This window comes from Bartonella fuyuanensis (assembly GCF_014197255.1).
Lineage (GTDB): Bacteria > Pseudomonadota > Alphaproteobacteria > Rhizobiales > Rhizobiaceae > Bartonella > Bartonella fuyuanensis.
In genome coordinates this window covers 1-57,671 of record NZ_JACIFE010000007.1, presented here as the reverse complement: position 1 = coordinate 57,671, position 57,671 = coordinate 1, and the positions used below count along the sequence as shown (strand labels likewise).

At 38.0% G+C, this 57,671-nt stretch carries 40 protein-coding genes, 1 tRNA gene, 2 other RNA genes and 4 pseudogenes (1 of these 47 running past the window's edge); 11 read left to right on the top strand and 36 right to left on the bottom strand.

Annotated elements, in window-relative coordinates; all coding sequences use genetic code 11:
* From GGR08_RS04250 to GGR08_RS04240, 3 genes are all read right to left on the bottom strand, one after another.
* Positions 1–1,268, bottom strand: the 5' portion of a protein-coding gene (locus GGR08_RS04250) for a hypothetical protein (protein ID WP_183194143.1). It extends 154 nt beyond the left edge of the window; only the first 1,268 of its 1,422 coding nucleotides appear in the window; the start codon lies at positions 1,266–1,268; its stop codon lies off the left edge, out of view.
* 227 nt (positions 1,269–1,495) lie between these two features.
* The gene (locus tag GGR08_RS04245) at positions 1,496–2,785 is read right to left on the bottom strand and encodes an adenylosuccinate synthase (RefSeq protein ID WP_183194142.1); all 1,290 of its coding nucleotides are present in this window, start codon (positions 2,783–2,785) and stop codon (positions 1,496–1,498) included.
* A gap of 262 nt (positions 2,786–3,047) precedes the next feature.
* Positions 3,048–4,211: a phosphoserine transaminase gene (locus GGR08_RS04240; protein WP_183194141.1), complete on the bottom strand. Its 1,164-nt coding sequence runs from the start codon at positions 4,209–4,211 to the stop codon at positions 3,048–3,050.
* 376 nt (positions 4,212–4,587) lie between these two features.
* Between GGR08_RS04240 and GGR08_RS04235 the strand changes: the two genes are divergently transcribed.
* Positions 4,588–4,663 (top strand) — tRNA-Phe (locus GGR08_RS04235).
* An 88-nt stretch (positions 4,664–4,751) separates the two neighbouring features.
* Here GGR08_RS04235 and GGR08_RS08235 read toward each other — a convergent pair.
* From GGR08_RS08235 to GGR08_RS04185, 11 genes and pseudogenes are all read right to left on the bottom strand, one after another.
* Positions 4,752–4,846 (bottom strand): annotated as a pseudogene (locus tag GGR08_RS08235) (helix-turn-helix transcriptional regulator); the annotation flags it as partial.
* A gap of 8 nt (positions 4,847–4,854) precedes the next feature.
* Positions 4,855–5,136, bottom strand: a pseudogene (locus tag GGR08_RS04230) (site-specific integrase); the annotation flags it as partial.
* Positions 5,137–5,453: 317 nt separating this feature from the next.
* The gene (locus tag GGR08_RS04225) at positions 5,454–6,188 is read right to left on the bottom strand and encodes a pyridoxine 5'-phosphate synthase (protein WP_183194140.1); all 735 of its coding nucleotides are present in this window, start codon (positions 6,186–6,188) and stop codon (positions 5,454–5,456) included.
* An 84-nt stretch (positions 6,189–6,272) separates the two neighbouring features.
* The gene (locus GGR08_RS04220; protein WP_183194139.1) at positions 6,273–7,394 is read right to left on the bottom strand and encodes an ATP-dependent DNA helicase; all 1,122 of its coding nucleotides are present in this window, start codon (positions 7,392–7,394) and stop codon (positions 6,273–6,275) included.
* A 479-nt stretch (positions 7,395–7,873) separates the two neighbouring features.
* Positions 7,874–9,673, bottom strand: coding sequence for an acetolactate synthase 3 large subunit (locus GGR08_RS04215; RefSeq protein ID WP_183194138.1), 1,800 nt, complete (start codon positions 9,671–9,673; stop codon positions 7,874–7,876).
* A 237-nt stretch (positions 9,674–9,910) separates the two neighbouring features.
* The gene (miaA, locus tag GGR08_RS04210) at positions 9,911–10,783 is read right to left on the bottom strand and encodes a tRNA (adenosine(37)-N6)-dimethylallyltransferase MiaA (RefSeq protein ID WP_183194137.1); all 873 of its coding nucleotides are present in this window, start codon (positions 10,781–10,783) and stop codon (positions 9,911–9,913) included.
* 814 nt (positions 10,784–11,597) lie between these two features.
* Complete coding sequence (locus tag GGR08_RS04205; RefSeq protein WP_183194136.1) at positions 11,598–13,124, bottom strand: Do family serine endopeptidase; 1,527 nt, start codon at positions 13,122–13,124, stop codon at positions 11,598–11,600.
* 149 nt (positions 13,125–13,273) lie between these two features.
* On the bottom strand, positions 13,274–14,212 hold the full coding sequence (hflC, locus tag GGR08_RS04200; RefSeq protein ID WP_183194135.1) for a protease modulator HflC: 939 nt from the start codon (positions 14,210–14,212) through the stop codon (positions 13,274–13,276).
* 2 nt (positions 14,213–14,214) lie between these two features.
* Entirely contained in the window at positions 14,215–15,354 is a 1,140-nt protein-coding gene (hflK, locus tag GGR08_RS04195; RefSeq protein WP_183194156.1) for an FtsH protease activity modulator HflK, read from the bottom strand.
* A gap of 120 nt (positions 15,355–15,474) precedes the next feature.
* The gene (locus tag GGR08_RS04190) at positions 15,475–15,984 is read right to left on the bottom strand and encodes a dihydrofolate reductase (RefSeq protein WP_183194134.1); all 510 of its coding nucleotides are present in this window, start codon (positions 15,982–15,984) and stop codon (positions 15,475–15,477) included.
* Positions 15,981–16,775 (bottom strand): thymidylate synthase, encoded by a 795-nt coding sequence (locus GGR08_RS04185; RefSeq protein ID WP_183194155.1) that lies wholly within the window; start codon positions 16,773–16,775, stop codon positions 15,981–15,983. The genes GGR08_RS04190 and GGR08_RS04185 overlap by 4 nt, the downstream gene beginning before the upstream one ends.
* 221 nt (positions 16,776–16,996) lie before the next feature.
* On the opposite strand from GGR08_RS04185, the gene GGR08_RS04180 reads away from it, so the two are divergent.
* Complete coding sequence (locus GGR08_RS04180) at positions 16,997–18,301, top strand: MFS family transporter (RefSeq protein WP_183194154.1); 1,305 nt, start codon at positions 16,997–16,999, stop codon at positions 18,299–18,301.
* A gap of 934 nt (positions 18,302–19,235) precedes the next feature.
* Positions 19,236–20,399 (top strand): annotated as a pseudogene (locus GGR08_RS08230) (MFS transporter).
* Between the two features lie 77 nt (positions 20,400–20,476).
* On the opposite strand, the gene GGR08_RS04175 reads toward GGR08_RS08230, so the two are convergent.
* Positions 20,477–20,782, bottom strand: coding sequence for a DUF2853 family protein (locus GGR08_RS04175; protein WP_183194133.1), 306 nt, complete (start codon positions 20,780–20,782; stop codon positions 20,477–20,479).
* A gap of 95 nt (positions 20,783–20,877) precedes the next feature.
* Here GGR08_RS04175 and ssrA point away from each other — a divergent pair.
* The 8 genes and pseudogenes from ssrA (at position 20,878) to GGR08_RS04135 (ending at position 28,953) form a co-directional block, all read left to right on the top strand.
* Positions 20,878–21,234, top strand: a transfer-messenger RNA (tmRNA) gene (gene ssrA / locus GGR08_RS04170).
* A 179-nt stretch (positions 21,235–21,413) separates the two neighbouring features.
* Positions 21,414–21,959, top strand: coding sequence for an SspB family protein (locus GGR08_RS04165; RefSeq protein ID WP_183194132.1), 546 nt, complete (start codon positions 21,414–21,416; stop codon positions 21,957–21,959).
* 8 nt (positions 21,960–21,967) lie between these two features.
* Positions 21,968–22,150, top strand: coding sequence for a DUF4169 family protein (locus GGR08_RS04160; protein WP_183194131.1), 183 nt, complete (start codon positions 21,968–21,970; stop codon positions 22,148–22,150).
* Positions 22,151–22,160: 10 nt separating this feature from the next.
* A complete protein-coding gene (locus GGR08_RS04155) occupies positions 22,161–22,412 on the top strand; it encodes a ribbon-helix-helix domain-containing protein (RefSeq protein ID WP_183194130.1) in 252 nt (83 codons plus the stop codon).
* Between the two features lie 112 nt (positions 22,413–22,524).
* Positions 22,525–24,905: pseudogene (locus GGR08_RS04150) on the top strand (ATP-dependent helicase).
* A 726-nt stretch (positions 24,906–25,631) separates the two neighbouring features.
* Entirely contained in the window at positions 25,632–26,213 is a 582-nt protein-coding gene (locus GGR08_RS04145) for an SCO family protein (RefSeq protein WP_183194129.1), read from the top strand.
* Positions 26,214–26,239: 26 nt separating this feature from the next.
* Complete coding sequence (locus GGR08_RS04140) at positions 26,240–27,109, top strand: 50S ribosomal protein L11 methyltransferase (protein WP_183194128.1); 870 nt, start codon at positions 26,240–26,242, stop codon at positions 27,107–27,109.
* A 17-nt stretch (positions 27,110–27,126) separates the two neighbouring features.
* A complete protein-coding gene (locus tag GGR08_RS04135; RefSeq protein ID WP_183194127.1) occupies positions 27,127–28,953 on the top strand; it encodes an aminopeptidase P family protein in 1,827 nt (608 codons plus the stop codon).
* A 1,452-nt stretch (positions 28,954–30,405) separates the two neighbouring features.
* Here the strand turns inward: GGR08_RS04135 and ligA are convergent.
* The 21 genes from ligA to GGR08_RS04030 all read right to left on the bottom strand — a co-directional run bounded on the left by ligA (position 30,406) and on the right by GGR08_RS04030 (position 56,229).
* Positions 30,406–32,565, bottom strand: a complete 2,160-nt coding sequence (ligA, locus tag GGR08_RS04130) for an NAD-dependent DNA ligase LigA (RefSeq protein WP_183194126.1) — start codon at positions 32,563–32,565, stop codon at positions 30,406–30,408.
* Between the two features lie 103 nt (positions 32,566–32,668).
* Positions 32,669–34,330, bottom strand: coding sequence for a DNA repair protein RecN (gene recN / locus GGR08_RS04125; RefSeq protein ID WP_183194125.1), 1,662 nt, complete (start codon positions 34,328–34,330; stop codon positions 32,669–32,671).
* 6 nt (positions 34,331–34,336) lie between these two features.
* Complete coding sequence (locus GGR08_RS04120; RefSeq protein WP_183194124.1) at positions 34,337–35,230, bottom strand: outer membrane protein assembly factor BamD; 894 nt, start codon at positions 35,228–35,230, stop codon at positions 34,337–34,339.
* A 162-nt stretch (positions 35,231–35,392) separates the two neighbouring features.
* Complete coding sequence (lpxC, locus tag GGR08_RS04115; RefSeq protein ID WP_183194123.1) at positions 35,393–36,277, bottom strand: UDP-3-O-acyl-N-acetylglucosamine deacetylase; 885 nt, start codon at positions 36,275–36,277, stop codon at positions 35,393–35,395.
* A 214-nt stretch (positions 36,278–36,491) separates the two neighbouring features.
* Positions 36,492–38,249 carry a cell division protein FtsZ gene (gene ftsZ / locus GGR08_RS04110; protein WP_183194122.1) on the bottom strand — a complete coding sequence of 586 codons (1,758 nt, stop codon included), beginning with the start codon at positions 38,247–38,249 and terminating at the stop codon, positions 36,492–36,494.
* A 67-nt stretch (positions 38,250–38,316) separates the two neighbouring features.
* Complete coding sequence (gene ftsA, locus GGR08_RS04105) at positions 38,317–39,618, bottom strand: cell division protein FtsA (protein ID WP_183194121.1); 1,302 nt, start codon at positions 39,616–39,618, stop codon at positions 38,317–38,319.
* The gene (locus GGR08_RS04100; protein WP_183194120.1) at positions 39,615–40,523 is read right to left on the bottom strand and encodes a cell division protein FtsQ/DivIB; all 909 of its coding nucleotides are present in this window, start codon (positions 40,521–40,523) and stop codon (positions 39,615–39,617) included. Before GGR08_RS04100 ends, ftsA begins: the two co-directional genes overlap by 4 nt.
* Positions 40,511–41,431: a D-alanine--D-alanine ligase gene (locus GGR08_RS04095; protein ID WP_183194119.1), complete on the bottom strand. Its 921-nt coding sequence runs from the start codon at positions 41,429–41,431 to the stop codon at positions 40,511–40,513. The genes GGR08_RS04100 and GGR08_RS04095 overlap by 13 nt, the downstream gene beginning before the upstream one ends.
* 236 nt (positions 41,432–41,667) lie before the next feature.
* Positions 41,668–42,645, bottom strand: a complete 978-nt coding sequence (murB, locus tag GGR08_RS04090) for a UDP-N-acetylmuramate dehydrogenase (RefSeq protein WP_183194118.1) — start codon at positions 42,643–42,645, stop codon at positions 41,668–41,670.
* Positions 42,632–44,050 carry a UDP-N-acetylmuramate--L-alanine ligase gene (gene murC, locus GGR08_RS04085; protein ID WP_183194117.1) on the bottom strand — a complete coding sequence of 473 codons (1,419 nt, stop codon included), beginning with the start codon at positions 44,048–44,050 and terminating at the stop codon, positions 42,632–42,634. The genes murB and murC overlap by 14 nt, the downstream gene beginning before the upstream one ends.
* Complete coding sequence (gene murG / locus GGR08_RS04080) at positions 44,034–45,170, bottom strand: undecaprenyldiphospho-muramoylpentapeptide beta-N-acetylglucosaminyltransferase (RefSeq protein ID WP_183194116.1); 1,137 nt, start codon at positions 45,168–45,170, stop codon at positions 44,034–44,036. Before murG ends, murC begins: the two co-directional genes overlap by 17 nt.
* Complete coding sequence (locus GGR08_RS04075) at positions 45,163–46,314, bottom strand: FtsW/RodA/SpoVE family cell cycle protein (protein ID WP_183194115.1); 1,152 nt, start codon at positions 46,312–46,314, stop codon at positions 45,163–45,165. Before GGR08_RS04075 ends, murG begins: the two co-directional genes overlap by 8 nt.
* 147 nt (positions 46,315–46,461) lie before the next feature.
* Positions 46,462–47,853: a UDP-N-acetylmuramoyl-L-alanine--D-glutamate ligase gene (gene murD / locus GGR08_RS04070; RefSeq protein ID WP_183194114.1), complete on the bottom strand. Its 1,392-nt coding sequence runs from the start codon at positions 47,851–47,853 to the stop codon at positions 46,462–46,464.
* A 4-nt stretch (positions 47,854–47,857) separates the two neighbouring features.
* Positions 47,858–48,928: a phospho-N-acetylmuramoyl-pentapeptide-transferase gene (gene mraY, locus GGR08_RS04065; protein ID WP_183194113.1), complete on the bottom strand. Its 1,071-nt coding sequence runs from the start codon at positions 48,926–48,928 to the stop codon at positions 47,858–47,860.
* Between the two features lie 22 nt (positions 48,929–48,950).
* Positions 48,951–50,372 carry a UDP-N-acetylmuramoyl-tripeptide--D-alanyl-D-alanine ligase gene (locus tag GGR08_RS04060; protein ID WP_183194112.1) on the bottom strand — a complete coding sequence of 474 codons (1,422 nt, stop codon included), beginning with the start codon at positions 50,370–50,372 and terminating at the stop codon, positions 48,951–48,953.
* Positions 50,369–51,820, bottom strand: a complete 1,452-nt coding sequence (locus tag GGR08_RS04055; RefSeq protein WP_183194111.1) for a UDP-N-acetylmuramoyl-L-alanyl-D-glutamate--2,6-diaminopimelate ligase — start codon at positions 51,818–51,820, stop codon at positions 50,369–50,371. Before GGR08_RS04055 ends, GGR08_RS04060 begins: the two co-directional genes overlap by 4 nt.
* 23 nt (positions 51,821–51,843) lie before the next feature.
* Complete coding sequence (locus tag GGR08_RS04050; RefSeq protein ID WP_183194110.1) at positions 51,844–53,586, bottom strand: peptidoglycan D,D-transpeptidase FtsI family protein; 1,743 nt, start codon at positions 53,584–53,586, stop codon at positions 51,844–51,846.
* A complete protein-coding gene (gene ftsL, locus GGR08_RS04045) occupies positions 53,586–53,990 on the bottom strand; it encodes a cell division protein FtsL (RefSeq protein ID WP_183194109.1) in 405 nt (134 codons plus the stop codon). Before ftsL ends, GGR08_RS04050 begins: the two co-directional genes overlap by 1 nt.
* A complete protein-coding gene (rsmH, locus tag GGR08_RS04040) occupies positions 53,987–54,985 on the bottom strand; it encodes a 16S rRNA (cytosine(1402)-N(4))-methyltransferase RsmH (protein WP_183194108.1) in 999 nt (332 codons plus the stop codon). Before rsmH ends, ftsL begins: the two co-directional genes overlap by 4 nt.
* Before the next feature lie 260 nt (positions 54,986–55,245).
* Positions 55,246–55,636: RNase P RNA component class A (gene rnpB / locus GGR08_RS04035), an RNA gene on the bottom strand.
* An 83-nt stretch (positions 55,637–55,719) separates the two neighbouring features.
* Positions 55,720–56,229, bottom strand: coding sequence for a lytic transglycosylase domain-containing protein (locus GGR08_RS04030; RefSeq protein ID WP_183194107.1), 510 nt, complete (start codon positions 56,227–56,229; stop codon positions 55,720–55,722).
* Positions 56,230–57,671 lie beyond the last annotated feature (1,442 nt).

Sequence of the window (57,671 nt, the reverse complement as noted above, 5' to 3'; positions counted from 1 at the left end):
CAATCTAATTCTCGCATCAGTTGTAAATTACGATCAAGAAATGGATGATTACCACTCAATGCAACAAGAAAAAAATCATCGTTAATCTTCACAGCACTAGCTCTTGTTAAAGCCTGGCCAATGGATTGTTCACTTGCTTTAAAGGTTAATGCTTGAATATTGCTTATTGCTTTACCTGAAAATTTATCAGAAAGAATAAAAATAAGATCCATAATATATGCAGCAGGAAATAACCGATCAGTATTCCGACGTAAAATTAATCGTAATGATACCCCTTCATCGGGAATTGTTATATCACCTTGTATAGCTGTTTCTTCTGGATCTCCCTTCACATGAGACTCCTTTATAAGTTTCCAGCGAGCTCTTCCTGTTGCTATTTTTTCTACATCATTAGTTGTACGTGCTTGATAAAAAATAGCTTCACCTGATTTCTCAAGCGATTCTAAATTGCTGGAAAAAACTGTTGAGACTCCTTCTCTATCCGAAGAATCCGCCGCTTGTTTTAAACCAACATCAATTTCACTTCCATCCTCTAACAAGCGTTGTGTTAACTTTCTCTTAACTGAAAGTGCCTGTGGTACTTTATGGAAAGCTTGAAAATTTTCTCCTAATAACTGATGATCATTTGGTATAAATACACGCCCACCAACAAAAAAAATACCAATAGTTAAAACAACAAAACTAGCAATAGAAATAGTACTTATCACTACACGCCTTTGCACCAATGATTTATTCGCACGATGTAAAGCCTGAGAAAAAATATGCGAAACAATATGCGAACTATCTGTCTGCGAAGGAGAAACCTTTAACGCACAGCTATTAACATGCTGAGAAGGCAAATAAACCTCCACATTAACAGGCTCTGCATCTGGTATATCTGGTACATAAAGCTTATCAGATGCCTCGTTACCCTTTAAACATGTAATAAAATCCTGCTTTTTTTTTATGTTTACCTCGGAAAATTCATTATTCTTTGATAATATGCTTTTTTTTGTATATTCTTTGTCCCCATTTATATTTGTGGAATTCCACCCAATAACTGAAGAAAGCAACTTCTTTTCAACTGCTAAATATTCTTCCTCAACAGTTTCAATAGAGCTTTGAAGAATCTTTCTTTGTTTATCCGCTATTGTTTGTGGTATCTTTGCTATTATAAATTGATGTTCCAATGTTTCAGTAGCTCGCTTATAAACCCGCTTACGCACTTGTGGTGTGACATTATGTTGTGTATTAATCGCCCTTTTTAAGATTCCAACGAAATCTACCATTTCCTTTATAATCTCTCTTAAACTGAGAAAAAACCAGCGCTAAAACTAAAAAACTTTATTTAGCCTTCTAAATTGTTTGTCATTTATATTGGTACAACTATCGTAATAATTTAAAATGAATATGAAAAATAAACAATACTATTTTGCACCTTTCTCTCCCGCACTCTTAAAAATTTTCTTTATAGAAAGATACAAAAACGAATATAATAAAAATATAAACGCCATAATCAATTTGCAAAGGGATCTGTAATAAGAATAGTATCTTCACGCTCCGGACTTGTGGATAATAAGGCCACTTTTGTATTAATCAGTTTTTCAATATAGCGTATATATTTAATAGCCTGCACTGATAAATCTTCCCACTTCAGGACATGTGCTGTTTTTTCTTTCCAACCTTCTAATGTTTCATAAACAGGCTTCACCCGATCTTGAACTCCCATGGAAGAAGGTAAATAATCAATCCTTCTACCATCAAGCTCATAACCAATACAAATTTTTATTTCATCCAAGCCATCTAAAACATCAAGTTTTGTCAATGCTATACCTTGAACGCCGCAAATTGCTACCATCTGACGTACTAAGACAGCATCAAACCAACCACATCGACGCTTTCGGCCTGTTACAACACCAAACTCATGTCCACGCACTCCCAGGAATTCACCAATATCATTTATCTGCTCTGTTGGAAACGGCCCTTCTCCAACACGTGTGGTATAAGCTTTTGCAATACCCAAAACATAATGAATTGCACCAGGCCCCATCCCTGAGCCACTACATGCCTGCCCAGCAACTGTATTAGATGACGTCACATAAGGATAAGTTCCAAAATCATTATCTAATAAAGCACCTTGAGCACCTTCAAAAAGAATGTGTTTCCCTCCCCGATATCCTTCATCTAAGAGACGCCACGTACAATCCATAAAAGGTAAAATTTTATCTGCGACTTGCATTAATTCATCATAAAGCGATTGAGAGTCAATCTCTGTAACACCCATCCCACGACGTAAAGCATTATGATGCCTCAAAAGCCGCTCAATCTTAACCATAAGCGTATCTTTTTCTGCTAAATCCATCACTCGAATAGCACGACGCCCCACCTTATCTTCATAGGCCGGCCCAATACCACGCTTTGTTGTACCAATCTTTAAACCAGATAAACCGCTTTCTCGAATAGCATCGAGATCACGATGCAAAGAAAGAATCAAGGGAGCATTTTCAGCAATACGTAAAATTTCTGGTGTAATTTTTATACCCTGATCACAGAGTTTTTTTAATTCTGAGACAAAATGATGAGGATCGACAACAACCCCATTGCCAATAATTGATAGTTTTCCACGCACTAAACCAGACGGTAAAAGTGATAATTTGTAACTAACTCCATCAATAACCAATGTGTGGCCTGCATTATGCCCCCCCTGATATCTCACTACAATATCTGCTCGCTTAGATAACCAATCTACAATTTTACCTTTGCCTTCATCACCCCATTGTGTACCAACAACAACTACATTGGTCATAACTTTCTCCGTCTGTTTGGTCAAAAAAAACCAGCATTCAAAAACAAATGCTTCTTTATAACGAAACCTTAGAGCAAGTGCGACTCCTCATTTCAGATTTTTCTCAATCTTCAAGTAAATTAAATTTTCAAATTTATGGTAATACAGATAAACAAACACCAAAACATTTTAAATTTATTATTTTCACCACAAAAAGTACAAAATAATAATTTCTCATATCTTTTTTTGTTTGAAATGTGTTGTGAAAATCGCCAGTAATTAGTTAAAGGTGTGCTTTTTCAAATTGGAATGCCCATTCAAGCCATTGTGTTAAAATTTCAAGATCAGAAGCCTCAATTGTTATACCTGCCCAAATTCGAAATCCAGGAGGGGCATTACGGTATGAACCGATATCATAAGCGACCCCTTCCTCATCAAGACGATTCACAACTGCTTTTATAAAAGATATTCGCTTTTCAGTATCCAAAGCAGTAATCACGGGATCCACAACATTTAAACAAATAGATGTGTTAGAACGCACTTCAGGATCTTTTGCCAAATATTCTAACCATGGTGTTTTGCGAACAAAAGCATCCAGGATAGAAAAGTTTTTCTCAACCCGTGCTCTTAATGCTGCAGCACCTCCTAGAGACTTTGCCCACTTCAAACCTTCAAGAAAATCTTCAACACAAAGCATAGAAGGCGTATTGATTATCTTTCCTTTAAAAATATCTTCGTTCAACTTTCCATTTTTCGTCATACAGAAAAGTTGAGGCATAGGCCAAGCTGGAACATGATTTTCAAGCCTTTCAATAGCACGAGGACTTAAAATCACCATACCATGTGCTGCCTCACCTCCCAAAACTTTCTGCCATGAAAACGTAACAACATCTAATTTTGAAAAATCGAGATATTGCGCAAAAGCCGCAGATGTTGCATCACAAATAGTCAACCCAGCCCGCTTATCCGGAATGAAATCCGCATTAGGAATACGCACACCAGAAGTCGTCCCATTCCATGTAAAAACTACATCACGATCAAAATCAAGTTGTGTTAAATCCGGTATTTCACCATAAGGAGCTTCAAAACAACGTACATCAGAAAGCTTTAATTGCTCAACAACATCTCTATTCCACCCTAACCCAAAACTTTCCCACGCTGTCATATCAATGCCACGCTCACCTAATAGAGACCATAGAGCAGCCTCAACAGCACCAGTATCCGAACCAGGCATAATTCCTATACGATGCTCAGAAGGAACTTCAAGAATTTCACGAGTTAAATCAATAACTTCAGCAAGTTTTAACTCTGCTTCTCTAGATCTATGCGAACGCCCAACTAATGCATTTTTAAGAGTTCCAAGAGTCCAACCAGGCCATTTACTACAAGGACCTGAAGAAAAATTAGGATTATTGGGACGACTGCTTGGTTTTTGTAACATTATCATTATTCTCCCCTTTTAGATGATTTTCTTTCTATAAAAAAACAAACCATTATTAAAGATTATTCAATAATATCTTTAAAAAAGTCAAAAATATTGTCTATTTATCTTGTAAGCTTAAAACTCACGGAAACTTTATCATGCTTATAGGTTGATTCTTGTATTTTTTTGCATCACCACCCCGATAAGATAGCATTCTGATAGCAATACACTAACGTATCATAACATACCCATCAAATTTATTTTATAATAAAGATTCATAGAAAAATTTCTAGAATAGAAAGATAAACTTATTAAAAAATCAATTATTTTTCTTTTGATGACTGGACAGAGAAATTTTTAATGTTATAACCGCAAACATCTTACATGTTTTATGAAGCATGCCCAGATAGCTCAGTTGGTAGAGCAGCGGACTGAAAATCCGCGTGTCCGTGGTTCGAATCCGCGTCTGGGCACCATTTTTTGCGTTTAACGTATTGAAATATATAGATTTTTTTCTTTAAATAGCCATTTTTAGACCACCTCTTGTGGTTTATACAATTTTACTTAATTTGTTGTTATTTGCTCCGTATTTTTCTTTGGAGTAAAAGCTAGAATCTCTTTTTTCTCCATCTTACTGCTCGCCCTAGCTTATATAGCTTCTGCTAGGCATTGATTTATAACCAAGAGGACCACGACCTTTAGCAAAAAAAGGAAATCATTGCGAGAAAGCAAACGCGCTTGTTTCAAAATTTCTAATATTTCAGATGATAAAGGCACGCGAAACTCTGTTATAGCATCACGCCTTCCTTTCACATTTGCAGCAGGGGTTGTCGATATATTCCCTTCAACTTGATCTTTACGAATATGATACAAGGAATTGGGATAAGCCCCTAAAAGCCTGTTGTGCTAGAGTTGATACTTCGCAAAGTGTTTTATAAAAAGCAGGCACTCTAAAGCATCTTATTAAGCTCAAAAATTTTGTGCACAGATCCATTAAAAATTCTACGCTAATCCTTTTAAAATACCTTTAAAACTCTACGCCTCTTCGAAAAATTATAATAAGAAGATTTCGTAAAACCTCCTCATAATGGATGCTACTAATAAGAGAGCATCTCACACCCTAAAAATTGAAAGCTGCCAATAAAAAAACAGTAATAGAATATTTTTAATGTATGCTGAGGGTGATATTTATCTCAACATATATAAAATTAGTTTTCTAAATAAACTGCTAAAACCTTCTCTACCAATTTTATAGAAAGCAAAAGATTACGACAATAACCGGATAAAACGCTGAACAGTATCATGCATTCCATACTCTAATGCATCAGCAATAAGTCCGTGGCCAATAGAAACTTCATCAAGCCAAGGAACATTCCTAACAAGAATGGGAAGATTCATAATTGTCAGATCGTGCCCAGCATTTATACCTAACCGCAATTCTTTAGCTCTCCTTGCTGCTAGAATCAGTTTATTTAACTCTTGACCTTGTTTGGTTTTATCCTGAAATGCAGCACCGTAAGGTCCAGTGTAAAATTCCACACGATCAGCGCCCATTGCTTTAGCAATATCAAGGCCATCGACAATAGGGTTGGCAAAAAGTGATACACGAATCTTTCTCTTTTTCAAATTCTGAATAATAGGCGCTAAAAATTCTGCATCATGTACAAAATTCCAACCATGGTCAGACGTTGACTGATCTGGATCATCCGGGACAAGAGTAATCTGGTCCGCATAGTTTTCAGCAATATCTAAAAATCGATCACTTGGATAACCTTCAATATTAAACTCAGCAGTAGGAAAAGTATTCCTTATTAAACAGTATATATCTGGCAAATCCGCAAAACGAATATGTCTTTCATCGGGGCGTGGATGAACTGTCAAACCTGCTGCTCCAGCGGAAAGCGCTATATGCCCAATATTCTTGACATTGGGCCATGGAAGATTACGTCGATTGCGCAAAACAGCGACAGCATTAAGATTAACCGACAGTTTTACCGCCATGCCCATTTCCATTTTTCTATAGTGTGTAACAAGATAGAAAAAAAGTATTTTCCATCTGAACCTCAGATGATACACATATTTTCTCTATCGAACAATCGTTAAACGCTCTGCTGCGCGCGTAATTCCTGTATAAAGCCAACGCGCATACATATCACGAAATGCAAAACTTTCATCAAACAAAACGACGTTATTCCATTGAGAACCTTGCGCTTTATGAACAGTTAATGCATACCCATAATCAAAATCATCATATCGTTTTTTTAATTGCCATGAAATTTCCTGATCAGGGCTTTCAAACGCTGTTTTTAAAAGTTTAATCTTTGCTACCCCACGCTCGCTTTCTTCCTGTTTCACAAGAAGACTAATACTTGGTTTATTTGTCTCTTTCTGCGAAGTCATCACCTTCCATAAAGAACCATTCAACAAACCTTTAGCTGGATCGTTTCGTAAACACACAAGCTTATCTCCCGCTTGCGGATAACCTGCTGTAAAACCCTTTAATACACGTAACCGCTGATTATAAAGGTGGCGTGTACGATTTACCCCTACCAATACCTGATCAGCATCTAAAACCAATTGTTGATTAACCTCTTTACGTGTAACAATGCGAGCTTCTCCATAATCACCATAAGCAATAGAGCGTCCTTCACGCACATCCATAGCAAGCCGCACAATCGGATTATTCCGCGCTTGTCGATGAATTTCTGAAAGAAGAAAATCTGGTTCCCCATTGGAAAAAAAGCCCCCACCTGATATAGGAGGCAATTGACCTGGATCACCAAGAACAAGAATTGGTGTCCGAAAACTCATTAAATCACGTGCCAATCGTTCATCTACCATCGAGCACTCATCAACAATAATGAGTTTAGCTTGTGCAGCAGCACTTCTTCGATTTAATGTAAATGTTGGAGTAACAGACTTTCTCCCTGTGATTTCATCGGAAACTTCCTCTTCCCCACGCGGACAATAAATCAACGAATGAATAGTACAAGCATTGCTTGCACCCTTAGAACGCAAAACCTGAGCCGCCTTACCTGTAAAAGCAGCAAACTGAACACAACCATCTATTGTCTCTGCGAAATAGCGCGCAAGCGTTGTCTTGCCCGTCCCCGCATAACCAAAAAGGCGAAAAAGAGGAGAATGGCCTTCCCTCAACCACGTGGCAACAGCCTTCAATGCATTATCCTGTTCCGGCGAAAACTGCATTATTCATCAAAATAAGATTCTTACAAAAAGAGCAAGCATTTTGAAAAAACATGATCAAAAAATATCATTAAGAATTTCGATGTATAGCTAGCTAATGACTCTCACAGAACAATTGCTAAGCCTTGTGAATCATTTTCGTAAAAAATATTTCAATAATCTAATTTTTTACTCCATCCAAAATGGATATCATTCCAAAGAAAGGATTAAAAAGAACCGTGTGCAAAACTACCACAACATTGAGAGCTAGAACATAGTATAATGGTATAACTTCTTCATAAACTCTATAGGTAAACCTTGCCTAAGAGTATTCATCATACTGTCTTTAAAAATCATAGGGATAAAGTTTTATAGGTCTTACACCTATAAATAATGTTTTCTTTACAGCACAATAAAATAGTCTCTTAAAATGAGGGATAGAAAAAATTGAAAAGAAGAAATTAATCATAAAATCCCTTCACTATTTGATTAACATATTCATTTTATATAAGAATTTTTCCCTCGGAAGGAACAGCATTTGCAATAGCTTCTTCGTTTTCCTCATCAGATAATAACATCTCATTATGAGCACATCCTGATGGAATCATGGGAAAACAATTTTCTAAATGGTAAACCTGACAATCGAAAAGAACAGGCTTATCACAGTCAATCATTTGCTGAATTTTACCATCAAGCTCATCTGGCTTTGAACAATGAATCCCTACGACCCCATAAGCTTGAGCTAATTTCACAAAGTCAGGCATAGATTCCGTATAAGAATGAGAAAGACGATTACCATGTAACAACTGCTGCCATTGGCGAACCATCCCCATATACTGATTATTTAAAATAAAAATTTTTACTGGTGTGTCATGCTGAATTGCTGTTGCAAGTTCTTGAATATTCATCTGAATAGAGGCATCACCAGAAATACACAAAACAAGCGCATCAGGATGGGCTATTTGAACACCGATAGCCGCAGGAAGACCGTACCCCATAGTTCCAAGACCACCAGAAGTCACCCAATGTTTTGGTTCATCAAAATGATAATACTGCGCTGCCCACATCTGATGTTGCCCAACATCTGTTGTAATATAAGCACAAGTATCTTTGGTAAGAGCATACAGCCGTTCAAGAGCATATTGTGGCATGATAACATCTTTTTTTTCCATATATGACAATGAATGGCGTGCTTTCCAATGATTAATCTGCGTCCACCATGTTTTACGACTTTCTTTATCGAACTTTGATCGATGCATATGCAAATGTTGCATTATATCTGCCAAAACATAAGCCACATCACCAATAATTGGAACTTCTGCTTTTACAATTTTATTGATGGAAGAAGGATCAATATCAATATGAATAATACGCGCATGAGGTGCAAATGCATCAAGACGCCCCGTAATACGATCATCAAATCGTGCTCCAATAGCTAATATGACATCACAACCATGCATGGCCATATTAGCCTCATAGGTTCCATGCATTCCCAGCATTCCAAGCCAATTTTTACCAGAAGCAGGATAGGCACCAAGCCCCATAAGTGTGGAAGTAATCGGAAAATCTCCCAATTGAACCAAACTACGCAAAAGCTGTATAGCTTCCATCCCCGATGAAATAACACCTCCACCAGAATAAATAACAGGACGTTTTGCCTCAACTAAAAGAGAAACAGCAGCTTCGATAGCCTTAGTATTCCCTTTTAACGATAGGGAAGAATGCAAAGACCCCTGAACTTGAGGTGCTCTATAAAATCCTGAAGCAAATTGAACATCCTTAGGAATATCAATTAAAACAGGTCCTGGACGCCCTGATTGAGCAAAAGAAAAAGCTTCATGAATAATTGCCGCAAGATCATTTACGTTTTTAACCAACCAATTATACTTTGTACAAGGCTTCGTAATACTCACCGTATCAGCTTCTTGAAAGCCATTTGTTCCAATTATCGTTGTTGGAACCTGACCAGAAAAACAAACAAGAGGTATAGAATCCATGAGTGCATCTTGCAGAGGTGTAACAGCATTCGTTGCACCTGGACCAGAAGTTACAAGCATAACGCCCACCTTTCCAGTGCTGCGCGCATAGCCTTCAGCCGCATGTCCAGCCGCTTGTTCATGGCGCACCAAAATATGCTGGGGCATAGCTTGGTGATAGAGAACATCAAAAATAGGTAAAACAGCCCCACCAGGATAACCAAAAATATGTTTAACCCCTTGATCTATAAGAGCCTGAACTACTATTTCAGCTCCCGACATTATTTTTCCATCTGCACTCTCTTGCTGTCTTAGATCATTTCTCATTTTTCCCACTCACCTACTTGATAGGACAATAAAAAAGCTCCTAACGGAGCCTATTACATAACATATTGTATGATTACCCCCCCATTATTCCACGGCACAGAATATATAAAACATCCCTTATAGAGAGATCTCTAATTCCATTGATACCATTCGTCAATAAAAAATTATATTTTCTAAAAAATTTCTCCTTTACGAACTATCTTTGGCAATTACTTCTATAAAGCTCAAGCTTTTTCATCAAGAAATACGCAGCCATTCTTCATCAAATTGATTACGAAACCAGGTCATTTGTCTTTTTGCATATCTCCTTGTTTCTGTTTTTACCGCTTCAAGAGCGCTCTCAAAGCTTCTATATCCATCCAAATAAGCCATAAATTCAGGTATACCTATAGCCTTCATTGCTGGTAACGAAGGAGAAAGCATAAGATTCTTCATGGCCACCACCTCTTCTAAAGCCCCTTTCTCAATCATTGAATTTAAGCGTTTATGAATGCGTTCATAAAGCAAAGGACGTGGTGGCATAAGAAGAATTTTCTCGACGAAATTCGACACAACGAGAGGCGTTGTCTTTTGCTTCTGCCACCAACTGAGCTTCTTACCGGTTGCATCATAAACTTCCAAAGCACGTACAATACGTTGTTTATCTTGTGAAGAAATTTTTTTAGCAACAACAGCATCAATCTGCAACAACTGGCAATAAAGACTTTCAGATCCCTCTTTATTAAGCCGTAAACGCCATTTTTGCCGCACAACATCTGGAACATGAGGAATTTCCGAAATCCCCTCCAAAAGAGCGCGAAAATAAAGTCCTGTTCCACCAACAAAAATAACTGATCTTAAAGAAAAAGTAGCCAATAGTTTCTTTACATCACACAACCATTGCCCTACTGAATAATTCAAAGTAGGACTTACATGACCATAAAGATAATGTGGAACAACCTCAATATCAGCCTCTCTTGGCCGTGCCGTTAAAACATTCAAAACATCATAAACCTGCATTGAGTCGGTATTAATAATGAGAGCATTTTTTTCTCGAGCCATTTGCAAGGCAAGTTCTGATTTCCCACTTGCTGTTGGCCCTGCTATCAATGTAATTGTTTTGCGTGTCATGAATAGCAATTCCTATCAATCAGTAACTTATTGCAACATGCATGACTGCCTCTAAAGCTCCTATAATGTCTATACCATTATCATAGAATAAACACTTTAAGCAAAAATACCCACATGAATTCCCCTTAAGATAAAAAAATTCTAAGAAATGAATTTAAAAACAACATCAAAAGAATTTCAAAACATTTTTCACTACCATTATTTACAATAATAACACTGAGTTTAACCTATACAATCAAACAGCTTTATTTTTTATAACTATTTTTTTATCCACCACTAAAGAAAGTTATAAATATATAAACTACTGAATATAATACGATTTTTCTCCAAGATGATTTTTTCAAACTGAAGTGAAAAAACATTATCTATAGGATAGAAAATATAACCACAAAATACTAAAAGCCCTATCGGACAAAACATTATTTATAATAACGTTTTACAATTTGAATAAGAATTCTCAAGATCATATAATTTTTTATTTTCCCCTTCTAATAAAGCATCATATCAACATCATTTACTTATCTACATCATCAGCAGAGATAAAAAGCAACTTAAGAAAGACGTGCAAAGATCTCTTACGCAGCATTTCAAAGTTTAAACTATCATAATATTGAAAACTAGCAAGATACTATGACGGTGCCAACTTGTACTTTTGTTTAACATAAAGATATAAGGATTCCCAATGGATTTTATGTTACACAAGCCACACTTTCCATCGTGAAATAAACTTGAGAAATACGAAATATTATGTGCCTGACTTAAATACTTCATATCCCAAATCTGATAAAAAAATACAAAATTAATTTTTCAAAAATCAATCCATTAGAATCGTGACGAACCGTAATTCTCCATCTGGTCGCGCTACGATGAAGAGAGCATTTTTGCGTCCAGATTCACGTAATTTATGAATACGTTTTTTGGCTTCATTAATTGTTGTAACAGAACTCTGATTGAGGTCAATAATCACTTCACCAACGCGAATACGCTTTTTATCCGCTGCGCTATTTTGTGCAACAGATGTCACCACTAATCCTCGAAGCTTATCTGAAATCGAATAGTGATGACGCAAATCTTCTGTCAGTTCAGATAACGTCATTCCCAGAAATTGCACTGTCATGCTTTCCGACAGATCATTGTTTTTTTTATTATTAATTTCCTCTTCTGTCTCTTCATTTGCATCTGTTTCAATCAAACGTCCAAGCTTAACTTCTACTGTTTTTTCTTGCCCATTCCGTAAAACAGTAATATTCACCACTTTTCCTTCTGAACTCTCTGCAACTAAACGCGGCAAATCACGTGCATGTTTAATTTTAGAGTTCCCAAAGGAAAGAATAACATCGCCAGTTTGCAACTGGCTATTATCGACATTATTTCCTTCTTCCTGTTCTATTTTACCAGCAACCAATGCTCCGACAGCATTGTCCAATTTTAAACTTTTTGCAATATCCTCTGTCACCGGCTGAATGCGAATCGCCAACCAACCACGCCTTACTTCTCCAAAGTCACGTAATTGATTAATAACAGAAAGAGCCATATCTGATGGAATCGCAAACCCAATACCTATAGACCCTCCAGAAGGAGAAACAATTGCTGTATTAATGCCAATGACTTCACCATTTCTATCAAATAACGGACCACCAGAATTGCCTCGATTAATCGCTGCATCTGTTTGAATAAAATTATCATAGGGACCAGCATTAAGATCACGGTTACGAGCAGAAATAATACCAACTGTCACACTTCCACCAAAACCATAAGGATTGCCAATAGCCATAACCCAATCACCAATACGCACTCTTTCTGAATCACCAAAACGCACAGCTTTTAATTTCTTACTTCCCGCATCAACTTGAAGCAACGCTAAATCAGTTTTGCTATCCTTTCCAAGGAGTTTTGCCTTTAATTTCGTACCATCCGTAAAATTAATTTCAATATCATCCGCATCAGCGATAACATGATAATTTGTAACAATAATCCCTTTTTGCGCATCAATCACAAAACCAGACCCCAAAAAACGCACTTTTTGAAATTGACTATCTTTTTGGCCGTCCTTAGGTGTAAAAAAATCACTAAAATATTCCTCCAACAATGAATCTTTTGGGATAATAGGTATCGAAGTATTTTCATCCTGCTCTGTTCCTTCAACAGTCTGTGCAGTAGAAATATTCACAACCGTCTCCAAAAGCTCAGAAGCTAAATCAGGAATCGAAAGCAACACCTTGCTTGTCTCTGCGCCCCAAGACAAACTCATTGATCTTGATAGAAAAAAAATCACACAAAAAATAACTCTTGGAAGAAAAGACTTCAAGAACGTATTTTTACCCACAATACTTCTATCCATGACATGCCTTTAACCAAAGCCGTAGAGAGTATTACTCAATTTATTATTCTGCGAAATCAGCCTAGATGAACACTCTCTTATATTCATCATAAAAATAAACAGCTATAGAGCATACTTTTCATACAAAATAGTGCCCTCAACACATTGTTTCATTTATCCTCTACCAACTTTAAATCAGTTTTGCTTAAATTAGGGCTCATTGCTGATGAAAGTTTTCTCTTTGTTTGCAGAGAATTTCGAAAATAAAAAAAGAAATCCTCATTTGGCGAAAGGATCATTGGAATTTTTTCTAAATTCTTATACTGTTCCATCGCTAACCAAAAATCATAAAAAGAGGGATTAGCTTCTCGTGCATTTAATAAAATGCGAATACTTTCAGCTTGTCCTTCGCCTCGAGTAATTTCAGCATCACGCTTTGCAGCTGCCACAATTTCTTCATATTCACGATTTGCTTCTGCCACAATACGATCTCGCTCTTGTTGACCACGCGCCCGAATATTTTCCGCAACAGCTTCCCGTTCAGCAGCCATTTGCCGATAAACATCTTCTGAAACAGCATCAGTTAAATCAGTCTTTCGAATACGCACATCAACAATAGTAATACCCAACGAACCTGCATCTATAGAAAATTGCCGTTGTACCTCAGCCATCATAGCACCTCGTTCATCTGATAAGGCTGCTTTAAATTCTCGCTTACCATAAACAGCACGCAAAGCATCAATAAAACGCGGTGCAAGATTTTCACGTGCTGCAATCTGGGGACGCCCTGAAGCAATCCGCTGTAAAAATAATTTAGGATCCGTAATACGATAAATAAAGAACGCATCCACTTCATAATAAGCACCACCACGAACCTGCACAGATTGCGTAGGAACATCGTAACGCAACAATCGATTATCCACCACAATCATCTTATCCACAAAGGGCATTTTTAAATAAATTCCAGGATTAGACTCTACCTTAACAATTTGCCCAAAACGCTTAATTGCCACTTGTTGACGAGGATAAACAATAAAAAGTGACATCCATAAAATGATCAAAAGGATCATTATACTACTAAAAATAAACAAAAAACGAAACTGCTGCATGATTAGCGTCCTCCAGAAATATGAGAATCCAAAAGCGATGCAGAACGTGCTGACGGTGTTTTTACTTTTTCTGATAAATTGTCGCGCAGCAATTCGTTCAGCGAAAGATAAGGCACCGCTGGAGAATTAATTTGATCGAGAACCAATTTATTTGATGAAGAGAAGATCCGCCCCATCGTCTCCATGTAAAGACGATAACGTGCAGCCTCTGGTGAAATTGCAGCCTCACGTGCTATAGTTTGAAAACGTTCAGCACGCCCACGTGCTTCTTCAACCATTTGTGCTTTTTCACCTTTTGCAATTTCCCGTGTACGCGAAGCTTCACCATTTGCTAAACCAATTTTTGTAAAACGCACACGATTTCCTTCTTCAATCATTCGTCCACGTTCCTGCTCTGCCTGCTGAACAGAATTAAACGCAGCAGCAACCTTAGTAGGAGGAGCCGCCTCACTGATTGACACACGGCTTATTTCAACACCAAGTTGATATTTATCTACAGTTAACTGAGTAATTTTTCTCACATCGTTAGCAACCTCTTCCTTTTTATCGCGTAAAACATCATCAACAGGTCTTGAACCAATAACTTCTCGCATTGCACTTTCAGCAACTTGACGAACTGTTCCTTCTTGATCACTCACATTGAATAAAAATTGTCCTGGATGTGAAATGCGATAGTAAACAGAAAAATTCACATTAACAATATTTTGATCACTAGACAGCATCAAACCTTCACTTTGCTGTCTCTGCCCAGGCTGCCCACCAATTGCAATTGTTTTTTCAGTTAAAGGCACTTTCATATAGGTCTCAATTGGCCAAAAATGAAAATGCAACCCATCACCGATAATTTCCGCCTTAGGCACACCGAAACGCAATTCTACCGCTTGCTCATTTTGTTGGACAATATAAAGTGACTGATAGAGCAAAAAACACACAGCAAGCAGGAGTAACAAAACAATCCCCCCCCCTCGATTAAATTGTTTAAACTGATCCTGACCTTTACGCAAAATATCATTAAGATTGGAACCATTTTCGCCACCATTATTGCCACCAGAACCGAAAAGACTCTTAGCTGATGTTTTTTTGTCACCACTGTTTTTATCACCACTCCACGGGCCACCACCATTTTGATTTGTCCAGGGCATCATCACCTCTTTAACTACTTACCATTCATCAAATACTAATCATTCACTTAAATCTTATAAGAGTTCTTCTTAATTTCATTACTATACAACTGACAAATTTCTTCCACTTCATTACAAAAATTATTTTCGCTCATAAACAACAAAACGTGTCGGATGACTATCTTTATCTCCTTTTGGAATATCTTGTGTTTGCACAATAGTCCAATTTTCTTTATCAAAAACAGGAAAAAAACTATCACCTTCTATAGAAACTAAAACTTCTGTAAGGAATATTTTATCAGCCATATGCAACCCTTGTTGAAAAATTTCGCCACCACCAATAATAAAAATTTCCTTTACATCATTTTGAGAAGCAATGCTTGTGGCAAAAGAACAAGCTTGTGGCAAAGAATGAGCAATCACAGCCTCTTCAGCACTGAAAGTACGATCACGCGTAATGACGATATTTGTACGCCCTGGTAAAGGTTTTTTAAGAGAATCCCAAGTTTTTCGCCCCATAATAATGGGCTTACCTAACGTCAAAACTTTAAAGCGTTGCAAATCTGTCGATAAGTGCCAAGGCATGGCACCTTCACGACCGATAATACCATTTTCTGCAACAGCAGCAATTAAACAAATAGAAATTGTCATATCGCCACCGGCGCTTTAATATGGGGTTGTGCTTCATAATTAAGCAATTCAAAATCCTCAAATTGAAAAGAAAAAAGATCTGTTACCGCTGGATTTATACGCATACACGGTAAAGCATTTGGTATCCGAGACAATTGATATTTTGCCTGCTCAAAATGATTAGAATAAAGATGAGCGTCTCCTAGAGTATGAATAAAATCACCGACTTTAAGGCCGCTTACTTGCGCAATCATCATCGTTAACAATGCGTAAGATGCAATATTGAATGGAACACCTAAAAAAATATCCGCCGAACGCTGATAAAGCTGACAGGATAATTTGCCTTCAGCAATGTAAAATTGAAAAAGACAATGGCATGGAGGCAAAGCCATTTCCTCTATTAATGCAGGATTCCAAGCGGATACAATCAAGCGACGAGAATCTGGCGTTTCCTTAATCATCATTAAAAGATTATTAATTTGATCAATATAGCGCCCATCAGGAGCAGGCCAAGAACGCCACTGATAACCATAAACAGGACCAAGATCTCCCTTTTCATCAGCCCATTCATCCCAAATTGATACGCCATGCTTTTTTAACCATGCAATATTTGTATCGCCTTTAAGAAACCATAAAAGCTCATAAATAATTGAACGTAGATGTAGTTTCTTTGTTGTCAACAATGGAAATCCCGCTTGTAAATCAAAACGCATCTGATATCCAAAAATGGATCGCGTCCCAACACCCGTGCGATCTTTACGATCAATACCCTGATTTAAAACATGGGATAAAAGAGCTAAATATAGTTTCATATGGCTATTATGTCCGATTCTTCTCATTATAGAAAATAAAAACTGTAAAATTTGTACAAACATAATATAAATCTTTTTCTGAAAACATCTTACACAAGAAATTATCGTGATCTGACTAAAATTTTGATGCAAAAGATAAAAGACTGTAGACAGCCTCTTAAGAAAAGAACATAGAGAAATAATGAACAAAAATGGATGAACATGAAATGAAGGGATCGACTATGGAAAAACAAGAATCTTTAGCACCGCATGATACAAAAAAGCGTATCTGGGCTATTGTAGCCAGCGCATCAGGTAATTTAGTAGAATGGTATGACTTTTATGTTTATTCTTTTACATCCATTTATTTTGCATCGCAATTTTTTCCCTCAGATGGCGATGTCGTACAGCTTTTAAAGGCTGCTGGTATATTTGCCATTGGTTTTCTTATGCGTCCAATCGGCGGTTGGCTCTTTGGTTTCATTGCTGACCGTTATGGACGTAAACGCTCAATGCTTATTTCTGTTTTTATGATGTGTGGTGGTTCTTTCTTAATCGCTATACTTCCTACTTATGAAACGATTGGAATGACAGCGGCAATTCTTTTACTTTTACTCCGAATGCTTCAAGGACTTTCTGTCGGTGGTGAATATGGTACTACAGCAACTTATATGAGTGAAATTGCCCTCAAAAACCGCCGCGGTTTTTTTAGCTCTTTTCAATATACCACGTTGATTGGTGGGCAACTTCTAGCCAGTCTTGTTGTCCTTATTTTAGCACTTTATCTCACAGAAGATCAAATAAAAGCGTGGGGTTGGCGTATTCCATTTGCCATTGGTGGTCTAGGAGCAATTGTCGCAATTTACCTCCGCCGTTCTCTTCATGAAACGACAACCAAGGAAAGCCGTTCTAAAAAACAAGCTGGTAGTCTTTTAGAGCTGCTACGCAATCACAGGAAAGCTTTTTTTCTAGTTGTTGGCTTTACCGCTGGGGGATCGCTCACATTTTACACTTATACGACTTATATGCAAAAGTATCTACACACAACTACCGGATTTGATAAACATACAGCCGTAACTATAATGACTGCTGCGCTCTTTGTTTTCATGTTACTTCAACCTGCATTTGGTTTTATGGCTGATAAGATTGGAACAAGAACTTCACTCCTTATTTGGAGTGTTTTAGCCATTATCTTTACAGTTCCTGGACTTAATGTGATTGGTAGCACTAATGAAACATGGATTGCTCTATCAGTCATTATTGGCATGCTATGCATTATGAGCTTTTATACATCCATCTCTGGCATTGTAAAAGCAGAAATGTTTCCCGCTTCAGTGCGAGCAATCGGTGTTGGACTCTCTTATGCTATTGCTAATGCGCTGTTTGGCGGTTCTGCTGAATACGTAGCGCTTGGCTTAAAAAACCTTGGGTACGAATCTGTCTTCTATTTTTATATAACCGGCATGATGATTATTGCATTAATTGCAGTTCTCTTAATGCCTGACGCCCGAAAAGAGGGATATTTACAAGGAGACGATATTCATTAGCTTTTGATATAAAAAAGCCCAGAATACTGGGCTTTTTTATAGATATTCTATGAAAACTTAAAGCTCACAATTTTTTATTCCCTCAAATACGCTAAAAGAAGAAATTTTCTCGCCTGCATATGCTGCTTATAAAAATAAACGTCTTCACATTATTATGAATAAACACTTATTTTGCTGGATTTACTTCGCTGACAATAAGAATTTGTTTATTTTAAGCCTCCCATTTTTAATCAAAATCGAAGTAAAATAATTATCTTTCAAGAAATTTTATCAATAATTAAAGATTATACATCTCCTCCTACTTTTATTTAAAAGTTCTTAATGAGTTCCTCGATAAAACAAAACCACTTCATGAAAAACAGACAATACCATTATGCATTATGTTATGAGTTCGCTCAATTTCTTAAGAAATATTTCTCAATGCATCCAAGTTCATTTCACAACAGCACTCATGAATGACATAACGTAAAACTGCGTAAAGAAAAAACATGATACAGCACTGCCTTTAGACTTAATAAAAGTGCAAACTGCTATCATTATACTATTGCCTTGCTGCTTAATGCTGTGCTCCTCTTGACACTTATAAGATTGTTCATAAAAGTATTTTTATGCACACACTAACCTCACATGTCATATACAACCCCATCATTTTACGAAACAACATTAAAGAGGATCATATCTTTATAAAATACTCTCAGACGCAGATAATTCATAATAAAACAAAAAACAATATTTCCTGAAAAATAGCCCAAAGCCGATGATTTACGCAATATAACAATAGTATGAGTTCAAAATAGCTTTGATGACTCTAAAGAAAATCTTTATAACAATGTTTCTCTAAAAAGCTATTATGATAGCGTTTTTATTTTTTATAATGCACATTGTAAACAACTTTAAAGAGAAGAAAAATTATAAATCTAAAGAGAAAATAGTCCTGAAATGCCAAATAAATTTAGCTCCACATGTTACAAGGAAACGTATTTTTGCTATCATATCTAATGCATCAGGCAATCTGGTAAAATGGTATGACTTTTATGCTTACTCCTTTGCATCGATTTATTTTATCTTCCAATTTTTTTGAAGATGATGATGCAATTACACCACTATTAAAAATAGCAGGTGTATTTTTATTGGTTTTCTTATATGCCCTATTGGAGCTTGATTTTTAGAATTTGTCGGCCAATCGTTATGAACATAAACATTCAATGCTTGTATCCATTTTTAGAATGTGTAGTGGCTTTTTTTCATCACCATACTTTCTACCGATGAAACCTTGGAAATAACATCAGCAATCTTTTTACTTTTAGATAGAGTCTGTAAAAACTTTCAGCGGATGATAAATCTGGGATAGGAACCACTTACATGAGCGAAATTGTCCTTACAAAAAGCATTACGAGCTTTTTGCTTTTTTCCAATCTACTATCTTTATTACAGGTCAACTTCTTGCCAGTTTAATTATATTTATTCTAGCATCACACACAAAACCCTTTGGGATGATTGCTTATTTGCGTCAGAAAGATCACTCAACATTTTACCCCTGTATAAAACTTAGCATCTCATCTACAGAAATTTCTGATCACAATCATCGAATTTGATAACCATACCGTAACAACAATCATCACTGCTGCACTGTTTATTTTTATACTATTCCAATCCATAGCTGATATTATAACCAATAAAATTGGAACTAAAACTTTACGTAACCATTTGAAAGATACTGTCTGCTATCTTTACATTTCCTGGGCTCAGCATCATTGGTCACACCCTCGATAACACCCCATCTAGTACATGGATTACCTTATCCGTTATTATTGGACTGCTCTGTATGTATGAGCATGTATACATCCCATCTCTGTTGTCGTAAAATCAGCGATGTTTCCCCCTTCAAACCGCGCATTAGGCGATAGCCTTTCTCACGCTATTGGCAATACCTTATTTGGTGGTTCTACTGCATACGTCGCACTGGAATTAAAAAACTGAAAATGAATCACTCTTTTATTTTCACGTAATCCGCGTGATGATTATGGCATTCATTGTGCTTCTTTTTGTCCCGAATATGCATCAAGGAGAATACCTCAAAAACAATGAAAAACATTAACCTTTTTTACAAATGGAAAAGCCCAACAAATTGGGCTTTTTTATCATTACTGGATAAAAGTTCCATTTCAAAATTATCTAAATTTTATGAAGCGCATTTAATTGTTTAGTAACCAAATAATAAAAAGTCAGACGACTTTTTCTACGCACTCCAGACATCATCTCAGAAACTTTTGAAACAGCCATTTTAGCACTTTGTTCATCAGCTCCCAAAACATCTTGCACCCATTTTTCAACACGTTCTAACTCTTTTGGATCTGATGTAGAAACAAGCGCTGCATCCTGCTTTTTCATCACCAAAGCTAAACGATGGCTAAGTCGTTCTACTGCTGCTTCATCAGGGTTTGAATCATATATTTTAATATCTGCTAGATTATTCGTCATTTTACATCATCTCCTCTCCAAAAATAAGCGGCCTATACTTTACAGCCGCATCCTATAGCTCCATAAATACTTAGAGGATTAAAAATATTAACAACCCCCTTTTCCTGGAGCTGTTCTTCATCTATATTCAAATGGCTGGCTTATCAGCTATGGTAATAAATAGACGGTGAAATAAACTTATTGGACCCGGGGGCAGTACCCGGCGCCTCCACCAAAATATAAGAAGCCAAAATTATATTTTTCTGGGGGCGAAATAGGATCGACAAAGGTGTAAAGATCGCTCTTTTACTCGGCATTGTACCACCGTTATCGGGCTAAAAGAGTAGTTGCAAATGACAACTATGCGGAAGCACGTCTCGCCGCTTAAAGTGGTGTGAATGTTTCAACTTAAGTCTTAAACCGTCGCAGGTTTAAGCGGGGTTCGAAGGCACCTGGCAACAGAAGCCTTCACTTTTAAAAATGTTATTGATTGATCTTTCAGACATTATCAGACATTATTTACTAAAGTTTCGTGTTTTTTCGATTCATTGAGGTGCATCATAGACAATATATTGCTAGTTTTGAAACACATTCTATTACACAACATCAATACGACCTATTCTGTTACCTGAAATAAAAGGAATAAACTTCAATGGTTAAAGATCAAATCCGTTACGATATTCTCGTTCAGGATGCGCTTCGTGGGGTTATCCGTAAAGTTTTATCGGAAGTTGCCAAAGCAGGTCTTCCGGGAAGTCATCATTTTTTTATAACTTTTTTGACAAATGCCCCAAGCGTTAAAATTTCGCCCCGGCTTAAAAATCGCTATCCTGAGCAAATGACAATCGTCTTACAACATCAGTTTAGAGATCTCAATGTTTCAGAAACAGCCTTCGAAGTAACCCTCTCTTTCAGGGAAATAACCGAGAAACTTGTGATTCCCTTTACTTCCATTCAGGTATTTTATGATCCTGTAGCAGCATTTGAAGCAGCATTTGATCTGCCCTCAAATCTTACTTCTGGAGAAAGTGAGAGCTCAGAAAATACCTCATCTACGCCCATTACTCTATCAAACAAACAAAAAAAAGAAAATATGCTCGCAAAAGAACAAAATCTCAGTCCCAATAAAGAACCTTCAAATAACGATACAAAACAAAGTGCTGATATTGTCTCTTTAGATTCTTTTCGGAAAAAATAAACGCTCTCATGGCTGAACCAATTAACTTTCGTCGATTTCAAAAACAAAAAAAGCGTGCAGAAAAAGCTCTTCACGCTGAGCAAAATCGTTATCGTTTTGGACGAACAAAAACAGAAAGACTTTTTGAGCAACAAAAATCTTTAAAAATGCAAAAATTTCTTGATCAAAATCGTTTACGAAACGACGAATAAAGGTGGAAAAATGCACGAAAATAATACTATAGACTGGTCAAAAGTCATTCCACGAAAGATATCTGTTCGTGTTGATGGACACCCAACAAGCGTCTCTTTAGAACCACCATTTTTAGACATTCTAAAAGATATAGCTCGAAAAAAAGGGCAATCTTTAGCCTTTATTATCACTGATATTGATAGCAAAAGACCCCAACAAGTAAATCTTTCGGCCTCATTACGCATTTATGCCCTTCAAAGTATTCTCTCTCAACGTCTTTAAGACTTGCTTTTGTTTTAATCTATCTTTCATTCAATAAAGATTTGTTATAGCTTTTAAAAGAAAAGTTTTTTAATCTGGAACTTCAATAAAAAAAGATTACAAAAAAGGTATAATGAATAATTTTTCCGGTCACATACCTTTCTTTGAAGAAAATACTCCACCAGCCCATGATAAGGAGAGGTCTGGGTTTTCTACCTGTGCTCTAAAAGAACAAAAAACATATAAAACAGATTATTTAAAACAGCTCAATCCAGAACAGCAACAAGCTGTTATGAATATCGAAGGACCTCTTTTAGTTCTTGCAGGTGCTGGTACTGGAAAAACACGCGTTTTAACAACCCGGATTTCTCATATTTTACGCTCTGGATTTGCCTCTCCTCAGCAAATACTTTCTGTTACCTTTACCAATAAAGCAGTAAGTGAAATGAAAATACGTATTAGTGAACTTATTGGTGATGTTGTTGAGGAAATGCCTTGGCTTGGAACATTTCATTCCACTGGTGCTAAAATTTTACGCCGTCACGCAGAGCTTGTTGATTTAAAAAAGAACTTTACAATTCTCGATAGCGATGATGTTCTTCGACTTTTAAAACAGCTTATTGAAGCTGAGGAATTAGATGATAAACGTTGGCCTGCACGAAACCTTGCAAGGATAATTGATTCTTGGAAAAATCAAGGACTTTCACCAGAACATATCTCAAATAGTGATGCTCATTCTTTTGGTAACGGCATGGGGCGCAAACTTTATCGTCGTTATCAAAATCGACTAAAAGATCTTAATGCCTGTGATTTTGGTGATCTTCTGCTTCACTCTATCTCTATCTTCCAACATAATCCAGATATTCTTCGCGAATATCATTCTCAATTTCGCTATATTCTTGTTGACGAATATCAAGATACAAATACAGCACAATATCTTTGGCTCCGCCTTTTGGCACAACGTCCTCAAGATCAACATATTAATCTTTGTTGTGTTGGTGATGATGATCAATCTATTTATGGATGGCGTGGTGCAAAAGTCGAGAACATATTACGTTTTGAAAAAGATTTTCCTTCTGCCAAAATTATTCGTCTAGAACGCAACTATCGCTCAACATCTCATATTCTTAAAGCCGCCTCCCATCTTATTGCTCATAATGAAGAACGACTGGGAAAAGTTCTTTTTTCTGCTCAAATAAAGGGTGAAGAAGAAAAAGTAAAAATTCATTCAGCATGGGATTCACAAGGAGAAGCACGGGCAATCGGAGAAGAAATCCAACGTGCACTACGAACCGGTCATGCATTAAATCATATGGCTATATTAGTACGAGCGTCATTTCAAATGCGGGAATTTGAAGATCGCTTTGTAATACTCGGTCTTAACTACCGCGTCATTGGTAGCCCTCGTTTTTATGAGCGAATGGAAATACGTGATGCCATGGCTTATTTACGCGTTGTTACCCAACCAGCTGATGATTTGGCTTTTGAACGTATTATCAATACACCTAAACGCGGCATAGGAGATACAACTTTGCGCATTCTTTATGAGAGTGCACGTGCACGTTCTGTTCCTCTTTTTTCTGCTGCTGCTGACATCATTGAAACAAATGAGTTAAAACCTAAGACACGAAGTGCTTTACGAAGCCTTATTGAAAACTTTCGCCGCTGGCAAAATATGCTTCCAAATACTCCCCACAGAGAGCTTGCCGAAATTATCCTTGATGATTCTGGTTACACAAACATGTGGATAGAAGATCGCTCACCAGAAGCTCCGACACGACTAGAAAATCTTAAAGAAATGATCCGTTCCATGGAACAATTTGAAAATCTTCAGAGCTTTTTAGAACATGTTGCACTTGTTATGGAAGCAGAAAATAACGAAAATATGGATGCCATCAATATTATGACACTTCATTCAGCCAAAGGACTTGAATTTGAAACAGTTTTTCTTCCAGGTTGGGAAGAAGGACTCTTTCCCCATCAGCGCTCATTAGATGAAGGTGGGCGTTCAGGATTAGAAGAAGAACGGCGTCTTGCTTATGTAGGACTTACAAGAGCGAAAAAATATCTGCATATATGGTTTGTATCCAACCGCAGAGTACACGGACTTTGGCAATCTGCTATTCCCTCCCGTTTCCTAGATGAACTGCCAGCAGAACATATAGAAACCATAGCAATGAAAACATCTTATGGCGGTTATGGAAAATCTCCCTTTTAATATCAAGATTCCTTGCATAACCGACTATGCAACACCAAGATAAAAGCGTACATAGACAAATAAGAATATTGAATAGAAAGTTATCATTCAATCAACCTCTCATGCCTCATCAGATTTTCTGTCAATAGATTTTTCTGTCAATGACCGATTTTTTCACAAGAAAATTTGTTATAATCATATTACAGCAATAAACGATCATAAAAGCCGAAGAAAAGCGTGTCTTAGATAACTATTTTGTAAACAAAGCTTCACGAACAACAAACCATGAGGTGTTTTCAAGAGATCATTTTATTTGATTATAAATGTCATTTCCATTTGCCAATAAAAGCTTCGATGGGAAGTTTTGCATACCAAATAATACGTTATGAATTTTATCAAGCAGCTAATCCCATCGCCATATCTAACCAAGAGGCACTCTATCGCATTGTTGGGCAAATGTATCTGTAACCGTTTTGCCGAGACCTTAACATAATCGTATAAGGCATAAAATCTTTCGCTATAGCAGCATTTGTTCCAATAACTGTCTCATACCCAACGCTTACTCCTGATATAAACTGCTCTATACCATCTACACATCATATCCAATAATAACATGCTTTTTACAACTCCTTTCATGAAAAGAATGATCTAGCGCCATATAACGAAAATATTCGTTTGGATGATAAGTTATTTTATGCGTTGAAACACAATCCATGAAATAAAACAACAACAACCAATATCGATATAAATGCCTCACTGTTACATTCTAAATGAAAAACCTTCAACCATTCCCTCATGCAAAACCATCCACTTATTAATTTCCACATAGCATCTCAATTTACAACCATACTGCCAAGCTTTTGTATGGATATATGCTTCACTTTTATGGAATTGAAGACTGTTTCCAAGATTCATTATTGCGTTTCATCAATAGATACAGCAAAACATACCAACCAAGCCAATAAAAACAATTGTGAAACAAATATTGCAAAAAAAAACAGCCAATGGTAGAGTTTTTTTGATACTTTTTAAAGAGATAACCTATGAAAAATGTAATCCGTATTTTAGGGCTAACAGTTATCTTTCTCACAGGGGTTTTTATTTATGATATATTTATAAATAAGCCTTTAGGTGATAGCTTTACTCTCATCAATTCAAATGGAGAAACTGTTACCGACGTTGATGTTCGAAGCAAACCTTCAATAATTTTTTTCGGATTCACCATGTGTCCTGAAAGCTGTCCTACCACACTAATCAATATTGATCGGTGGCTCACGGCCCTTGGGCCTGAAGCTGATAAATTAGGAAAATGGTTTGTGACTGTTGATCCTGAACGTGATACCCCAGAAGTGCTTCATGAATATCTCAATAATTTCATGAATAAAATTGTTGGCATTAGTGGAAATCCTGAAGAAGTTCATAAAATGGTCAATTCTTTCAACATCGTTGCTGAAAAAGTGCCTGGAGAAGATGGAAACTACACTTATAATCATACAGCAGCAATTTTTTTACTCAAAAAAGGTGGAAAATTAGCAGGCGTCATCCCTTATGACACAAAAGAAAGCGATAGTGAATTAAAAGATGAAATCGCCATTGAACGACTAAAAAAACTTATCTCAAACTAAACAGTCGATCAAAAGTAAAGAACAGCATGTCGCAGCAAATTCGCCTTTATTATAGTGCTTTTAAAAGTGAGGTAGAGCAGTTTTATACCCTTCTAGAAACAGCTTTTGACGAAGAAGGATATCCTCTTGCTCTCATAGAGATAGATGAAAAGAATTCTATATATGAACTTTCACTTTATGTTGATCAAGACAATCAAAAGAGCGCAATGAAACGTTTTGCAAGTGTTCTTTCTATAGATTCTGATAAAATTAATATAGAAGTTTTACCCAATATTGATTGGGTACAAAAAAGTCTAGAAGGACTAAAACCAGTCCATGCAGGTCCTTTTTTTCTTCATGGAAGTCACAACCGAAACACCATTCCAGAAAATGTTCTCCCTATTGAAATTGAAGCAAATCAAGCTTTTGGTACAGGACATCATGAAACAACAACCTGTTGTTTAGAAATGATAGCCAAAGTAATGCAAAATGAAAATCTACACAATGCCCTTGATCTTGGAACTGGCAGTGGAATTTTAGCCATTGGCATAGCAATGCTCAAGCCCATTCCTATTCTCGCATCTGATATTGATCCCATAGCTATTCAAGTCGCACAACATAATATTGAGCTTAATGGCGTAAAAGAGTATGTTACAGCTATTACAGCAACAGGTTTTAGCCATGAGCAAATTGCAATACGTAGCCCTTTTGATCTCATTGTTGCTAATATTCTTGCCAATCCTCTCATCGAACTTGCGCAAGAAGTAGTAAAAGCGCTTCAAAAAGGGGGATCACTTATACTCTCTGGAATTCTTGAAGAACAACACACCCGTGTTTTGGATACTTATATAAAACAAGGACTCAAACATATCGAAACATACCACCAACAAGGATGGGTTACGATACATCTGAAATAAAAGAAAAGGATATCGTTATGTATCAATCTTTTGAGGCGACAATAAATCCCTCTCATGCTGCAGAACGCATTACCTCCCTTCGTAAAGAATTTGACCACCTTGGACTAGATGGTTTTCTTGTGCCACGTGCAGATGAACATCAAGGAGAATATGTCGCCCCTCATGCTCAACGTCTTAGCTGGATAACCGGCTTTACTGGATCAGCTGGGATTGCATTAATTTTAAAAAACAAAGCCATTATATTCACAGACGGGCGCTACAAGCTACAAGTTCGCCAACAAACTGATTCTCATATTTTCGAGTACGAAGATCTAATAACCTGTCCCCCTTCACAATGGCTTGAAACAAATGGGAAAAATCTTTCTATTGGCTTTGATCCATGGCTTCACACCATTGCGAACACCGATACATTGAGAAACGCATTAGAAATTAAAGCAGGTGGAAAACTTGTAGCAATTCACTCCAATCCCATCGACCTTATCTGGCATGATCAACCACAATTACCACAAGCCCCCATATCAATTCACCCATTCAAATATGCTGGGTGCAATACAGATGAAAAACTCAAATTGATTTGCAAAGATATACAAAAAGTCAATGCAGATGCCTTTATTTTTACAGATCCCTCCTCTATTGCGTGGACATTTAATATACGGGGCAATGATGTTTCCAATACGCCTTTTCCCCTTTGTTTTGCTCTCATTCCCATCCAAGAAACACCAGCCTTATTCATTGACAACAAAAAACTTGGTAAAGAACAAAAAAAATATCTGGAATGTTATGCAAAATTATATGAACCAGAACAACTTCTTTCAAAAATCAAAGAATATCTACAGAAGGGAACAGCTTTTGCCTTAGATCCACAATTAACATGCGAAAAATTACGTACTATTATTGAAGAAGAAAATAGCTCTTTCATCACACTTACTGACCCTGCCGCTCTGCCACGTGCTATTAAGAATGACACAGAGCTTAATGGAGCGCGAAAAGCGCATCTGCGCGATGGTGTTGCTCTAACCCGTTTTTTTTCTTGGTTAGATAAACAAAGACCAGGTACAATAAGTGAAATTTCCGCTGCTCAAAAATTAGAAGAATTTCGCATAAGTACAGCAAAAAAAATGGGGGAAAAACTTGAAGATCTGTCTTTTGATACAATCTCAGCTGCAGGGAAAAATGGCGCTATCGTTCATTATCGAGTAACAACACAAACAAATAAAAAACTCAATGCTGCTGAACTTTACCTTATTGATTCAGGAGGACAATATCGTGATGGCACAACAGATGTCACACGCACAGTTGCGATTGGGAATATTGGAAAAGAAGAAAAACGCTGTTTTACTCTCGTTCTCAAAAGTATGATTGCTCTTGCAACCGCTTGCTTTCCAAAAGGAACACGCGGACAAGATATTGATGCTCTTGCACGCATCACCTTATGGAAAGCTGGCTTTGATTATGCCCATGGTACAGGTCATGGTGTTGGATCTTATCTTTCTGTTCATGAAGGACCACAAAATATTTCCCGCAACGGATGCCAAGAACTCATCCCCGGTATGATTCTTTCAAACGAACCAGGTTATTATCGCAAAGACGCTTTTGGCATTCGTCTTGAAAATTTGATGATTGTGAAGCCAGCACAAAAAATTGATGGTGGAGATATAGAAATGCTCTCGTTTGAAACACTCACACATTGCCCCATTGATCGACGATTAATCCTTCCAGAGCTTTTGACATTGCAAGAAAAACAATGGATCAATGATTACCATGCGCATGTTTATCAAATCAATGCACCTTACTTAAACGAAGACGATAAAAAGTGGGTAAAAGAAGCAACGATGCCTCTATAAATTAAGCAACCTATAACTTTTACTTTCTACAAAAAACAGCACTTTTTTTAAAGAAAAATATGTAGTTGCATCAAGAAATACAAAAAATATTTCAAATCTTTTTGCTGGGATAGTAAACACTGATCTAGGTGAAATAAAGTAGAATGCACTACACGTGGTTATACTTATATTAACGACTACAATTAGCTTATTATAACATTTTTATTCTTAATTTTACCTTTTTAGTTTAAACTCAAAATTTATGCATATTGCCTTGCAATAGTAATCTATATCTTTTTAATTTTTGAACTATTTCCAATAACAGTGGCCCCATAATAACACATATTGATATAACTAAATAGAATCAGCTAGAAAAGAGGGATTAAGTTATTAGAATTTAAAAGAAGTAGGATAATAATTACATCATGTTAAAAGATTTTTCTTTATTTGCAATATTAAACAGTTTAGTATTATTTTCCGAGTATATTTCCTGGAAAATAATTGCATGACAACATAAATAATCTCTGTTTATTACTACAAAATGAGCATATATGGCGTAGATTTTATATAGCTATTACAATGCGTATCATCTTATTCTGTTCCTTACACTTTTATTCAGATATTATATTGGAAATTTTGTACTGAAAAAAGCTTCTGGATTTAAATCAATTTCTATTTCTGCGTTTTCCAAAAGTTGAGTAATTACTCTAAACGGGTACGATGAACTTTATAAAAAGTATGTGAATGAACAGTATCATTATGAGTTGTACAATCAACGTTTAGAAAATGCAAAGGCATATGTGAAATCGAAGAAGTATGGTATATATCATATTCTATATATTGCAGAATATTTATAATGAAGGTTTTCCAGCGCTAAATCTATCTACCTACGTATAGACGCTACACTCTAAATATAATTGGAAAGAAAGCGATTTCATTTGGGAAAAATTTTGTTATAAACTCTACAGATCCAATATTAAAGTACGCTCAAATACTGTTTGATTATGAAATTTTCTCATGCTAAATTCTAGCTCTAATAAATGAGATTTCTTAGGCTAAAAAATTGGAGAGCAATGAAGATAATCAAGAAGAGAATTACGATGCTAGATGCATTAAGGAATACTCGAAATTTTGTCATGAAATTAGGCATGTGTACTACATAATGATGTCTGACAAATATAGATAAAATCATGATATATGTCTGAAACACTATCGCTATCTATTATATATAATGAGCAATAATCTTTTATGGATTAAACACACCAATAATAAACACCTAAACAGTCATATCTTTTATTTTCTTTATATGAAAACTTTCATTATATCACCATTCTGAAGAACAATATTTTCCAATACTAAAAATAATGATAAGACTCCTTAAGAGCTATATATTAACTTTTAGTATCAGGAAATTACTCTCGATAAAGCATGACAATTACGCATAAATTATCGCTCTTGAAGGGGATTTAATCCTTAAATATTATACCCCTCAATCAATCGCATCCAAGCCTCTTCATCGATAACCTCAACACCTAGTTCTTCTGCTTTAGTCAATTTTGATCCTGCTCCAAGTCCTGCAACAAGAATATCTGTTTTTTTAGAAAGTGAACCCGACGTTTTGGCCCCTAATCGCTCTGCCAATCCTTTTGCTTCATCGCGTGACATATGGACCAAAGTTCCTGTAAAAACAATGATTTTCTCCGCTATTGGTGAAGAAGCTGGAATGATAGGCACTTCATCAAGAGGTGTTACTTCTCCAAGCAAAACAGACAAAACCTCACGATTATGCGCTTCTTGATAAAAATCAACAATAGCGCTCCCAACCTGTGGTCCAATTCCTTCGATATTGGTAATCTCCATCCAAGCTTCATTGCCTTTTTCATTTGCTTTATCGGATGGCATAATTGCTTCCATAGCTGCCGTTTGAAAAGCTGCATAATTTTGATAAGCACGTGCGAGGCGACGTGCATTCACCTCTCCAACATGCCGAATCCCCAATGCAAACAAAAAACGGCTTAAAGGAATTTCGCGGCGTGCATTAATGGCATCATATAGTTTCCGAACTGAAACAGTACCAAAACCTTCCATATTTTCTAAACGTATCAAAGATTTTTCTTGGCGCTTTTGCAAAGTAAAAATATCAGCTGGTGTATGAATACAAAGTGCCTCATCTTGAACATGGAAAAAAAACTCTACCTGTTTTTTACCTAAACCCTCAATATCAAAGGCATTGCGTGACACAAAATGACGAATACGCTCAATCGCCTGTGCAGGACAAATAAGTCCTCCAGTACAGCGACGCACTGCTTCTCCTATTTCACGAACAGCATGACTCCCACAAGCTGGGCAAAAATGAGGAAAAATAAAAATAGCAGCATCTTTCGAACGTTTTTCCGAAACAATATCAACAACTTGAGGAATTACATCACCAGCACGTTGTATAATCACTGTATCGCCTATACGAATATCACGCCCCTCACGAATGGGTTCCCCTTTATGGCCAATTCCTTTAATATAATCCTCATTATGCAAACTGGCATTGGTAACGATCACACCACCAACAGTGATAGGAGCAAGACGTGCAACAGGGGTTAATGCTCCAGTGCGTCCCACTTGAATGTCAATAGCTTCTAAAAATGCCATAGCCTTTTCGGCTGGAAATTTATGTGCTATTGCCCAACGCGGTGAACGAGAAATAAACCCCAAGCGCTTTTGGAGCATCAAATCATTAACCTTATAAACAATTCCATCAATATCATAGCTTAAAGAAGGACGACATTCTTCGATATTACGATAATAGGAAATAATTTCTTCTACCGTCTTAAAAACTTTTGTTAATGGATTGATAATAAAGCCATACTTTTTTAGCTTTTTTATCATCTCTATATGACTTTGTGCAAATACTTCACTCACCTCACCACAAGCATAAGCAAAAAATTGAAGCTTTCGGCTAGCAGTTATCCGTGAATCTAGTTGACGAAGTGAACCAGCCGCTGCATTTCTAGGATTGGCAAAAATTAACTTACCCTGTTCTTGTTGGTTGATATTAAGTGCTTGGAAATCCTCCCTCCCCATATAAACTTCACCGCGAACCTCAATGACATCAGGAAAATCACCTTGCAAAACTTTTGGAATATCAGCAATTGTTCGGGCATTTGCCGTCACATTTTCACCAACAGTTCCGTCCCCACGCGTTACTGCACGCACAAGTCGCCCCTTTTCGTAGCACAAAGACAAAGATAAACCATCAATTTTTGGCTCCGCTGCTATTTCCAACACTTGTGTTTCTGGAAGCCGTAAAAAACGACGAATACGTTCAACAAATTCAGTGACATCTTCAAAGCTAAAGGCATTATCAAGTGAAAGCATAGGCTGTACATGAACAGATTTTTCAAACTTTTCAGAAACCGGTGCTCCAATTTTATGTGAAGGAGAATCAACACGAATAAGCTCTGGAAAAAGAGCTTCAATGTCTGCATTACGGCGGCGCAAAGCATCATATTCTGCATCAGAAATTTCAGGCTGATTTTCACAATTATAAAGCATATCATGACGTGCAATCTCTTTTGCCAACCACTCTAATTCACTTTCTGCTTCAAGAGCAGTGAGATTTTTAATTCCGTCTTTGTTCATAAAATCTATTCCAAATGATGAGCTACTACTATAAGAATCTCCAAGCTTTCTTATAAAATAAATACAAGCTTTCCAGTATTTTTATCACTCAATTGACCAATCTTTATGCCAAAAGCTTTTGAGCCGCTGCACGTGCTTCTTCAGTAATTTGTTCTCCTGCCAACATACGGGCAATTTCTTCTGCACGTTCATGCTCTTCGATTTTATGAATAGCAGTAACAAAGCATCCTTTATCATGACTTTCAATTTTCGAAATAAGAAAATGATCGTGCGCTTTCGATGCGACCTGTGGTGCATGCGTAATAGCGAAAACCTGAACATGTTTTGATAAGCATTGCAATCGTTGTCCAATAGCAGCTGCAACAGCCCCCCCAACGCCTGTATCAATTTCATCAAAAATCAATGTCGGAGCTGATCCCCGAGCAGACAAAACAACTTTTAATGCCAACAAAAAACGAGACAACTCACCACCAGAAGCTACACTAAGCATAGGTCCAGCACGTGTTCCAGGATTTGTTTTAACCCAATATTCAATACGATCACAACCCTCTGCACTCCGCCTTTCAACATCACTTTGCATTTCAACAATAAATTCTGCCCTCTCTAATTTCAATGCCGGTAACTCAGCCATTACGCTTTCAGACAAGTGTTTTGCAACTTTTCGTCGTTTTATTGAAATCGCTTGTGCCAATGTATCATAATTTTTTTTTGCTTGCCTTGCTTCATCTTCAAAACGTGTCAATATAGTCTGAGCCTCTTCAAAATCAGCCAATTCAGCATCCATCCTATTGCGTAACTGAACCAATTCGTCCACAGAAACTTGATATTTACGAGCAAAACCCCGAAGAGTAAAAAGACGCTCTTCTATCTGTTCTAATTCATTAGGTTCAAATTCCAATGCCTGTATTGCTGTCTCAATAGCTTCTTGTGCTGTTGCAAGTGCATGTAATGCCTCATCAATAGATTTTACCACTGGCGCAATAAGCTCTTGCGCCTCAGGAATTTTCCGCTCCAATCGCCTCACCAAATTAGAAAGCACTGGAATTGGTGATTTTTGACCCGTTAAAAGATCATCTGCCTCTTTAATATCTGTTGCTATTTTTTCTAATTTAAGCATATCGGCTCGGCGAAGAGAAAGAGCTTCCTCTTCACCAACTTGAAAATCAAGCTTTTCAAGCTCTTCTACACACGCACGAAGATAATCAACCTCACGTACAGCGCTCTCTACCTTAAGACATTGCTGTCTCAAACGCTCCTCAAATTCACACCATGTATGATAACACTGGCGCAAATTTTCTACTTCATCCTCAAGCCCACCAAAGGCATCTAATAATTGGCGATGTGTAGCAACATCAACAAGCGCACGATCATCATGTTGCCCATGGATTTCAACTAACAGACGGCCAATACTTCGCATCAATGCAACACTAGACATCTGATCATTGATAAAGACACGACTACGTCCATCACTTGATTGTACACGTCGTAAAATAATATCGCCCTCATCATCAAGACCATTCTCACGAATAAGTTGGCGTGCAGGATGTGAAACAGACACATCAAAAACAGCTGTTACCTGCCCATGATCAGCGCCATGACGCACAAGCGAAGCATCGCCCCGTCCCCCCAAAGCAAGCGATAAAGCTTCAAGGAGAATAGACTTCCCCGCACCGGTTTCGCCAGTTAAAACCGTCAACCCTGCTGTAAAATGAATATCGAGCGTTTCGATCAAAACAATATTATGAATCGAAAGCTGTACAAGCATATAAAATCAACGTGCCCTATTCTTATCACCACCTAAAGCATGTGAGATCCAAGAAGATTTATGCTCCTGTGGCAATATTTTATTCTTTTGCAATAAATCATAAGAAAATTTATACCACTCACTTTTGGGATAATTACGTCCTAAAATAGCTGCTGCAGTCTGTGCTTCCGCCTTTAAGCCAAGAGCAAGATTAACTTCCGTTAAGCGGAAAAGCGCTTCTTCAATTTGATTTGTATCAGAATATTCTTCCACCACGGTACGAAACCTTCTACTTGCAGCAAGGTAGCGCTGCCCCTCTTCATAATAACGACCAATCTGCATTTCTTTACCAGCCAGCTGTTCGCGCCCAAAACGTATTTTATCCTTAGCGTCTTGGACATATTCAGAATTTGGATAGCGCTCTATAAGAAGCTGCATAGCAGCAATAGCGCGCTTCGTATCACGTTGATCACGCGTAACATCAGGAATCCGACGGAAAGAAGAAAGGCCGATAATATAGTACGCATAAGCCGAATCATCCGCCCCTGGATAAAGAGTAATATAGCGTTGAGCCATGCTAATTGAATCATCATACTTTCCGAGTCGATAATTTGTAAAAGCACCCATGACTAAAGATTTACGGCCCCAATCTGTATAAGCATACTGTTTCTCAATCTTCAAAAACTTCTTTGATGCATCCCCAAGCCGCCCATTCTCAAGGCTAGCAAGCGCCTGGTTATACAAAACATCTGGTGGATCTATTTTCAAAACATAAGCAGACGGATCAAGGGCATCTTTTCCTTTAAAGAGGCATCCCGTTAGCATACAAGTGCTTCCCAAAAGTACCACTCCCAATATCTTGCGTACAATGTTAGATTTTCTATATGTCGTATTTCCAATGCACACATAAGATTTTTTCATAGCTTTCCCAGCCTCCAGAGAAATATCGTCCTGTAGCAAAAACAATTTATAAAAGTTTTTATACTATATCACTTTCAAAATCCACATAACCAATTTAACCGGTTAGGTCAATCATTCCCTTAAAAAATCAAATAAACCATAAAAAATCTTGTCAACTTTCTTTTATTCTTGCTCTAAAAAGCGTTTTTCGTAATATGATTCGTCTGCCAAAACAGCCTTCACCAATTGCGTATTAATTCTATGTCCACTACAATAAGAACGAAATAAGCCAATAAAAGGCGCTCCAAGCAAGGCGGTATCACCAATTGCGTCAAGCATCTTGTGCCGAACACATTCATTCTCCCAATAAGGACCAGTGGGATTTAAAATTTTGTCATTAAGATCAATAACAAGACAATTTTCCAAAGAAGCGCCCCTTGCCTTTCCAGAAAGTCGTAATTTTTCCACATCTTTGATAAAACCAAAAGTACGCGCACGTGATAAATCATCTCGAAACCCTTGTGTAGTAAGATCAAAATTGAAATGTTGCTTACCAATAGCAGAAGAAGGAAAAGAGATCGTTATATCAAAACGACGTCCATAAAATGGCAAAAGCTCTGCAAAACTATGAACTCCTTCAACCCGCAACGGCTTTTTTATAATGAAATAGGAGCGTAATGCATTTTGCTTTACAATGCCAACATCCTCAAAAGCTTGGCAATATAGCTGCGCTGAACCATCCAAAATAGGAACCTCATTATGTGACACTTCAATAACAAGATTATCCAAATTATAAGCAGCAATCGCTGCCATTAAATGTTCAATTGTTTCAACTCTTACATCTCCACCTCCAAGCACCGTTGATAACTCAATTTCTCCTGTTTGCGATGCATGAGCTTGAAATATTTTCTCTGTTCCGTCTAAGCCACGACGCTTAAAAATAATACCACACCCAACATCCGCTGGACAAATCTTCATCACTGATAAACAACCACTGTGAACCCCAATACCCTTAAAGGTCACTGCTCTTTTAAGGGTATACTGATATTTTGGCATCAAATTCGTCATATCACTTTAATTGAATTGCTTTTACATTTTTTTGATAAAATTTATAAAACTATAAAAATAAGATTCATAGTAAATAATAAAAAACCCGCTTTAATTATAAGCGGGCTTTTAAAATTAAAGTATCTTACTCTAAAATAGCAGTATATTTGACTGTATAATTTTTGACTCATTCGCAAAGAAGTAACATTTTTTACTTTTCCCCATTTTTTATCAATTAATTTGCCTGACGACGCAAAAATGCTGGTATTTCCAACTGATCTTCTTCACTTATAAAAGTACGCTGTTCTTGAGGCAACTGAGGATGCAACTCGCTAGAATGACGTGAAACATAAACAGAAGCATCTTGAGAAAGCGCCCGAGGATTTTTATTGTAAATGTGAGACTCTTGCTGCTGAGACGATCTTACAGCAGGTTCCAACTTCGCTTCTGGCTCTACTTCCTCACGATGTGTCAAGCTCTGTTTCAAACGCTGCCAAAGATTACGAGGACCTTGGTCGGTTGTAGATGTTCGTTGATTTTGTCTATGAGCAACAGGAGGAAAATCCTTTAACTCAGGCATACGCATTGGTGAGCGCACTTGCGTCTGTTGCACTTGCTTTTCTTTTTGCTTCACAACTCCTGTCATCTCATCAAGAACATGCGCTGTTGCCTCCATACTCACCGGAACTGTCATAGTCTGTTGAGAACCGCGGCTTACTTGCATACGTGGAACATTTAACATCTGCTCTTGCACAACATTTGAGCTATAAGAAACCGTTTTCGGCGTACTTCGCGTAGTAATTGCTTCTGCAGGATGTGCAAAAATTTGACTTTTAGGACGAAATGGTTCGCCTGTTGACTTACCCTTTTCTATTTCAAGTGCTTCAATCACTTCTACCATTGACTCAGAACGCAGGGGCGATGACTGAACGTGAAAAGAACTATGTGGCATTCCAGAATCGCTTTTGCGCATTGAAGAGGTTGGCCTTTGAAGCTGAGGATGAGATGACTGAACCACATCACTAATCTCACGATCTATACCGGTAGCAACCACAGAAACACGAATAACACCTTCCAAGGACTCATCATCAATAGCTCCAAAGATCACATTCGCATCAGCATCTACTTCTTCACGGATACGATTAGCAGCTTCATCAACCTCAAAGAGAGTCATATCACGACCACCTGTAATAGAAATCAGTAAACCACGCGCCCCACGCATAGAGGTATCATCCAACAATGGATTTGCAATAGCAGCTTCAGCAGCAGCCAAAGCACGCCCTTCTCCAGATGCCTCACCAGTTCCCATCATAGCTCGGCCCATTTCATGCATAACAGAACGAACATCAGCAAAATCAAGATTAATTAAGCCTTCTTTAATCATCAAATCCGTAATGGAAGCAACTCCAGAATAAAGCACTTGATCAGCCATAGCAAAAGCATCAGCAAAAGTTGTCTTATCATTGGCAATACGGAAAAGATTTTGATTGGGAATAACAATCAATGTATCGACAGACTTTTGTAATTCTTCAATACCAGCCTCTGCCGTTTTCATACGACGGGCCCCTTCAAACTGAAATGGCTTCGTCACAACACCAACGGTTAAAATGCCTTTTTCACGCGCTGCGCGAGCAACAACGGGGGCAGCCCCTGTTCCAGTTCCTCCACCCATACCAGCAGTAATGAAAACCATATGAGAATCTGCAAGATGATCGATAATTTCATCAATACATTCCTCTGCAGCAGCTTGTCCAACTTCTGGTAAAGCACCAGCACCCAAACCTTCTGTCACAGCTGCACCAAGTTGGATAACACGTTCAGCCTTTGACATAGCCAAAGCTTGCGCATCCGTATTTGCAACAACAAAGTCAACTCCCTGAAGACCAGCATTAATCATATTGTTCACGGCATTCCCGCCACCACCTCCAACACCAAAAACGGTAATGCGTGGCTTCAATTCCGCGATATCTGGCCGATGCAGATTAATCGTCATTTTCTTTTCCTTCTCATAGACACCGCCAGCCAAAGCGATGAAATTTAATTTATCCAACTAGACTTAACTAAAAACTCTCACGCAACCACTGACCAACACGCTGGAAATACCCTCGTGTGCCCATCGATAAATGATTTCCTGCTGTCTGCATTGTTCTTTCTTTTAAACCCACCAATTGCGGATAAATTAACAACCCAACAGCAGATGTAAACGCCGCCCCTTTTGCAAGAGAAGGAAGCCTCGAAATACCTAAAGGCCGCCCAATACGAACATTTCTTCCTAATATAGTACGTGCCATTTCTGGTAATCCTGTTAACTGGCTTGCTCCCCCAGTCAAAATAACGCGCTTACCAATGATGGAACCAAAACCAGAACGATTTAAACAATCACGAACCATCTCTAAAATTTCTTCAACACGCGCACGAATGATACGACCGAGAACAGCACGAGGATATTGAGTTTCATGCTGTTCACTCCCAATTTCCGCTACATTAATCATTTGCCGCTCATCTGCACTTGTTAAAAGTGCTGAACCATAAACAACTTTTAAACGTTCCGCCTCTGTAAGTGACATAGAGAATCCACGCGCAACATCAAGGGTGACATGATGCCCCCCAACAGCAAGAGCATCTGCATGGACAAATTTTCCCTCAAAAAACACTGAAAATGTTGTTGTTCCACCACCAAAATCAATACAGGCAGCTCCTAAATGTGCCTCATCATTCATCAAGACTGCAAGACCACTTGCAAAGGGAGTGGCAACCATTGCCTCAACACTCAAATGGGCACGATTAATACAAGTTTCTAAATTACGCAAAGATGCCGTTTCCGCTGTTACAACATGCATATCAACACCAAATATTTCTCCTGCCATGCCGACAGGATCAGAAATTCCTTTATCGCCATCCAATACATAAGAAACCGGAATCGAATGCATAACATGACGTTCCGCATCAAAAGCTTTACGTGAAACATTTGAAAAGGCCATACGCATATCACGCTTTGTGACTTCACGACCATTCAAATGTACCATTCCATTAATCAAAGCACTTTGCAATCGACTTGAGGAAAAATTCACAATCACTGAATCTACCACCAAACCAGCCATTTTCTCTGCCGCATCAACAGCCAAACGGATTGACTGCTCGGCGGCGAACATATCCATCACAATTCCAGATTTAATACCGCGTGAACGCTGCACTCCAAAACCTAGAATTTCCATAGAATGCGTACGACCATGCAAATAATGCGCATGCTTCAAAGGACGCAAACAAGCAATAAGGCAAACAATCTTACTTGAACCGACATCAAGAACCGTTAAAAAACGTGCTTTACGCCCCCCCCGATGATGTGATCTAAGCAACATCATAGGTTTCCTGCCTTTCGCGTTTTTAAAATATGCTCTTCTTCTGCTACAGTAGCGTGATAACGCCCAAATGCTTCATCTGATAAAGAAACAGTAACTCGATCAACAAGACGTAAATCAATACTGAGAATATCGCGGGATAAAAGATCTTGCATTGTACCGGACAAAATAAGAGAGGAAAGCCTTTCAAGTGCACCATTTTCAGGCAACATAACACGCACTCCATTATCCAAAACAAGATCCCAACGCCGATCACCTACCCGTACAAAAGCACGAATACGATCATACACCGGATAAACTGACAGCGCTTGAAGAAATAATTTAGCAGCATTTTGTGCACCCTGCCCAACCACAAGAGGCAAACCCTGAACAATTTCCCCTTTAAAGGGCACAATGGCACGACCTGTATTATCAATAATATCTATCATGCCATCATGTTGCCAAATAGCATAGGGCTCACGTTCCACAATAGAAATGCGCATTCTATTGGGATAAATCTTCTGAACATTAGCCGATTGAATCCAAGCCTGTTTTTCCAAACGAGAGCGCACTCTTTCAACATCAAAAGTGAATGTAGAAGGCGCAACATCAAGTTCTAAAATTTTCAAAATATCCTGCTTCGACAAGCGCTTATTACCACTTATATCAACATCAGTAACCACAAAACCAATATCTGAAATTATCGTTTTCACGATCACTGCCATCTGACCACTGGATGAAAATCCATAAAAAGCTGTAACAAAGAAAAACCATACAACAGCAAAAGAACCAAAATGGCGTGGAATATGAATATTGGCAAAAACAAACTCAAACATAAACCGCAGAAAACGACGATAAAGACGCGGAAAAGTTGGCACTGAAAGCACCTCCATTGGAATATTCGTTTTATCAACACTCAACGCATACATGATGCGTCCTCCACTATCCATTGAACAATATCGCCGTAAGTACGACCGCTTGCTTTTGCAATATCAGGAAGAAGAGACGTCAATGTCATACCGGGTTGCGTATTAATCTCAAGCCAAACCAATTCTCCTGTTTTCTCATCAAAACGAAAATCAGAACGGCTAACACCTCGACACCCTATCGCCTGATGTGCTGCTAAAGACATTCTTTGCACACTTTGGTAAATATTTAATGAAAGTTGTGCTGGACAAATATGAAGAGAACCACCAGTTTTATATTTTGAGTCATAATCGTACAATGAAAAAGGCTGACTAGGGAGAATTTCACACACATCCAGCACTTCATTCCCTAAAACAGCACAAGTCAATTCACGACCAGGAATATATTTTTCAATCATCACCTCATCTGCATACCTCCATTCAGCCCCCCCAACATGATGCGGCGGTGCAGTCTCATTTCTCTGGACAAGGATAACACCAAAACTTGAACCTTCACACACAGGTTTAATCACATAAGGAGGCTCCATAGGATGTGCTCCCTCCAAAGAAAAACGACTCATGATACGGGAAGGGGCAACACAAACACCAACACTTGCAACAATAATTTTTGCACGTCCCTTATCCATAGCTAAAGCAGATGCCATCACACCAGAATGAGTATAAGGAATTTTTAAATATTCAAGAATCCCCTGAATCCGACCATCTTCACCAAATGAACCATGTAATGCATTGAATGCGATGTCTGGCTGCAACCGCTCAAGAACAGAAGCAATACGAGCATCAACATCCACGCGACTCACACGATATCCCTGCATCTCAAGAACATCAGCACAAGCCGCTCCTGAAGACAAACTTACAGACCGTTCAGAAGAAAAACCTCCCATTAACACAGCTATATGTTTATCTTTCATAACAAATCACCCTCTTTTGTATACTATATGTAGTTCATATAGAACATATCAGCACCACATACAGAAAAAACAAAGTTTATCCTTGCGAATCAATAACCTAGCATTTTGCATAATGAATCAGACTCAAAAGCTTGATGCAAGAGATTCTTTGTTAATTTATTGATTCTTAATGAATTTTTTTATTATCTCTTTGAAATGACTCAATTTTTTATTTGCACTTTTTAGTGCACAAAAAATCAATGAAATGGATCAAAAAAAGAAACGCTTCGACCGCGTTCAAATTGACCAACACGCTCTATTTCCCATTGTAAAAGATAGGCTGAATGTGTAAAAACACGAGCCCGCACTGTTTCTCCTAATGTTTCAAGATCATAGCCTGTTGCTTGCCCTGTGTTAATCATAAAATTACAGTGCATTTCACTCATCTGAGCACCACCAATTCGTAAACCACGACACCCTGCTTCATCAATTACGCGCCACGCAGATCTATTTTCAAGATTTCGGAAAGTTGATCCACCTGTCTTTTCACGAATGGGTTGTACTGTTCCCCTATGGAGGGCGACTTCATCCATAGCCGCACGAATATCATCTTTATTCCCGGGTTCTCCTTCCAATAAAGCAGCTGTAAAAATAAAACCTTCAGGAACATCACAATGGCGATAGGAATAATGTATATCGTTCAAACTCAAAATATGACGCTTTCCTTTACGGTCCAATGCATAGACCTCAACAACACGCGCTGCAGTTTCAACACCATTTGCCCCTGCATTCATTTTGAGTGCCCCCCCAAGACTACCAGGAATACCATGATAAAAATGAAAACCTGCAATTTCTGCCTTTAAAGCGGCGACAGCTAAATGTTTATCTGCCGTACCTGCACCGACTAAAAAACGTTTTGGAGAAATTTGCTGCACTTGCCCAAAACCTTTTGGCGAAAGACGAATCACAACACCAGGAATTCCTCCATCACGCACCAAAAGATTAGAACCAATTCCTACAATTGTTACAGGAACAAATTCAGGCAAATTTTGAAGAAAGAGGGCCAAGTCTGCTTCATCAACAGGCTGATAAAAAAGCTCTGCTAATCCACCAGCGCGAAACCACGTTACCTTACGCATTTCAACATTAGGTGTAAGCTTGCCTCTAACACTCCCTAACAATGGTTGCATTTGTGCCAACAATGCTTCACCATCAATGTGCTTAAAATTTATCATGATCATCAAAACCCGACAACTGATGAGGCAACGCACAAGCCCATTGTGTGATATTGCCAGCACCAAGAAAAACAACATAATCCTCTTCTTGAGCAAATTTTGAGATAAAAGATACGACGTCCTCCAGACCGTGTATCAAACGCACATCACGATGACCAGCCATTTTAATATGCTCGACCAATTCTTGTGAACCAAATCCTATGATAGGCTCTTCACCAGCCGCATAAACAGGGGTAATCAACACTGTATCTGCATCATTAAAACAAGCAGAAAAATCAGCAAATAAATGATACAAACGCGAATAACGATGGGGTTGTGCAATTGCAATAACACGCCCTTTTGCACTCTCACGTGCCGCACGCAAAACAGCCTTTATTTCAACAGGATGATGTCCATAATCATCAAATATTTCAATGCCACGCCAACTTCCTATTCGCGTAAAACGCCGTTTTACGCCACCAAATTCCGCTAAGCCCTTCTTTATCAATTCATTTGAAATGCCAAGTTCATGCGCTATAGCTATCGCTGCTGTTGCATTGGCAACATTATGATGTCCTATCATGGGCAAAAGCAAATTTTTCAACTCAATCTTTCTTCCTGTCTTACGGGAACGAACAAGAACATCAAAATACGTTTTTTGACCATCCTTCGAAAGATTAAAAAAACGGACATCTGCTTGTGGATTTGCGCCATAAGTGATCACCCAACGATCATCAATACGACTCACCAACGACTGAACCTCTGGATGGTCAAGGCATAAAACAGAAAAACCATAAAAAGGAACATTTTCCACAAATTGCCGAAAAGCCTCACGCACAGCATCAAAACTTTCATAATGATCCAAATGCTCAGCATCAATATTGGTAACAACAGCAATATCAGCAGGAAGCTTTAAAAATGTACCATCGCTTTCATCAGCTTCAACAATCATCCAATCGCCATCTCCTGTCCGAGAATTCGTACCATAAGCATTAATAATACCGCCATTAATCACCACGGGATCAAAACGACCAGCATCAAGAAGAGCTGCAACCATTGATGTCGTCGTTGTTTTACCATGTGTACCACCTACCGCAATTGCGCGCCGAAACCGCATGAGCTCTGCCAGCATTTCTGCACGCCTGACAAGCGGCAAATGTCTTTCTTTTGCAGCAATATACTCAGGATTTGTTTTTTTAACGGCAGTAGAAAAAACAACAACCTCTGCATTACCCAAATTTTCAGCACAGTGACCTATAGAAATGTTAATTCCTTTTCTCCGCAAACGTTCAACATTTGCACTCTCAACTTGATCTGATCCTTGAACTTTATAGCCAAGATTATAAAAAACCTCTGCAATTCCACTCATGCCGATCCCACCGATTCCAATAAAATGGATAACACCTATATCAAGTGGCATTTTCATCAAAAAGTTCCTCTTTTATATCTGATAACAATCGTCCTGCAATTAAGGATTCAGCCATATCAGCAAGGTAACGAGTGGCCTGAGGTTGCCCAACTTTTTTTGCAGCAAGCGCTTGTTTTTCCAATAAATGTGGCGCGCAACAAGCTTGCGTTAAAAAAGAAGAAAGCCTTTGTGCATTTAAATCTTTTTCTAATATAATTTGCGCACCACCCACACGAGCAAGCAGAGCTGCATTCTCTGCCTGATCATGATCCAAAGCATAAGGATAAGGAATAAGCAAAGCAGGTCTACCAATCACCGCTATCTCACAAACGGATGAAGCCCCAGCACGCGACAAAATAAAATGAGCATGTGCCATACGTTCAGCCATATCATCAAAGAAAGGAGCAACCTCGGCTTGGACGCCCATATCACGGTAGATTTTAATCAACCCTTCAGTTTCACCCCGAACTTGCTGCATAATTCGCAAGCGTTTACGGTTTTTATCATCGAGTAAAGCAATAGCTTCTGGAACAATCTGTGAAAAAGAAGAAGCCCCTTGGCTACCACCAAAAATCAAAAAATAAAATGGTTTATTCCTCTCTGAAGAACGATAAGGAATTTCAGCCGCCTTCAACACAGCCTCACGGACAGGATTCCCTGTCAAAAGTGTTTTATGAGCATAAGCGTCTTTTGGCAACAACAAACCACCAGCGATTGCACGTACAAAAATTGCCAACACCCGATTGGCACGCCCCATAACAGCATTTTGTTCATGAATAAATGTTATACGCCTCGTTAAAACCGCAATAAAAAGAGGAGGGAAACTCGGGTATCCCCCAAAACCACCAACAAGAACAGGACGTAATTTAGAAAATAACGCCCACGATTGCCTCATTCCCCTTAACAAAATCCAAAACGTTTTTACCAAAGAAAAGAGATGACATCGTGTAAATGTTGCCGATGAAACGATATGTATATGTTCTTCATCAAAACTTCTTACAAAAAATCGTGCTCTCTCATCTGTTATCAAATGAACATCGTATCCCCGCCGCCTTAATTCAACAGAAAGCGCTTCAGCAGGAAAAAGATGCCCACCTGTACCACCAGCCACCAAAACAATAACTTTTTTATCATTCATAAGGAGTATCCAAGACAGAAGAAGAAAAAGCTGAAAGGCGCGCTTCTGGCCAACGACGTGTTAAACTGAGCAAAATGCCCATCGAAAATGCAATTGCCATCATCGATGAACCACCATAAGAAATAAAAGGCAATGTCATACCCTTTGGGGGAATTAAGTGAAGATTAACGGCCATATTAATAGCTGATTGAAAGCCAATCATCATTGCTATGCCAGTAATACCAAGGCGTATAAAAGTACCACGGGTATTCATTGCTATATATAATGAACGCAGAACAATAAAGCCAAAAAGCATCATAATTAACAAACAAAGGATAATACCGTATTCTTCAGCAGCAACGGAAAATACAAAATCCGTATGGCTATCAGGAATGATACGTTTTACTGTTCCCTCTCCGGGACCTTGCCCAAACCAACCACCATTCAAAATAGCCTCACGTCCTACATCCACTTGAAAGGTATCTCCTTCACCTGTTAAAAAACCATTGATACGCTCGCGCACATGATGCAGAAAAAAATAAGCTAAAACAATTCCTACAGCACCTAAAATGAGGAAGAGAAAAATAACGATAAGAGGCACACCAGCAATAAAAAACAAACCACCCCATGTTGCGCTTATTAAAAATGTTTGGCCGATATCAGGCTGCAAAATCAGTAGCACACAACAAATGACATAAAGTACAATCGCTAACATGTAGCCTAGAATTCCCCCTTGCCTTACCTGTTCGGAAAAAAGCCAAGCGGACATAACCACAAAAGCTGGCTTCATAAACTCTGAAGCCTGTATGGAAAAACCAAATAACGGAATCCACCGCCGTGCTCCTTTTAATTCTGGCCCGAAAAATAAGGTTGCAACCATAAAAACAAGCGTCACAATAAATAAAAGGGCGCATGAACGACGAATATTAGGAAGCGAAAAAAAAGAAATGGTAACCATCACAAAAAATGCTGAAATGCTAAAGATAATATGCCACCGAACAAAATAAAAACTATCAGAAATCCCAATTTTTTTTGCAATAGAGGGACTAGCAGCAAAAGACAGCATAATGCCAATCCCCATTAAAATTAAGCAAGCTGCAAAGACAGAGCGATCAATTGTCCACCACCAATTAGCAATTGGATCTCTATCTGCACGCGTAAACATGGCATTCACCTTATCAGTTTTATAAATTGTCTCAAAGTGATATGGTTCCCTATCCTATTTAACAAACACTTTAAAAACTAAACTACACAAAAAAAGATGCTGGAATCTTAACGCAAAAATATTTTTTCAGAATTGACGCTTTTTTTATTATAACTGCATCACAAAAGAGACAAACGCTTCGCCACGCACTTCATAATTTTTAAATTGGTCATAACTTGCACAAGCAGGTGACAAAAGAACCACCACCTCTTTTGCCTTACAACCCATTGCGTCAACAGTTGCTTCACGCACCGCATTTTCCAAAGTTAAACTCATAGAAAAGGGAAAAGAAGATCCAATAATGCTAGCAAATTCTTTCGCTGCACTCCCAATCAAATAAGCTTTCCGAATTTTAGGAAAAAATTCCTTAAGAGACTCAATTCCTTCTTTTTTTGCTTGTCCTCCAACAATCCAAAAAATATTATTAAAAGTACAAAGTGCAGGAGCTGTCGCATCTGCATTTGTCGCCTTGCTATCATTGACAAATAAAACCGCCCCAATTTTACGTACTTGCTGCATACGATGATCCAACCCTTTATAACTTGCTAAATGTTTTTCTATTAAGGGATCAGTTATTTTTAAAGCCTGCAACGTGGCTAATGCCATAAGGGCATTTTGCGCATTATGACGGCCGTGCAAAGAAACCATAGACGCGAGATCTGCAAGCATATGACGCTGTCCTTGACGAACAGAAAAGAGCTTCGTCCCATCTGCATAAAAGCCATTTTCAACAAAATGATCCTTAGAAATTGCCTCAATTTTCTTCCCCTCATGAAGCAACTGTTGATACAAAACCTGACAAGCTGCATCATCAACTGAAATAAAAGCCTGAGAAGCCTGAGCAATCAGATGCCTTTTTGCTTGCACATAACAAGCGAAACTTCCATGTTGTTCAATATGATCAGGCGTGAGATTTAATAAAAGACCAATAGTCGGCTGTAAAGAGGGAGTTAGATCAATTTGAAACGATGAACATTCAATCACATAAATCCGTTTTCGTACAAACGGCTTAAGAGTCAATATTGCTATTCCTATATTTCCCCCCATCTGCACATCATAGCCCATTTGTTCTAATAAATGAGCAATTAGAGCTGTCGTTGTTGATTTCCCATTCGTTCCCGTAATAGCGATCAAGGGAACATCTTGATCACTAAAGCCAGAGTGCTGTAAAAAATGGTTCCGCGCACGAACAAATAATTCAATATCACCGATAATTTCTATATTTTTTTTTCGTGCTTTTTCAACAACCCAATGAGGCGTAGGATAATTTAAAGGAACTCCAGGCGAGAGAATTAATGCAACAAATTCTGACCAGTCTTCAGAACGGAGATCTCTTGTTGGAATATTCTGTCGAAAGGCTGTTTGCACGTTCGCAAAATTATCATCCCACGCTACTACTTTCGCACCACCATCGATCAATGCTTGAGCTGCTGCTAATCCAGATTTCCCTAAACCAAATAGCGCAACTTTTTGTCCTTTATAACACGCAACAGAAATCAAAATCTCACCGCAATTTAAGTGTTGAAAGACCAATGAGAGCAAGAACAATTGAAATAATCCAAAAGCGTATCACGACTTGGCTTTCAGTCCATCCTTTTTTCTCAAAATGATGATGTATCGGTGCCATAAGAAATACCCGTTTTTTTGTTAATTTGAAATAACCAACCTGAATAACAACCGAAAAAGCTTCCACAACAAAAAGCCCACCAATAAGAGCCAAAACAATTTCATGCTTCGTCGCAATCGCGACAGTCCCTAATAGTCCTCCAAGAGCCAACGAGCCAGTATCTCCCATAAAAATAGCTGCAGGTGGAGCATTAAACCACAAAAAGCCAAGGCCTGCTCCAACAACAGCGCCCAATAAAACAGCCAATTCACCTGTTCCAGATACATAATGGATTTGGAGATAATCAGCAAAATGCATATTACCAGAAAGATAAGCAATTAGAGCAAAAGATAAAGCTGCAACCATCACGGGAACAATAGCAAGCCCGTCAAGCCCATCCGTTAAGTTAACCGCATTACCCATCGCGACAATAACAAAAGCAGAAAAAGGAATAAAAAACCAGCCCAGATTGATAAAATAATCTTTCAAAAAAGGCACAGCTAATCCAGATGAGCCAACTTGCAGAATGGAAAAAGCAGCTATTGCTGCAACAAAAAACTCCAAGCTTAATCGTGCTTTTCCAGAAAATCCTTTGTCTGTTTGTTTCGTAACCTTAAGATAATCGTCATAAAAGCCTATTGCCCCAAAAGAAAGCATAACCAATAACGATACCCAAAAGTAAAGATTCGATAAATTACTCCATAAAAAAGCCGATATCACAGTGCCGATTAAAATCATCAAGCCACCCATTGTAGGTGTTCCAGCCTTTTTAAAATGTGTTTGAGGACCATCGGCACGAATCGGTTGTCCTTTACCTTGCCGCAATTTAAGAGAAGTAATGATACTAGGTCCAAATAAAAAAACAATGAGCCCCGAAGTAAGCATAGCTGCTACGGTGCGAAAAGTAATATAACGGAAAACATTCACCCCCGGAAGCCAATCACTAAACGAAGAAAAAAATAGCATCATGAAACAAAAAAACCTCTTAAAACTATGAAGAAACCGCTTTATAGCGATCCAATAATGCAGTAACTATATTTGATGAACGAAGGCTATTAGATGATTTAATCATAAGTAGATCCCCAGGAGAAATTTCTGTCAAAAGAAGCGGAAAAATTTTCTCAATATTTTCAGCATAATAAACCTTAACATAAGTAGACAAATCATGAACTAAAGATTTCATTGCCTCACCAAATAAAAAAACGGGATTAGCTCCAGAAAGACGTATAGGCTTTATTAAATCACGATGGAGTTTTTCACTATATCCCCCTAACTCTAGCATATCCCCTAAAATAGCAATTCGCCTTCCTTCCGCTCCTACTGGTCCTGTAGCAAGAAGCTCAAGAGCAGCACGCACAGAAGCAGGATTAGCGTTATAGCTTTCATCAATGAGATAAAATTTACCCCCATTGGATAAAGACAATTGATAACGAACACCCCGCCCCTTTTGAGGAGAAAAATGGCTAAAAGAAAGAAAGACAGGTTCTAATTTAACACCTATAGCATCACAAACAGCAATACCGGCTAAACTATTTTGCACAATATGGCGCCCGGGAGCACCAATTTGAACCTCCCTATCCCGCCCCTCAATACGCACAATCATAGAAGAACTATCGGTTAAAAGATGTATATCACGCGCTTGATAATCAGCATTTTCAATTTCACCAAAGCTTAAGATCTTTTTTACACCGCATTGCTCTGCTTTTTGAACGAAATAAGAAAAAAAATCACTATCTGCATTTAGAATAGCAATGCTTTCCTTATCCATTCCCTCAAAAATCTCAGCTTTTGCCTCTGCTATTTCTTCAAGATCTTTAAAAAAACCCATATGTCCTGCACAAATATGCGTAATGAGAGCAACATGCGGACAAACCAACTTGACCAGAGGGCGAATTTCAGCTTTATGATTCATGCCAATTTCAAAGATACCATAATCGCTCTCCGTAGGCATCCGCGCTAAAGTAAGCGGAACCCCCCAGCAATTATTTAAAGAAGCAAGATTCGCATGAACTTTACCAGCGGTTGCAAGAACTTGTTTCAAAGCTTCTTTCGTCGTTGTTTTTCCCACTGATCCTGTTATCGCAATAATCTTCGCTTTTGAGCGTTTGCGTGAGACTTGTGCAAGTTTTTCTAGGGCTTGCAAAACATCAGGAACAACAATTAATGGAGCAGATATTTTTTCCATATCAGTCAAACGGTGCTCCGCAACGATTAGAACGCCTGCACCTCGGGCATAAGCTTGCGCCGCAAAATCATGACCATCAAGATGATGCCCCTTAATGCAGAAAAAAATATCACCTTTTGCAAGAGTCCGGCTATCAATGGAAACTCCAGAAAAATTTTCTGGCAAGCTTCCAATTACTGCACCATCAATTGCAGAGACAAGTTCCTGTTTATCCCATAAAGCTGTCATCTCTTTCGATCCTCTAGAGCTTCCATCGCTTTCAGACGATCTGAAAAAGGATATGTTGTCTGTCCTATAATTTGCCCATCCTCATGACCTTTTCCAGCAATGATGAGTAGATCACCAGCTTTCAAAAGCTGCACCGCGTAAGAAATAGCCTCACCACGATCTGCTATCTCTATTGCCGTTGGCACCGCCTGTAAAATATCTTTGCGTATTTTTTCTGGCATTTCTGTGCGAGGATTATCATCCGTGACAATAACAATATCAGCTTTATCCGCTGCAATTTTTCCCATCAAAGGTCTTTTCCCTTGATCACGATCCCCTCCACAACCAAAAACAACAACCAAACGCCCTTGAGTAAATGGACGAACAGAAAGCAAAACCTGCTCCAAAGCTTCGGGTTTATGGGCATAATCAATATAAATGGGAGCATTATTTTCTGTCTTGCCGACAAACTCTAACCGACCAGGAGCCCCCTGCAAAGTTTCAAGCGCAGAAAAAACTTTGCAAGGTGAAACACCTGTTACAATTGCTAACCCCGCCGCTATCAGCGCATTGGCCACCTGAAAGTCTCCAGCTAAAGGCAAATCAAATGTATAAAGATTGTTTTCTACACGACACTCAATAAGCTGTTTTGAGCGTTGATGCTCAACACGATTAATAGTGATAAATTGCCCCTTACGGCCAATTGTTAAGACACGGCGGCGCGCTTGGGTAACAGCATCAATAACCTTTTGTGAATAGATATCATCAGCAAAAATCAAAGCAGGAGCAGATGCAAGCAAAAGTGTATCAAATAACCTCATTTTAGCCCGCAAATAATCCTCCACCCCCACGTGATAATCCATGTGATCATGCCCTAAATTAGTAAAAGCACCAGCCGTTAAACGGACTCCATCAAGGCGGCTTTGATCAAGCCCATGTGAAGAAGCTTCAAGAGCTGTATGAGTCACACCTTCATGAAAAATTTCACAAAGAAGACGTTGCAAAACAACAGGATCAGGTGTCGTAAGAGAAGCAGAAACATTCCGCTTAGGAGAAATAACACCTACCGTTCCTATACTCGCAGCACAAAATCCAACATGAGTCCAAATTTGACGAACAAAAGAGACAACAGATGTTTTCCCACTTGTACCCGTCACAGCAACAACCGTTTCAGGTTGAGAACCGTAAAAACGTGCAGCTGCTAATGCTAAACTATGACGAACATTAGAAACACGCAAAAGTGGAACAGATAAATCCTCAAAAATAGCATTACAATCTGTAACGACTGCTCGTGCTCCACGTTTTATCGCATCATTTACATAATGTCTTCCATCACCTTTTTTCCCTTGAACAGCAACAAAAACATAGCCTGGTAAGACTTGTCGAGAATCTGCACTAATTCCTGTTATTTCCATTGAAGAAAGCTTATGATCGTTAAGACATTCTGTAAAAACTGTTCCAAACAACATAACGATACACCTTTCTATTCATTTTATCGTTTTTTAACGAAACTTGAATTGCTCTTTTTACTCAAAGAAGACTCATATTCTTTTTTAAAATCTGGTTTTACACCGAGAAAACTAGCTGTGCGACGAACAATATTAGCAAGCATTGGCCCAGCATTCATCCCTGCTGTTGCTGCACGTTTTCCTTCCTCTGGCTTTGGTTCATCAATAATTGTTAAAACAACATAATTGGGATCATCAATCGGAAAAGCAGCAAGAAAACTATTGAAATTTTTTGTTTTGGAATATTTTCCATTTTCAACTTTCTCAGCTGTTCCTGTCTTACCACCTACACGATAACCTTCTACTTTTGCATTACGGCCAGAACCAATATCACTATTTAACTTATAAAGGTAACGCATATTTTGACTTGTTTTGGCCTGCAAAACACGTTTTGTATGGGGCAAAGTTTGCTCTTTTGTCCGTTTTAAAAATGTCGGTGAAATTAACCAGCCGCCATTCATTAAAGCAGCAGCTGCAACGGCTGTTTGCAAGGGTGTTGTTGCCATACCATGCCCAAAAGAAATTGTCATAGAATGGATATCCTTCCAATGATGGGGTCCAATAGGATGAGCAACTTCAGGTAACTCTGTTACGAGTCTATCTAGTAACCCAAGCTTTTGCAAAAAAATACGATGTTTATCAATCCCTAGCGCTAATGCTTCTTTAGCAGAACCAATATTGGAAGAATAAATAAAAACCTCCCATAATGTTAAGAGACGATTTTTCCCGTGAAAATCATGAATAGTATATCCACTACTTGCTTTTATTGGCTTTGAAGCATCAATAATACTGTTTAAATGAAAAATATCGGAATCAAGTGCCATAGCGGTCGTAAAACTTTTAATGATTGATCCCATTTCAAAAGTTCCAGCTGTCATCCGATTTAAACGATCACTCTTTAAGGCTTCAATAGGATTTCCAGGATCAAAATCTGGTAGTGATGCTAAAGCCAAAACTTCCCCCGTATGTATGTTTAAAATAACAGCTCCTGCAGCAATTGCCTTATAACGCTTCATAGCCTGAATAAGTTCATCATGAACAATTGCCTGAATACGCACATCAATCGAAAGTTGAACTTGTTTTAATGATTCTTCAGTTGCAAGACCAGCAGCACGCAAAGCACTTAAACCCGCATCATCAATATATTTCTCCATACCTGCAATGCCCTGATTATCAACATTCACCATGCCCAAAATATGGGAAGTTACAGGCCCATTGGGATAAAAACGACGAATTTCAGTGCGAAAACCAATTCCTGGAATACCAAGAGCCATAATTTGTGTCTTCTGCATTGGTGTTAACCCACGCTGTATCCAAGAAAAACTAGATTTTCTTTTTAAGCGCTTATAGGTTTCCTGCCAATTAAGATCAGGCAAAACTGTTGAGAGCAATTCTATTGTTTCATCCACATCGATAATACGTCTTGGCTCAGCAAAAAGTGAATAAGTTTTAATATCTGTTGCCAATAAACGGCCATTACGATCAACAATATTAGGTCGTGCTGTCAATTGAAGAACTCTTGGCCCCTTTGCTTCTTCAATCTGCCCACCTTCGAACCCATAAGAAATAAGGCAAGCCCCCATAATGCCGTACAGAATTACAAAGCAGAACAACAAAAAAAGCAAACGTAAACGACTAGAATATGGACGACAAACAGAAGCATTATAATTCTTCAATGAATCCTGCAAGAGCTTTTCCTTCTGTGAGAATAAAAAAGTCAATTTCATCACTGTGCGCCTTTTAAGACAACACTATTCATCTGAGATGCCCGATTATTCGCCACAATATCCTGATTATCTTCTAAGATATTTTGTTTAATCACTTCTTCAATTTGATCATGGACCCGTACCGGAATGTCTTTAAATTCTACGATTTGCCGTGGCTGTATAACTTCTAATCCAAGTTTTTTTTGATAACGTTTCGCAAGCTCCTGCATGCGTGAAGGTTTTATCAGCACAGCCCATTCAGCATGAAGCAAACTCACCATATTTTTTGCTGCAGCAATTTCATGCTCAAGATGACGAACTTCATTCATTCGTTTTTGAACATCATATTTTACCTTATAAGTAAGACCTGCCATACATATCATAATCATCACTAAAATCATATCAAATGTACGAAAAACTGTCATTTTTTTCCACCTTTAAAACTGGTAAGCTCTGCTAAACCAAATAATTTCATATCTGCTGCAAGAGCATCTGCTTCAGTCCGTACACCAAGACGCAATCTCGCCGAACGTGAACGAAGATTTGTCTGTAACTCCTCTTTAGTTGCTGTTATCCCACCTTTAACCAAAGGAAAAAATGTTGCTGGAGCAGCCTTTATTTCAGGCAAATAGCGTGATCTCATACATTCTCCAGAACGAGCCGAAAAAAATCTTTTGACCATACGATCTTCAAGAGAATGAAAGCTGACAACACCTAAACGTCCTCCAGCTTTTAAAACGCGTTCAGCAGCAAACAAACCACGCGCCAGTTCACCAATTTCATCATTAACATATATACGAAGAGCCTGAAATACACGTGTTGCAGGATGAATACGATCTCCCGACTTACGCCCTACCAACGCTTCAATAGCATACGCCAAATCACCTGTACGCAAAAAAGGCTGAACAACACGACGCTTTTCAATCATCCGTGCAATTCGCCCAGCATAGCGCTCTTCTCCTAAGATCTTAAAAATGTGCGCTAAATCCCTTGCTTTTAAATGATTTACAACATCGCTAGCAGTAAAACCAGTCTGAGCCATTCGCATATCTAATGGACCATCTTTTTGAAAAGAAAAGCCTCTTTCTGCTTCATCAAGCTGCATTGAAGAGACGCCAATATCCAAAATAACTGCATCCACCTTCTCTTCAACGACACGATCTAGTTGCGAAAACGTCAAATGTACCAAACGAAGACGTGGAAAAAATTCATCAACAAGCGATTGTCCCGCGCGAATAGCATGAAGATCACGATCAAGAGCAATCACTTGTGCCCCTGCTTTCAACAAAGCGCGCGTATAACCACCAGCACCAAAAGTTCCATCAATCACTTTTGCTCCAACCAATGGCATAAGTCCAGCTAAGACTGGTTGCAACAACACCGGAATATGGCGTTCGGCTTTCTGATCTTGTTTTGTCAAAATAATCCATCTTGAAGTTATGCTGTTTCAAAGTAACAGCTTTCTCATGGCAACTGATATCAGAATAACTCAACCTTCAACTTTCATATTAATCCCAATGAACAAAAATAAAGTTATCCTAAGATACACTCTAACGCATTATACTTAAAAAAATGTTATATTTTTTTTAACACTCTTTATTCAAGTATCCATTTTAAACACACCGCCCTTATAGAAGCCTATATGGAATCGATTTTAATAAAATACCGCGTTAAGCATGAAAGATCAGTCGGCCTATAAGCCGGGTTCTGTATAGTAAAGCTTATGCTTTACATGGCAACCATTCATCTAGGACGGATGTTACCATCCGCCTCGTGCAACCTACCCGAATGACTCGCCCGGAAATCGGCTGCAAATTAAATCTTGCACGTCATTTCTATTTGGTCTTGCTCCCGGTGGGGTTTACCTTGCCACATTCATTACTGAATGCGCGGTGGGCTCTTACTCCACCCTTTCACCCTTACCTATAAAAATAGGCGGTTTACTTTCTGTGGCACTTTCCCTAGAGTCACCCCTGCCGGGTGTTACCCGGCACCGTCTTTCCATGGAGCCCGGACTTTCCTCACCTGCCACCTTTAAGTATTAGACAAGCGCGGCTGCCCAGCCGACTGATATATCAATTTATAAAATATTTTTTGCTCCATGAAAATAGCATCTTAAAATATTTTATAGAAACCCTCTCTCAAAAAATGTTTTCACTTTAATGAAGCCAGATAAGTTTTTACTTTTGCACAATATTTTGCTGAAATGGAATTCATTTTTTTTGCAGCATGACCTGCGTTATATTTAAGGATTGTACCACACGTACTTCCACCACTGAGTTTATAGGCCCGCCCCAAATAACGCATACCATATTCAAGATTGGTTGCAGGATCATACAAATCTTGTACAGAACCATTAAAACCCAACCCTCGTGCAGTAGAGGGTTTAATTTGCATCAAACCTATTTCGCCAGCAGCACCCTTTATACTTGCCTTATAATTACTTTCAAATTTTACAACAGCATGAGCTAAATTAACGGGAACATTATACTTATTAGCGAGTTTCTGAATAAGACTCTCATAAGGACGAGCAGAAACTTGAGAAGCAACAATCACTGAATCTTCTCTTGATTCTGCAACATTTAAAACACGATGAGCCCAACTTAGCTCAAATACAAAAAATACAGCACATGCTGTATTTAAAAAGATTCTCAAAAATCGCATTTTCTTTCTCTTCACTCAAAAAATCTCAAATACTAGCCGCAAATAGTTTTGAAATATCTTATAAAGAAAGAAAGCAAAATAACGGCCTAAAAAAGGAAATATTAAGATAATTTCAAGATAAAATTCTTTATAAAAAGAAAAAATATTTATGCACAAATTATATATTCTTTATATCATAAAATAAAAAATAAAAAGATTGTAGTTAAGATTATATTATATTAAATAAATATGATATACTATATTAATAATTTTTAATGCGATAAACTCATCAAAGCAATAGAGATAAAAATACTTTTCCTTACCGAAGATTCTCGATCTCGTAAAAGTTTCACAAAGAGTAAAAACCGTTATTAACGCTTCTCACTAGCCAATAAACCAACCGAGGCCCTCTTTATGTCTAATAACCGTTAACCAAAGCCCCCCCAAAATCCATCATACTCTTTAACCAATTCAAAATATCGTGCAAACTCTTTGAGAATTTTCTAGCTACTCCTATCAAATAAAAAATAACTGGTATATAAATACAAAAAGGGATTAACGTACTTTATTATAGCAATCTCTGCTTTTATTTTGTATAAGTAGTGCACTCATATTATCCTTACCCTCTTTGTGGGAAATACTGTACTAACTTAAGCTATCTTTTACTGCTTTTGCCATTGTAGCAAGGGTTGATGTCGTTAGCCTAACTGATGCCCTTGATGGACTCTCTATCGCTTCTGCATTATTCTTAATATTTTGATTTTCTACTTTTGTAATAAGATAAATTTTGCTGATTATCTTACAAATTTATTATTCTCCCGAACGCTTTTCAAAACCTCAGGCAAAGCCTTTTTACCTAAATCAAACCTAAAAGCGCAACTTTAAAAAGTATTACCACTAGAGGAACAAAAAAATCGCTTTTGAGAGAGCTATAGCAACAATTTCACCAACCTTGTGAACCTATTCCGCTCAGATCCACTTTCATAAGAAAATGAAATCACATTGCGATACATCCACTCCATAGATAACTCTTGCTTCCAAAGACTCATCTTAGAAAAACGCATAAATATTTAGAAAGGATACAGCCAACCTCTCTAGCATACTTCTTCTGTTCCATTAATCTGCTGAAAATAAAAAAGAGTAGCCGGAAAAAACCGATAAACAGCAATACGCTGAAAAGCAAAAAGGCTAGTGCAAAAAATAAAAAACATAAATAAAATGAAAATAATGTCAGCCTCCCACCACCATCTCTTACTTTAAATTACCGAATTCAGATTCGTTTTGAATATTCAACGATGTCTCAATAAAGAAAAATTTTAATCATTGAAAGTAAATACGCTAATACTAACCACCTGATAACACCAACACATTGATTTATAATGATAATTTAGCATTATTCATATGGAATTAAAGACCAGAATAACGTAAGATTCTCTCATTTCAAACCTGCTTATCTTGAATCA

Excerpts from the sequence above, each read along its gene's own strand:
- GGR08_RS04215 (WP_183194138.1), bottom strand. The coding sequence starts at position 9,673 with ATGAGAAATGATCTAAGACAGCAAGAGAGTGCAGATGGAAAAATAATG.
- GGR08_RS04060 (WP_183194112.1), bottom strand. The coding sequence starts at position 50,372 with ATGACAGCTTTATGGGATAAACAGGAACTTGTCTCTGCAATTGATGGT.
- GGR08_RS04155 (WP_183194130.1), top strand. The coding sequence starts at position 22,161 with ATGCACGAAAATAATACTATAGACTGGTCAAAAGTCATTCCACGAAAG.
- ligA (WP_183194126.1), bottom strand. The coding sequence starts at position 32,565 with ATGAACAAAGACGGAATTAAAAATCTCACTGCTCTTGAAGCAGAAAGT.
- lpxC (WP_183194123.1), bottom strand. The coding sequence starts at position 36,277 with ATGACGAATTTGATGCCAAAATATCAGTATACCCTTAAAAGAGCAGTG.
- miaA (WP_183194137.1), bottom strand. The coding sequence starts at position 10,783 with ATGACACGCAAAACAATTACATTGATAGCAGGGCCAACAGCAAGTGGG.
- ftsZ (WP_183194122.1), bottom strand. The coding sequence starts at position 38,249 with ATGACGATTAATCTGCATCGGCCAGATATCGCGGAATTGAAGCCACGC.
- murB (WP_183194118.1), bottom strand. The coding sequence starts at position 42,645 with ATGATAAATTTTAAGCACATTGATGGTGAAGCATTGTTGGCACAAATG.
- GGR08_RS04055 (WP_183194111.1), bottom strand. The coding sequence starts at position 51,820 with ATGTTGTTTGGAACAGTTTTTACAGAATGTCTTAACGATCATAAGCTT.
- GGR08_RS04165 (WP_183194132.1), top strand. The coding sequence starts at position 21,414 with ATGGTTAAAGATCAAATCCGTTACGATATTCTCGTTCAGGATGCGCTT.
- recN (WP_183194125.1), bottom strand. The coding sequence starts at position 34,330 with ATGCTTGTACAGCTTTCGATTCATAATATTGTTTTGATCGAAACGCTC.
- GGR08_RS04135 (WP_183194127.1), top strand. The coding sequence starts at position 27,127 with ATGTATCAATCTTTTGAGGCGACAATAAATCCCTCTCATGCTGCAGAA.
- GGR08_RS04120 (WP_183194124.1), bottom strand. The coding sequence starts at position 35,230 with ATGAAAAAATCTTATGTGTGCATTGGAAATACGACATATAGAAAATCT.
- hflC (WP_183194135.1), bottom strand. The coding sequence starts at position 14,212 with ATGCAGCAGTTTCGTTTTTTGTTTATTTTTAGTAGTATAATGATCCTT.
- hflK (WP_183194156.1), bottom strand. The coding sequence starts at position 15,354 with ATGCCCTGGACAAATCAAAATGGTGGTGGCCCGTGGAGTGGTGATAAA.
- GGR08_RS04175 (WP_183194133.1), bottom strand. The coding sequence starts at position 20,782 with ATGACGAATAATCTAGCAGATATTAAAATATATGATTCAAACCCTGAT.
- GGR08_RS04145 (WP_183194129.1), top strand. The coding sequence starts at position 25,632 with ATGAAAAATGTAATCCGTATTTTAGGGCTAACAGTTATCTTTCTCACA.
- murC (WP_183194117.1), bottom strand. The coding sequence starts at position 44,050 with ATGAAAATGCCACTTGATATAGGTGTTATCCATTTTATTGGAATCGGT.
- GGR08_RS04095 (WP_183194119.1), bottom strand. The coding sequence starts at position 41,431 with ATGAAAGATAAACATATAGCTGTGTTAATGGGAGGTTTTTCTTCTGAA.
- GGR08_RS04240 (WP_183194141.1), bottom strand. The coding sequence starts at position 4,211 with ATGATAATGTTACAAAAACCAAGCAGTCGTCCCAATAATCCTAATTTT.
- murG (WP_183194116.1), bottom strand. The coding sequence starts at position 45,170 with ATGAATGATAAAAAAGTTATTGTTTTGGTGGCTGGTGGTACAGGTGGG.
- GGR08_RS04190 (WP_183194134.1), bottom strand. The coding sequence starts at position 15,984 with ATGACAATTTCTATTTGTTTAATTGCTGCTGTTGCAGAAAATGGTATT.
- mraY (WP_183194113.1), bottom strand. The coding sequence starts at position 48,928 with ATGATGCTATTTTTTTCTTCGTTTAGTGATTGGCTTCCGGGGGTGAAT.
- GGR08_RS04180 (WP_183194154.1), top strand. The coding sequence starts at position 16,997 with ATGGAAAAACAAGAATCTTTAGCACCGCATGATACAAAAAAGCGTATC.
- GGR08_RS04220 (WP_183194139.1), bottom strand. The coding sequence starts at position 7,394 with ATGCAGTTTTCGCCGGAACAGGATAATGCATTGAAGGCTGTTGCCACG.
- GGR08_RS04205 (WP_183194136.1), bottom strand. The coding sequence starts at position 13,124 with ATGGATAGAAGTATTGTGGGTAAAAATACGTTCTTGAAGTCTTTTCTT.
- GGR08_RS04050 (WP_183194110.1), bottom strand. The coding sequence starts at position 53,586 with ATGAAATTGACTTTTTTATTCTCACAGAAGGAAAAGCTCTTGCAGGAT.
- GGR08_RS04030 (WP_183194107.1), bottom strand. The coding sequence starts at position 56,229 with ATGCGATTTTTGAGAATCTTTTTAAATACAGCATGTGCTGTATTTTTT.
- GGR08_RS04185 (WP_183194155.1), bottom strand. The coding sequence starts at position 16,775 with ATGAAACTATATTTAGCTCTTTTATCCCATGTTTTAAATCAGGGTATT.
- GGR08_RS04160 (WP_183194131.1), top strand. The coding sequence starts at position 21,968 with ATGGCTGAACCAATTAACTTTCGTCGATTTCAAAAACAAAAAAAGCGT.
- GGR08_RS04100 (WP_183194120.1), bottom strand. The coding sequence starts at position 40,523 with ATGTATGCGTTGAGTGTTGATAAAACGAATATTCCAATGGAGGTGCTT.
- GGR08_RS04225 (WP_183194140.1), bottom strand. The coding sequence starts at position 6,188 with ATGGCGGTAAAACTGTCGGTTAATCTTAATGCTGTCGCTGTTTTGCGC.
- GGR08_RS04245 (WP_183194142.1), bottom strand. The coding sequence starts at position 2,785 with ATGACCAATGTAGTTGTTGTTGGTACACAATGGGGTGATGAAGGCAAA.
- ftsA (WP_183194121.1), bottom strand. The coding sequence starts at position 39,618 with ATGATGTTGCTTAGATCACATCATCGGGGGGGGCGTAAAGCACGTTTT.
- GGR08_RS04075 (WP_183194115.1), bottom strand. The coding sequence starts at position 46,314 with ATGTTTACGCGTGCAGATAGAGATCCAATTGCTAATTGGTGGTGGACA.
- ftsL (WP_183194109.1), bottom strand. The coding sequence starts at position 53,990 with ATGACAGTTTTTCGTACATTTGATATGATTTTAGTGATGATTATGATA.
- GGR08_RS04140 (WP_183194128.1), top strand. The coding sequence starts at position 26,240 with ATGTCGCAGCAAATTCGCCTTTATTATAGTGCTTTTAAAAGTGAGGTA.